The sequence below is a fragment of the Actinopolymorpha sp. B17G11 genome, from assembly GCF_040196095.1.
Classification (GTDB): Bacteria; Actinomycetota; Actinomycetes; order Propionibacteriales; family Actinopolymorphaceae; genus Thermasporomyces.
Genome location: NZ_JBEFTW010000027.1, coordinates 57,672 through 114,089, shown reverse-complemented (window position 1 = coordinate 114,089; position 56,418 = coordinate 57,672). Strand labels below are relative to the sequence as shown.

Genomic DNA, 56,418 nt, shown 5'->3' with positions numbered 1-56,418 from the left:
CGAGCACAGAGTCCTGGAACTCCTTGGCGACGTTCAGCTGCCCTACGACCTCCCCCGGCCGCTGTCTGGCGTGGTTAGTCGCAGTGGCCGGACTGGCATGCTCACCTCGTTCGTCGCAGGCGAACATCGCCCCGGCATCGACTGGGAAGCGGCCTCCACCCAGATCGGCAACGCCCTGGTGGCATTCGCACAGGTCACGCCCGAACAGTGGACCGATCGCCTGCCGGAGCCACGCAGCTGGTGCGGTGGCCGTCGATGGTCCGAGCTGGTCCACGAACGCCTGCTGCCCCGGCTCGCACCAGATCTCCAACTTCTCGCCACCACCGTCATTGCCGACGTGCTCGAGGCAGAGAAGGCCGCCGGCGTGACGCAGTTCGTGCACGGCGACTTCGGACCGCACAACATCTTGTGGAGCGGCGATCAGATCGTCGGCATCCTCGACCTCGACCACGCGTGTCTCGGCGACCCTGCCATCGACGCCGCCTCACTGATCAGCTACTACGGCGCAGAGCGCGTGTCACAGATCGTGGACCACGACGTTCTTGACCGTGCAATGATCCACCGCGCCAGCCTCACCTTGCAGCTCGCAACTGCAGCAGACCTACTTGGCGACACAGGCCTGCGAGACCATGCCCTCGGAAACTTTGGATCACGAAGCCGAGACGGCACGCTTCACGACCCGGGCGGCTGGCAACCTGACCGGCACAGCCGCACGCAAAGGCGGTAGCCGGGCGGTGCGCCGCGTCAGCGGCGCATTGATCCGTGTAGGGCAATCCGCCGAATTCGCGGGCGTCCGGTAGCGGATCCTCCTACGGACGCACTCCGGCGATACGGCATGGTTGATCGAGGCGTTGCTACCAGCTACGTGTCTTCACGTCGACGCCTCGCCTGAGACCAAGGAAGCTTTCTGCCCACTGCCGAAACGGTCCAGCTGGACCGGCGTCTGCGTAGGTGCGGATCAATGCCGCACTGTCTGCGGCGCGCACCCCGCCAACCAGTTGGGGAATCCGGTAGGCGACCGGCGCACCCGGACGCGGCCGACCCTCCGGCTCCCAGAGCCACGACGCCTCGGCAACTACCCGCCCGCCCTAGCCGGCCACAACAGGACCGATCGGCAGGTCGCCGCGCTTAAGCCCTGCTTCGCCAAGGCGCGCGCCCGTCCCATCAGTTCCGTCAGCGTCTACAACCACTGTGAGTCTTGGGGTGGCTGGTCTGGGACTGGCTGGCAGGGTAAGCGCTGTGTTGCTCCGTCCCTTGGTCGTGACTCTTACAACTACTCGCCCCATGGTGCGTTTCGATGGACTTGTCCGGCCCCTGGGCGGGATGGCCGACGCTGACCCGGCCCACTCCGATGGCTTGATCAGAAGACTGTCCGTCCCCGCCTCACCGGCAGGGTCGTGACTCATCACAGTGCTGCCCCGAAGTGACTTTCATCCAGGCCTGCGCCGGCCCGCAACGGCCGCATCATCATCCCTACCCGGAAGGAATCACGTCCGCCGTGGCTATAGTCGCGCAAGCCCGCCCGTTCGTCATCGGCGTGGATACCCACGCCCGCAACCACACCTACGCGATATTGTCCGCAGTCACTGGCGAACTGATCGCCGCGAAGGAGTTCCCGACGTCTCCCGCAGGCCTGAAGCGGGCACTGGTCTGGGTTGCTCGCTGCACTGGCGGCGATCTGGCCACGCTGTGGGTCATCGAGTGCGTCGCAACCTACGGCGCTCGGCTCGCACACGTGGTGGCCGACACCGGCTACGACGTTGCCGAGGCCGCCCGCATGGACGCACGAACGCACCGTAGCGTCGGCAAGTCCGACCCACTCGACGCTCACCGCATCGCTGCTGCGGTATTGCCGCTCGATGACGACCAGCTACGCCGTCCCCGCGCGGACGATGGTGCACGCGCCGCGCTGCGCGTGCTGACTACCGCACGCGAACACATGAGCACTGAGCGGACCGCGTGCGTCAACGCGCTCACCGCCCTGCTACGCGCGACCGATCTCGGCTTCGACGCTCGCAAGCCACTGACCAACAAGCAGATCACCGAGGTCGCTGCCTGGCGCACCCGCACCGAAGACCTCGCCCTCTCGGTCGCACGCGCTGAGGCCGTCCGGCTGGCCAAGCGCATCGGCGTCCTCGATCACGAACTCGCGGACAATCAGGCACAACTGCGGTCTCTGATCGAGCAGAGCAAGGCGGCACCACTGCTGGACAAGATCGGCATCGGGCCGGTCACCGCCGCGACCGTCTACGCCGCCTGGTCCCATCCCGGACGTGTGCGTACCGAAGCCGCTTTCGCCGCGCTGGCTGGAGTCAGCGCCATTCCCGCATCTTCGGGGAACACCACACGCCACCGACTCAACCGCGGCGGCGATCGAAAACTCAATCGAGCACTCCACATGGCCACCGTCACCCGCATGGCCCATGACCCCGAGACTCGCGCGTACGTCGAGAAAAGACGCGCCGAAGGACGCACCCCGAAGGAGATCCGCCGCTGCCTCAAGCGCTACATCGCACGCCAGATCTACCGAACCCTAGAAACCCTCCACGCCGAGCCAGCCCCGGCTTGACAAACATAGAAGAGTCCCTCCGATCCGAACTCAGCCAGCCCCAGCGTTGATTGCTTCAAGAACGATGGGCGCGTCGTGGAGCGCCGCCAGGCCTGGGCGGCAACCCCACGAAGTCCGGTATCCGTCTCCGTTCGGTGACTTGCCGCTGGGCCGCCGAGGATCTGGGCGCAATGCTCGCGGCCGCCGGCATCCGGCAGTCACCGGTGCTGGTGGATCCCAGCGACCTCTCGCTGTGGCTGGATACCGCCATCCCGAAGACCCAGCTGACCGACTCCGACGATGACCACGCCAGCTTCAACATCCCGATCAGCCTGGGAGGACTGGAACCGGCAAGAACCGCGGTCCCAGCCGCGGGCGGTCGTCGTCTCCAGCGCGGTTGGCCGCTGGCAGCGCATCCAAGACCCGGGCGCGTACAAGCCGTACACCGTCGATGAGCTGGACCAGCGGTAGCAGTCCTACCAGCGCTGCGAGCTCGGGCGTGTCGTCCTCGGTGAGCATCGCCTCCGCGCAGTCCCCTACGACTTCCTCACGTGGCATATGTGCACAAACGCCGCGGCCAACCCATCTGGACAGCAAGCCTGGGCCCAATTCCCCTTGGCGGCATGAGATGCCGGTGATGGCGTGACGTAGAAGGACCTAGCTGGTGTCGACCCGCCGAGGAGCGGAAGCCATGAAGCCCAAGGCCAAGCAGGACAAGTCCCCCGAGCTCACAACGTTGCTGGACGAGCGGCCACCGTTCATTCCCGAGTCAGCCGAGGTGATGACCTTGCTGGTCAAGTCGCCTCCTGGTAGTCCGGGGCTACCGCCGCATCGGCACTCCGGACCGGCATTCGGCTATGTGCTCGAGGGCGAGATTGTCTTCGAGGTGGAGGGCGAACCCGCGCGGGTGGTCAAGGCGGGTGAGACCTTCTGGGAGCCCGGTGGCGACGTCATCCATTATCAGGATGGCAACAACCTCCCAGACGCTTGGAGCCGGTACCTGGTCGTGATGATGTCCGTTCCGGACCAGCCGATGGTGATCCCGGTCGACGCTGACGAGTTGGAGAGCCGTCGCGGTCGCCGCGTGCCACGGCCGCGCTGACCCGCACCACGCACGAGATCGGGGGTAGGACATGAAGATCGTGGTCATTGGCGGTACCGGGCTCATCGGTCGCCAAGTCGTCGAGAACTTGCGTGCACAAGGACACGAGGCCGTGCCAGCATCACCGAACACCGGGGTCAACACAATCACCGGTGAGGGCCTGGACGCGGCCCTTGCCGGTGCGCAGGTCGTCGTCGACCTGGCCAATTCGCCGTCCTTCGAGGACGCCGCGGCGCTCGAATTCTTCGAGACCTCCGGCCAAAATTTGCTCGAAGCAGAGGAGAATGCAGGCGTCGCGCACCACGTCGCGCTCACTATTGTCGGTGCCGACCGTGTGCCCGACAGCGGATACATGCGGGCCAAGCTCGCACAGGAGGCGCTGATCGAAAAGGCCTCCCGGCCGTACACGATCGTGCGCTCTACCCAGTTCTTCGAGTTCATGCGCGCCACCGCCGACGCCGCGACCGATGGCGACACAGTGCGCGTGCCGGCGGCCAATCTCCAGCCGATCGCCGCCAAGGATGTGGCCGCCGCAGTGACCGAGGTTGCCGTGTCGGATCCAGTGAACGGTGTCTTCGAGATCGCCGGGCCGGAGAAAATCAAGTTCCCCGAACTGATCCGCCGCGTCCTTGCCGCCGACAACGACCCGCGCAAGGTCGTCGGCGAGCAACATGCTCGCTACTTCGGAACCGAACTGACCGACACCTCGATCACGTCCGGGCCGGACGCGCGCCTGGGCAAGACTACTTTGGCAGAATGGCTCGCCCAGCACCACAAGTAGGCCCGGCCCCTCGCAGCTGGTACCCGACAGGTGGTCGCCACAGCTCGCCTCAACCCCCTCGCGCGCGAGGCGAATAGCACTCGGCTAGCACGCTGGCGGCTGTGATCTGTAGAGGCAGGCACCTTGATCGCGACCTGCAGCTCCGCGCTGGAGGTCGCCGACTGGGTGCTCCTCGTCGCCTGGCGTTGCAGGTCGTTGGGGTCACGCTGGGTCAGGACGGGCTAGGTGAGGCATGCCGCCGCCGCGATCCTGAAGTGCGTCGGTCAGTCAGATCGAGCGCCACCGGCGCCGGCTTGGTGTGACACTTGATGTCCATCACGCGCTTGTACCCGCCGGCTCAACTCGGCAGGGGTCGAGCCTTGGTGAGCGGGAAGGCTCAGCAGCAGGAGCATCGGAAGAAAAGGGAAGATCAGTGAGCCAGCAGGAGCCGAGTTTCGAACACGACATCCGTCCCCTGTTTCGATCAAAGGACGTCGAGTCGATGGCGGGCCAGTTCGACCTTTCTTTCTACCAGGACGTGCGCTCCAACGCTGACAAGATCTACGAAAAGCTCTCGAACGGCAGCATGCCCTGCGACGGAGCCTGGCCCGCCGAACGGCTCCAGCCGTTCCAGAGCTGGATCAACGCAGGCTATCCGCGCTGAAATTCGCCCCACCGGCCAAAGCCCCCGCGCCTTCCAGCGCTGTCGATCTGCATCTGAGATGCTCCGGCCCCCTCACGTGAGCAAGGGGGCCGGAGCGGAGGGTGCCTCTTCGGTTCAGCCGGAACCGCGCGAGAGCATCAAGCATCATCGCCGCCTGCTGCCCGACGTAAACCCCCTCGTGGCGTGTTTGGCGCCGAACCGGCCCCGCGTTCCCGGCGACATCGCGGAGAAACGTCGCCACAACCGCCGAGGGCCGTCCGATCGGGCACAGCGCTGAGGGCTAACTCCCAGACCACGCGGCACCGTTCTTGCTCTTGAGTTGAAGACCTCACCATCCAAGGAGCGAGCCCGATGGCGCGCTCCTCTAACTGGCACGGATCAGCGGGCGACTGACTTGCTGAACGTGGCTGGGAGCCAGGACGCCCGCGGCTGCCGTCCGATCGGGAACGGGCTGTCCCGCCGCGAACTCCGGATTCGGCATCCGCCGCCGCAGCAGCTTGACGAGCGATCACGCGCTGATCGACGAGGCCGAGATGGCGACGGGAGCACGTCGGCAAGAACCTCCGGGAAGGACGTTGCGATACCGAAAGCCGTCCGCCTCAGCGATCAGGTAGGGAAGGGTTGTGAACAGGACCGGCGTTCGATAAGCCAATGCCGCCGGAATGGAGGAATTATGAAGGATCCCGCAGACCGGATCGACTTCGCCAATCTCCCCGCGCCCGGCGACAGCATTGTGGTGACGTTCTTCATCACCGTCCGCAAGGTCGCGCGGTCCCGGGACTTCTACTCGCGTGTCCTCGGCGGCACCTTAGTCATGGACGAGAACCCGTGCATGGTCAAGCTGGCCAATTCGTGGATCATTATGAACCCCGGCGGGCCGCCCACCCCGGACAAGCCAGGTATCTCGGTGGTCAACTACCAACCCGGCGACACGACCTCGATCTTCCTCAACCTGCGGGTCGCTGATGTCCGGGCCCGCTACGAGGAGTGGAGAGCCAAGGGCGCAGAGTTTGTTACGCCACCGATCGACCGCGGAGCAGAGATCCGCTGCTACATGCGGGACCCGGACGGATACCTCATCGAGGTCGGCCAGTCCACCGGACTGCTGCACGGCGAGCTCGCCGCAAAGCTCGCGGAGGACCTCCCGGGCTGAACGTGGCCGCCGCCGTGAACCGATTGCCGCCGTGTGGGCTAGCAGCGGCACGACGCGGACCGGCAAAGGAACGGCAGGGTTTCCTCGGTGTCCTGCATCGGGTCGCGGAGACTTCCCTCACCGTCGTGCCGCCCGGTGAGGCCGAGGACGGCGCGCCCGCGCCGGCCGCAGGGCGGCCGGGCGGCTGCGCCGCGTCAGCGGCGCCTTGACTTATAGGAGGTCGGCGCAGCAAACCGAGATGGCCGCCGCGACGCCTCAGGCGTCACGTGCTACTGAAAGTGCCGCGTCGATCCGCACACGCGCCGCATGCTCTCCGCCGTCGATGCAGTGAGCGTAGATCTCAAGTAGGACCTTCAGGCTGTGTCCGGCCCACTCGGCGACCTGCGCGGCGCCGACGCCCGCGTTGAGCCAAGTGCTTACGGCCGCGTGTCTCAGGTCGTACGGGCGCCTACCTAGCCGTGAACGAACCTGAGCCTCCGTCAGCACGGCCTGGCGTGCCTTCCTCCAGGTCCGTTCGTAGGTGCTGGAGTCTGGCGGGCCGCCGTTGCGGACGCAACGGAAGAGCGTGCCTTCGTGGTCCAGGCGGAAGCGTTCGAGATGCCGCTGAAACAGGGATGTCAGCTGGGGCGGGCAGGGGGCCGTCCGGCCGTCGCCGATGCCCCGGTGTTTCAGCTGGCGTTGTTCGCGGGAGCGTCCGCTGTCGGTCCACGCCGAGCCAGAGTCTGGTGCGGCGTTGTCGAGGTGGATCTCGCCCCAGCCTTCGGCAGGGATGTCGAGGTTGGATTCGCGCAGCTCGACGGCTTCCTCGGGGCGGAGGCCTGCGAAGTACATGGCACCGAAGATTGCCACGAGCCGCGGTCCGCTGGGCTGGATCTCCCCCACTAGTGTCCTGCGCCAGGAATTCAGTGAATTAACCTAGTCTTGGGTTATGGCTGGTCGTCGTGGTCGTCCGAAAGAGCCGTTGGTGTTGTTGGCTGAGGAGCAAGAGACGTTGCGGCGGTGGGCTGGACGGCCCAAGTCGTCGCAGGCGTTGGCGCAGCGGTGCCGAATTGTGCTGGGGTGTGCCGAGCAGGACGGGTTGCGGTCGAACACCGACGTGGCGGCCGAGCTCGGGATCTGGCCACAGACGGTGAACAAGTGGCGCAGACGCTTTCTGGATAAGAGATTGGACGGGCTGGTCGATGAACCTCGGCCAGGCGCGCCACGCACGATCATCGATGAGCAGGTCGAGGAAGTGATCGTCAAGACGTTGGAGACGACGCCGAAGAACGCCACGCATTGGTCGCGGGCCTCTATGGCCGCGGAGTCGGGGTTGAGCAAGTCGACGATTGGGCGGATCTGGAAAGCGTTCGAGCTCAAGCCTCATCTGGTCGACACGTTCAAGCTGAGCAACGATCCGATGTTCATCGAGAAGGTCCGTGACGTGGTGGGCTTGTATCTGGATCCGCCGGAGAAGGCGCTGGTGCTGTGCGTGGACGAGAAGTCCCAGATCCAGGCGCTGGACCGATCGGCTCCGGTGTTGCCGATGATGCCAGGCATGCCAGAGCGCCGTACCCATGACTATGTGCGGCACGGCATCACCACACTGGGGGTTCGGGTGGGGTGTGGGTTCGCGGAGTTGTCAAGTCTTCTGTGTAAGTCAGGGCAGCGTCTTCTCCTTCTAGGCTTATCTGTTCTGGCTACTCTTGGTGATCAGAGGGGGAGTCGGTCGCCGAAGACGAAGGCGAAGTGGTTGAGTGCGGTTTTCCATCCGTAGGTGCCGGTGCCCCGGGTACCACCGCCGTCGATGTGTCGTCCGGTGATATTGCGTATTCCGAGATATAGAAGTTTCTCGGCGGCGTCCTCGGTGGGGAAGTGCCCTCTGTTCTTGGTGATTTTCCTTAGTTGGTAGTTCAATGACTCGATCGCGTTTGCGGTGTAGACCACCTTCCTTATCTCTTTCGGATACTTGAGGAAGGGGATAAACTCATCCCACGCCCGGTCCCAGGAGGCCAGCATACCTGGGTATTTGCGTCCCCAGTCCTTGCGTAGTTGTTCGAGCGCGTTCTTGGATGCTTGCTCGTTCACCGCGCAGTAGATCGGTTTGATCGCTGCGGCGACGGCTTTGCGGTCAGAGTACGAGACGTATTTCATCGACGTACGGATCAGGTGAATCACACACGTCTGCACCTCTGCGTTCGGCCAGACGGTGCGGATGGCCTCCGGCAGCCCGGTCAGTCCGTCGCAGCAGACGATGAGCACATCGTCCACGCCACGGTTGCGTAGCTCGGTGAGCACGTTCAGCCAGTAGGCCTTGCTCTCCCCCTCGGTAGGGCCGATCCACAAGCCGAGGACGTGCTTGTAGCCGTCGAGGTCGACGCCGGTGACGATGTAGACCGGCCGGTTACGCACCACACCGTCGGTGCGGATCTTCACCACCAGGGCATCGATATAGCAGATCACATACACCGCATCCAGCGGCCGGTTCTGCCACTCGGCGATCTCGTCGGTCACCACGTCGGTGACCCGTGAGACCAGCTCCGGCGACACGTCCGCACCATAGACCTCCTTCAGGTGCGCCTGGATATCCCGCGTGGTCATTCCCCGCGCATACAGCGAGAGGACCATGTCATCGATCTGCCCGAGCCTCCGCTGCCCCTTCGGCACGATTCTCGGCTCGAACTCCCCGTTCCGATCCCGCGGCACCTCGATCCGCACCGGACCATTAGTCGTGAGCAGCGTCTTCTGAAACGTCCCGTTCCTCGAATTCCCCGACCCACGCCCTTCCGGATCGCCCTTCTTATAGCCGAGATGATGGTCCATCTCCGCCCCAAGCGTCCGATCGATCAGCGCCTTCGAAAACTGATTGAAGAGCCCCTCCTCGCCATCCAACGGCGTACCAGAAGCCTCCGCATCAGCCAGGATCCGATCGATCGCCGCCGGCGACACCAACGCCGCCAACCGCGCCGCCGCCTCCGCGGCGACATCCTCCTGCGACCCTTCTGAGGCAACTTCCGTGCTCACAGAGCGTTCCCTTCCAGCAGCAAACCCCAAGGCCTGCCACCCGGTCAGGCCGCCCTACTTACACAGATGATCTTGCACCCTCCGGCGTTGCAGGCCCTGGACCGGTCCCAGCCAGTGCGGCCCGCCATGCCTGGGATGCCGGAGCGACGCAGCCACGACTACGTCCGCCACGGCACCACCAGCCTGTTCGCCGCGTTCAACATCGCCGACGGCACGGTGATCTCCCAAACCCACCGGCGACGCCGCGCGAGTGAGTTCAAGAAGTTCCTCGTCGGGATCGACAAAGCGGTACCGGACCAGCTCGACGTCTACCTGGTCTGCGACAACCTGTCCACACACAAGACCCCCGCCATCAACGACTGGCTCGCCCGCCACCCACGCTTCCACATGCACTTCACCCCAACCGGATCCAGCTGGATCAACCAAGTGGAGCGCTGGTTCGCCTTCCTCACCGACCAACTCCTACGCCGCGGCGTCCACAAAAGCGTCCAAGCGCTGGAGAAAGACGTCCGCGAGTGGATCAACAACTGGAACAAGAGCCCAAGACCGTTCGTCTGGAAGAAGACAGCCGAGGAGATCCTCGACTCCTCCGCCCGATATATCGCACGAATTTCAGGCGGAGGACACTAGTAGGTCTCGGCCAGCGGTCACCGAAAGTGATGGCGAACGCGTTGATCACTGACATCCAACGCATCATCCCTCGCGCAGCTCCGGTCCCGGTGGGGTCGAGGCTGCGGGTCACAAGGTACAGGCACTTCATCGCAGCTTAGCGATTCACCCACTTCGACAGGCACTGACGCGAGTTCTCTCAAGCGCGCTTGGCAAGCTGATCATTCATCGCCCGACGACGTTCCGATGGTGCGGCGTCGTCCGCGTTTGCTCGCCATGCCCCTGTGCTTTGATGTGGGCAACGCGTGGATAGAAGACACCAACAAGGTGATAGCTCCACTGCTTGGACTGCCGGGGCTTCCGGTGACAGACCTGCCCGACGCGCCGGATGAGGACAAGATAGGTGTCCTGCATTGGAAGACCCGAGCCCTCGTCAATGCCGCGTCCGGGCGCCCGTTCATCTGGGGCGACGACGAGCTCACCGATCTCGATCGAGCCTGGGTATCGACGCACCATCGCGGGCAAGCTCTCCTCTCCACCATGTCGAGTCCAAGGTTGGCCTCACCGACACGGACTTCGCTGCACTTGATGACTGGCTGCGCGAAGCCCCCTTCGTAGGAGCCCAATCTTGGGTGCCGCGAGCCCAGCTTGGAAGCAGTCGAAACGCTGCCGGAACGGTAGCGATCACGCCTACGCACCCGGCCTCTGAGCGGCCTGGAGCGACCTCGGCGTACCCGGTCTGAGGGGGCACGTGGATGGCACGACGACGGTCAGGCGGACTTGGGAGTTCACACTCGGCTGGGCGTTGATCTGCTCGGCGTGCGCGCCGCTTCGTGGTGGCTGGCCGGTGTTGACCGTGACAGCAATGGTCGGCCGCATGTGGCCGAGCACCCGGTTCGCAGACGAGTTCCAACCTGCTGGCCTCGCTGCATCGCGCACTGCGCTTGCACCACGGCCGCTCGGCTCTGTGACCGCGATCACTACGTTTCCGCGCTTAACGACGAGTGTCGATCCATAAGTGTTCAGTGCCGCTGTTTACTCGGCCGACCCTGGCCGGACATCTCATCCATCATGAACCATCTGCCGGCAGCTCCGTGCGTCCAGGGTGACAGCGGACCGTGCCAGCGTTGCCACGGTCGATGACGAACATCCTTGAGGGGAAGGTATGAGAGCACATCGCTGGATAGTGACGGTCGCAGCGGCACTCGTCGCTGTGTTCGCGTTCACCCCGTTCGCCTCCGCCGCCGGCACCACCGCACAGCTCGCGGCGCCGGGCAACCTCCATGTCGCGAGCAACACCGCCGAGGCCATCACGCTGGCCTGGGACGAGGTTGCCGACCCTGGCGTGTACTACGAGATCTACATCGACAACCAGACCTACCCGCGGTGGATGCCCACGGCGACGGACACGATCAAGCGTGATGACTTCCGGGGCCTGGAGCCCGGGACCACCCACACGTTCCGGGTCCGCGCCGGCGACCAGGCCGGCGACTTCTCGGAGTTCAGCTCGATCACCGTGACCTGGGCTGACGGCGACGTCACGCCGCCGACCGCGCCGACCAACCTGCATGTCGTGAACGAGGCCGCGAACGGCTGGAACATTGCCTGGGATCCGTCGACCGACGACTCCGGCAAGGTCTTCTACACGGTCACCTTGGCCGGTCCAGCCGGAGCGTACGGCACCAACGTCGGCGACCAACTGACCGCGTTCGTGCCGAAGGAGGACCCCATCGTCGGGCCGATCCAATCCGTCTCCGTCATCGCGAACGATTCCACTGGCCAGAATCCGTCCCAGGCCGTCGTTCTGAACTTCACACCCTGAACGGCCACTACCAGTGAAGGCGATGCACTACTCGCCGACTGGCGTCACCCCCTCCCTAACCGAAGGGGTGCGCTGGTCGGCGTTGCCTACCAACGATATGGCGAGTCCCGGCCTCCGCCTGTAGGTACTGGCAGCCCGCGCGCACGAGTCGATCTGCTTCTGGTTCAGGATTTCCTCGACCTCGTGCACCCCGTTAGTACCAGCCTGAAAGCGGAAGGTCGATGGTTCGACCCCGTCCCCGCCCACCACCCTGACCAGGCCACCCAGCGGAGCGTGACTGACCGCTGGTCCCCGTTCTTGACCGTCATTGACGCCGTTGTTGCACGTGTGATGCACGGCCGCGAGCGGGCGCCCGCTGGTCGTCGATCACGTCGACTTCTCTAATTGACCTGGGGTGCAAATCTGGCTGAGCCCTGCAGGCCCCCTTCATACTGGCTCGATGCCGCGAACGGGATGGTGCGGAGCCGATAACCTGTCAAGCAGGCCGGCCCCGCCAAAGGACCGGTAGCGGTTCACCCACTTGGACAGGCATTGCCGCGACACACCCGCCTCGGCGGCCACATGAGCGATGGGACGGGACTGACACCGCGCAACAAGACGCAGCCGGCCAGCAGGAGTCAACGGAGCGCCACCGTGAGACACGAGGGGTAGGTCCGCCTTTCAGCGAGCAGAACGGACGGGTCGCACTTCCATCCTGCCGCCAGCGACCTACCCCCTCACACCCCGGCCACCGTCAACAACCTCATGAACCGCAACAACTAGCAGTGCCACGGCACTGTCGCATTACTAGATTCGCGGCGAAGGCGGCAAGGGGTCGAACCGCACTTCGCCGTGAACCATTCCGGGGGACCGCACGTGTTGTCCAGTGAGGTATCCGCCGTGAGCATTGCGGGCCTGTGGACTGGTTTTCCAATTCCACCAGATGGGAAGGGGGTGACGGCGGACATGTTCTTTGGCGTTAGCTGGACCTGATCCTGTCCTGATGTCCAGGCAGTTCTCATCACGTGTAACTTTCGTGGTCGGGCCGTGACGGGCCTGCACACCGCGCGGACCTTGTCCCGTCGGTGAGCACGCCGTCACGGGCCCGACGGGAGGTCGTGGCGACTTTCTGCCTCTGGTTGATTCGAAAGAAGAGGACCGTGACGCGGATGTGGTGAGCTATCGGAGCCTGTTCGGCGTTCGTGAGTTTCGTTACCTCTACGCATCACTCACATTGTCGTATATCGGCGACCAGCTTTCCGCGGTCGCCGTGTCGGTACTGGTGTTCGACCGAACGGGCTCGGCACTCCTAACGGCACTCGCCTACGCATCGGCATGGCTGCCCGGAATTGTCGGCGGGCCACTCTTAGGCCCGCTCGCCGACCGGTTGCCCAGGCGGGATGTTCTTGTAGTCTGCGACATGGCGCGCGCCCTGCTGGTGTCCGTGCTGGCGATCCCTGGCATCTCGGTGAGCGTTGCAATAGCCCTGCTGTATATCACGCATGCATTCAAGTCCCCGTTCACTGCGGCACGTTCAGCGCTGCTGCCAGAGGTGCTCAGCGGACAGACGTACATCACCGGCAACGGCCTCAACAACATCACTCATCAAGTCGCGAACGTGGTCGGGTTCGGCCTAGGTGGCATCGTCGTAACACTTCTCCGGCCGAACGGCACACTTCTTCTCGACGCCGCCACGTTCGCAGTGTCCGCGGTACTTGTTCGAATCGGCGTACGTCAGCGACCGGCCGCCGTGACGTCGGCAGGGCGCTACCACCTGCTTCGGGAGTCGGTCGAGGGTCTGCGGTACGTCTTCGGCGACCGTTGGCTGCGTGGTTGTCTGCTCCTGGTCTGGTTCGGGCTCGCGCTGCCCTTCGGCCCGGAGGCAGTGGCCTACCCGTACGCTCAAGAACTGAATGGCGGCGCCCGGGCGGCGGGAGTGATGCTCGCGGCTCCGGGTCTCGGCTACATCGTCGGCGCAGTGCTGCTGACCCGAGTGTTGACTCCACGCATGCGGAACCGACTGCTCGTGCCCTTCGCGACAATGTCCTCAGCAGCGCTCGTTCCGGCACTGCTGTCTCCACCCCTTCCGGTGGTGGTCCTCCTCCTGCTCATTGTCGGGATAGGCAGCGCATTCTCCGCGCCACTCAACGCGATCTTCGCTCAGCTGATCGCGCCCGAGTATCGAGGTCGGGCTATGGCGGTAGCTATCTCCGGAATCCTCGCCATGCAGGGCCTTGCGTTCCTCCTCACCGGCGCTCTCGTCGACGCCGGGCTGCCGCTTGCCACCGTTGTTGGGCTCCTTGGCATTCTCGGACTCCTCGCAGTGGCTGCGTCTACGCTGACCTAGTCGGGCCGGCCGACAAGGTCGGCTACCAGTCGTTGATCGAAGCGCGCAGACGCTCGCGCAGCCCGATGGCTTCCGTCAATCCCAAGTGGCGAACCCGGTCAAGAGTTCTTCAGACTCACCGCAGACGAGGTCCTGTTGGCCGGCCGGTCACCGCCTGTGTTGGCGTCGTCGTCGCCAGTGTGACCATCCCCAGATGTGATCGGGTTCGGGAGCGTGTCGCAAGATCAGATTGACGAGGAGTCGGCGGATCTCCGGTAGCATGTAGTTGATCATGCCTTGTTCGGCTGGGCTGGTTCCCCATTTATGGCAAGCGATTTCGTTACGGCCAGCCATGCGAGTGCAAGCATCGAGAGGGTTGACGTGGGCGTACCAGGCGCGGTAGGTGCGTGCCTGGTAGTGGTCCAGTCCGGCCTCGCCCTTGGCTTGTTGGAAGCATTCTTCGATCCGCCACCATGATCCGGCGATGCGGGCCAGGTCGGCCAGTGATGCCCGGCGTGGGCCGTAGCAGATGTAGTAGGCGATCTCGCCGTCGCTTTTCGATCGGCGGGCCAGCGGCCAATGGCCGCGGCCTGCCAGCCGATCCGAATCGGCACACGGGCCCAGACATATTCACGCAGGCCGTGTGCGCCGGCACCGACCGAGAGGCATCGCCAGGCCCTGGCCGGCAGTGCTGCGATGAGTTCGTCGACTCGCCCATCGCCGCCACCGCTGGTGATGACGGTGTCGTTGCACTTGGTGGCCAGCACGTGGGCTGCGTCGTGTCCTTCCAGCCACACGCGTAGGAACTTCACCTGGCCGCGTCGTCGGCGGTGACCCAGGCAAACGGCACACCTGCGTCGAATGCGCGCTGAAGCATGGCCATCGCCTGTCGGGGCTTGGTCGCGAACACCACTCATCCGGGACACCTGCCGCGCGGCACCGGTCACGATCGGTCGTCCACGACTCCGGCAGATACAGTTCTCGGTCGACCAACGCGTGCCCGTCATCACTGGCATAGGCCAAGAAGGTGCCGATTTGGCAGTTCTCGGTTCGCCCTGCGGTCCCTGAATACTGCCGCTGCACCCCGGCCGAGCGCTTCCCCTTCTTCAGAAAACCCGTGTCATCGACGATCAACACACCACCGGCCTCGCCGAGATATTCGATCACGTAGTCCCGCACGTCATCGCGAACACCGTCAACGTCCCAGTCCGCCCGGCGAAGCAGCCGCTGCATCCCATCCGGGCTGACCTCACCGGCCCGCTCGGCCAACGTCCACCCCGTTCTTCCGCTCCAGCCGCGCGACCAGACCAGACACGTAGTCCCGGCTCCGAGCACGCGGCTAAGCACGACCGAACCGCCCCGTGATCGGCCCCTGCAACCGATCCAACTTCGCAACCACAAGATCCGTAACTACGCCCACCATGATCCACTACGACATCAAGTGCCGTTGCAGCAATTAGGCGAGGTCACGCTCGCGTTGGACCGTCCGCCGGCATCAACCTCGTCACGGAGGCCGATCGGCCGGCTGACGGGCTGTGCACGTCCCGACATGCCTCGTGGCGGGCGCAGGCGCCACCCAGGGAGGCTCGGGAAAGCCCGTATCGATGCGGTGTGCGACCAGCGCGTTAGACAGCCCATCTCGTCGTCGACAGGCCTACCACGGGATGGATCCGTGCAGATCAGTCACCCACTAATGTCCGCAACAAGCCTGCCGCCTCCCGCGCACCCAGCCGATACTTGGCCTTCCGTTGAATATCCAGCGCGATGCAACACAATGCCGTCGCAATATCTCCTCGCCCACGGCGACGCTCGATCTCGGACAGAACGACGAGAGCATCACTTTCTATCAGCCGGAAGCCCCTCCCTTTTGCAGCGTCAAGTCCCTCTACCAGGTGTCTTCTTGCAGTTTCCAAGTCACCTAGCTGCAAGTAGGAGCGGGCGATCCCGACCCGTGTTCCCGCCTCGACACGGAGGTAGCCCGTTGAACGCGCGATATTCCACGCCTCTTGGTCGTGCCCGATAGCCTCGCTCGACCTTCCGAGACATCGACTGACCACGCCAAGGACAAGGTGTGCGTGCGCCTCTGTGGATCGCGATCTGGTCGAACTCGCAAAAGCGAGGGCGGCCTCGGCATGCTCGGCGGCATCCTCAAGACGGTCCGGGAGTCCCGTCCATAGGACTGCAAGCTTGATGAGGCTCTCCGACTCCGTATGGGGCGCAGCTTCGGAACGTGCTATCTCGACTGACGAACCGAGGAGATTCTCGGCAGCCTCGACATCGCCGAGGCCCCGGCACACCTCACCGAGGTGAGAAAGGTTTGATGCCTCCTTCGTCCGAAGCCCGAGGCTCCTGCAGATCTCAATGGCCTGTTCGAGAGACATTCGTGCCTCCTCGAGGCGGCCGAGGTCGTGGAGCACTAAGCCCAGATTGCCGGCTGTAATCTCGGTATGGCCACCGCGCTGAGCCGATTCGGACAGATGTAGTCGCGCCTCATTCGGCCTTCCTTGGAGATAGTCGAGAGTGCCAAGATCTGCGAGGACAACCGCTTCCTCAGAATCGAGATGATGCTCTCGAGCAATTGTTAGAGCAACTTGCAGTCGACTAGCTGCCGATGGGATGTTCCCAACCGCTTGCTCTGCCTGCGCGAGCGTCAGGAGCATTGTCACCTCGGCCCTGTAGTCGGCACAGTTCCGCGCGGCTTCAAGTTGGGCCATCATGGCTGCGAGCCAATCAGCGGCGTGGCGACCTAACTGAAAGTCGCCACGCAAAGGATGCCAATATTCTTCTTTGCCACGCTCAGGCTGTTCCATCATCACTTCCTTGCACAAGCAAGTCGATCAAGACGAGGGGTACTAGCTCATGACAGATTCTCCTCACAGTCCCCTCGGGGCCAAGCACACGACGGCTTCGATGCTGAGCGATGGGCGTCCATACGGCCTGGAGGTCCTCGGCTGAGAGTGCAACGTTGCCCTTGGCCGAAAGGGCTCCGGGGACTGCGGAGTCAGCGCCCGGCAACAGATGCACAGCCATCTGGCTTCGTCCTCTACGGCTAAGGCACTGACCAAGGTTGGCCCTAGCACGAGCTCATTGTGTGCTGTGTTTAGTAGTCGTACATGCCGCCGTCGCTATCATCATCCTTTCCGCTGTCGTTGTTTTCGCCGGCCGGTGGTTTGGTGTCCTCTTGCGCCGTGCCGTCACTGGTGACGATCTTCCAAACAAAGTGCTGTCCACCAAAGTCGTCTTCGAACCCGTCACCCTGTACCGATCCTGGTGTGCGGTCCTCGGCGAACGTGTAGAGGGGACGTCCGTCGAGGGTGACCTGTTTCGTGTTGTCGGGCCGTTCGAGCACGCCGAGCTCGCCAGTGACGCCGTCGATCGAGGTGGGCACCTCCGCCGTGTTCGTTGTGAGGGGTGGCCAGAAGTCGGCACAGGCGTCGACGCACGCGATGGTGCCGCCCTTCTCCACATCGGCGGTGTAGAGCGTCATCCCGTCGGCATCGGTGAGTACGTCTCCCACACCGTCGACCGCCCGGACTGCGACGGGGCCGGCGGAGGTCGGGTCCGCCGCTTGGTCGGGCTGAGTGGTCGCGCTGTTGTCTGGTCCGCCGCATGCGGCGGCCAGCAGGACGACTGCGGCGGTGCCGGCAAAGACGCGGAGGGGGCGGGACCTGCGAACTCTCACTTGTTCTTCCTCTCGATCGGTGTGGCCGCGACCGTGATTAGGCGGCGGCCGGTCGTGTCGATCACTTGGAGCTGGGCGAGCTCGTCGGCGCGGTACTTGCTCATGCCTTCGACCTCGAGCCCGTCGTCGTAGGTCACCCGCCACGACGCCACCGTCTCGGTCCCGCCGTCGTGTGCCTTGGCGACCAGGCGGCACGAGGTGAGCGCGGGGAGGCCAGCCAGGGCCATGTCGATCCGAGTGCCCCAGGACTCGTCGTGCACGGTGGTGCTGGCGGTGACGCCGTACACAGACGTGCCGGCCGCCAGCTGGGTCTGGTCCGGTGAGGTCAGTCCGTCACGCAGCACCGCCATCCCGACGACGGAACCGCCGACCGCGACGGCCGCCGCGATGCCCAAGGCGAGGCGTCGCGGTCGGCGGTTGACTGTCACCTTGGCGGTCTGGTGGTCGGTGCGTTCGGTGGCGATCGCGGCGAGGATACGGTCGAGCAGATCGTCGGAAAGCGGTACCGGACACAATTCATGGCCCAGCTCCGGCACTGGTACCGCCTCTCCTTCGGGCTCGGCCCTCTGATCCGTCTCGGCTTCGGTCACCGGATCTGTATCGGGCTCGGTCGCCGGATCTGTCTCCGCTTTGCTCCCCTGGTTCGGTTCGATGTCGCCGTCGACGACACCGACGGACCTAGCGGTGGTGAGCATGGCCGCGACCTCGGCGAGGTCGGCCAGTTCGGCCCGGCAGGCGGCACAGGATGCGAGGTGGCGCTCGATCGCACCGCGCTGGGGATCGTCGACGCCGAGCGTGTAGGCGCCAAGTTGGAGCGCGTGGGTGCAGCTCATGGTGCGGTCACCCCCCGCTCCTCCAGAGCGAGACGCAATGCCCGGAGGGCGTAGTAGGAGCGGGACCGAACTGTCCCGGCCGGTATGCGCAGGACCTCCGCCGCGTCGGCCACCGAACGGTCCCGGAAGTAGAGCTCGACGATGACTTCGCGGTGCGCTGCCGTGAGGGCCCGCAGCGCGTCAGCGACCTGCCAGGCGAGCAGAGCCCGGTCGATGTCGTCCGGACCCTGGCCCTGGGCGAGGGCGTCGACCGATGTCGCACCCGGCAGGTCGGTCGAGACCTCGAGGGGGCGCCGCCGGGCGGCTCGGTGTCCGTCGACGACGAGGTTGCGCGCGACCCGGTACAGCCACGGACGGGCCGTTTCAGGCGTGAGGACCCCTGCGTGACGCCAGGCGCGGAGGAGGGTCTCCTGCACGATGTCCTCTGCCTTGCGGAGATCACCGCCGACCAGTGCGCGGACGTAGCCGAGCAGGTTCTCGGCGTGTTCGTGGTAGAGGGCCCGGACCAGGGCATCCTCCTGAGCCGCGAACTTCGTCATGCTGCTCACAACGTCGGCAGATGATGCAGCGTTCAACCGAACGGACACTCGCGCGGAAAGGTTTCACGACCAAGATCCGATGAACGGGGTCCACGGCTGGCAGGAATGACGAGCGCATGCGTCCCGGAACACCCGGTTACACCCGTCGACCTGGAGCCCCCCGCACACCGCACTGGTCACCGACGCGGCTGCCAGCCGTCCGGCCCGAGCGGCATTGTCCTGAATCTGCCCGGACGACGCATGCGTATGAGAGCGCGCGGTTTAGGCCGGAATCTTAACGATTCCAGCGCAGGCTTGAACCAGGCAGCCCGCTTGAACGTAGGGAGGAATGGCCGGCGCCACCATCCTGCCGGCCCGTACGTGAACGGTGAAGACGGTGCTACAGGAGGTGGCGTAATGTTTGACGAGGCGTTCGGCCTACCGCTCCACGTACTTGTCATCCACGCTGTGGTGGCTTTCGTTCCACTACTCGCACTCATCGCCATTTCCTACGCGGTAGTGCCCGCCTGGCGATGGCTTCTCCGGTGGCCGTTACTCCTTGGCTCAGCAGGATGCCTCGCCGCTGGATTCGTAGCGATGAAAAGCGGTGAGGCCCTCCTCGAGCAGCTGAACAGCCCGGAGTTCGTCCTTACGCACGCTGCACAAGGCAGACTGCTGTTTTGGCTGCTACTGGTCCTCTTCGCCGTATCTGTCGCGGCGACCTTCCTGTTAGGCGGCCCGAACCCGTTGAGGGACCATCTCCGCCGAGTAGACGCTGCGCCCGCTGTTCAGGTGATAGTCGCCGTCCTGCTAGTCGCAGCGGCGATCGGCGCCGGAGTCCAGGTTGCGCACGGGCGATGCCGGCGCTCGCGCTGTCTGGAGCTCCGCGCCCATCGACAGCCAATAACCACACCGCACCGGCGCAGGACAAGGGTTTGACGCCGATCGGGAATCTCACTGCCTCTGGCCAAAGGGCTACTGGCTCGCTTTACATATAGCGCTGCTGAGGAGTGGCCTGAGGTCGGTTTGGCGGTCGTCGAGAAGGATCGCTGCGCACACGCCGTCGGACAGCGCGATGAGGGCTTCGATTGCGTCTGGGTCGTCTGTCTGTGTTCGGCACGGTCTGCGACTTTTCGCGCGTCGGGCTACGGTGCGGAGTGGCGACCCGATGGGCTGCCAGCGTCGAGAGCGCGCGGTTTAGGCCGGAATCTTAACGATTCCAGCGCGGGCTAGGCCTTCGATCTGCGCCTTGCCCTCCAGCTCCATGCCGAGTTGTACGAAGAACGCAATGGCAGCCTCATGGTCATCGACAACGATGCCGACGTTGTCCATCCGCTGAGTCGTCATGGTGGTTCTCCTTCTTCGTCGCGCGGCCCGCCGTGGTCACTGGTGTACCTAGGGCGGAGCCAGCGCCACTTTCTCGACACCCGGAAACGTGCTGAGTTCTAGGGACCTGCTGCTGGCCGTCACCGCCCTTGTATGGTGCCCACACCGCCGAACGAGAACTCGCACGCACGCAAGGGTGCAGTTCAGACAGCCCTGGACGAGGACGGGTCGCTCAGGTGAGGCTGTCTTTCCATGCGGTGTGGAGGTCTGCGAACCTCCCTTGCCTGTTGATGAGTTCGTCGGGCGTGCCGTCTTCGACGATGCACCCGTCGGCCATCACCAGCACCCGGTCGGCGATGCGGACCGTTGAGAGGCGGTGTGCGATGACCAGGGCTGTGCGCTTCTCCAGTACCGTGCTCATGGCGTGTTGGACGAGCCTTTCGCCGGGGATGTCGAGGGAGGATGTGGCCTCGTCGAGGATCACCACGGTGGGATTGGCGAGCAGGGCGCGGGCGAGTGCTACCAGTTGCCGCTGCCCGGCGGAGATGATGGCGCCGCGGGTGTGGACGTCGGTGTCGTAGCCGTCTGGCAGCGCACTGATGAAGTCGTGTGCGCCGATCGCCCTGGCCACCCGTTCGATGTCTTCCCGGTCGGCTTCGGGGCGGCCGATCGCGATGTTGTCGGCGATGGTTCCGGAGAAGATGAAGGCGTCTTGCGTCACCATCACTACGCTGCGTCGCAGTTCAGCGGTGGCCAGGTGACGGAGATCTACGTCGTCGAGGAGGATGCGGCCGTGGGAGGGGTCGTGGAATCGGGCCAGGAGCTTGGCCAGTGTTGTTTTGCCGGCGCCGGTCGCTCCGACGACGGCCACGGTCTGCCCGGGAGCGAGGGAGAGGTCGAAGCGGGGCAGGACGTCGCCGCCGGTGTGGTATTTGAAGGCCACGTTCTCGAAGACGACCTGGCGTCCGCGTCGACCGGGGGCGTTCGCCGGCAGCGGTCGGGGCGCGTCGGGTTCGGGGACGGAAGCCCGCTGGGCAAGGAGGGCCGCGATTTTTTCCAGGGAGGCGACCGCTGACTGGTAGGCGTCCAGGACGCCTCCGAGTTTGAGTGGATCGTCGTACAAACGGCGCAGGTAGAGAACGGCGGCTGTGAAGACACCGAGTTCCAGGCTGTGGGAGGCGACACGGTAGGCACCCCACATGACGAGGAGGGCGATGCCGGCGTTGGCGATGAGTCGGGACGATGTCGCGTACCGGCCCATCTCCAGGGCGGCGTCACCGTTGAGGTGCGCGTGTTGGCGATTGATCCGTCTGAAGGACTCGTCGTTGGCCCTTTCTAGCCGGAAGGTTTGCACCGCGCGGATGTTGTGGAAGGTCTCGGTGAACTTCCTGGTGACCGTGGCCATCGCGCTTGACCGTTCGCAGTAGACGCGCGTGGCGCGGCGGCGGAACGTCTGGACGGTCAGGTACAGCGGCCCTCCCACGGCCGCCGCGGCCAGGCCCAGTTGCCAGTCGAGGTACAACAGGAGGCCGGTGATGTAGACCGTTGTCAGCACGGCGCTGACGATGTCTTCCAGTCCTTTGGTGAGCAGGCTGCGGAGCGCCCCGACATCACTGGTGGCCCGGGATGTCAGCCGGCCGGAGGTGTACCGCTCGTGGAAGTCGATGCTCAGGTCCTGGGAGTGGCGGAAGATGCGCTCGAGGAGGTCGAGGATCACCTCTTGGCCAACGTGTGCCGAGAGGCGGACGTATCGGTGCTGCAACGCGCCCGAGCCTGCCACGACGAGCAGGTAGCCCAGGCAGACGGCCAGGATCGGGCCGCGATCGTTCTCCCGCAGAGCCGGGACCGCCTGGTCGATCGCGTATGCGACGAGCAGCGGGCTCACCTGCGAGATCCCCCGCTGAAGGATCAGCACCAGGCAGGTCACCACGACGCGGCGCCGGTGTGGGCGCAACAGCGACCCCAGCAGTGCCCGCGAGGCGCCCGCGGGCGCGGGGAGGACATCCTGAGCGAAGGGATCCGCGGCCGCTTGCGCCGATTCTTCCTGCTCGTCGGTGTCGCCTGGGTGGGCGCCAGCCGCCTGAGAGGTCGTTGGCGGGGAGGTCATGATGTCTTCCCACCTTCCCCACGGCTGGCCGCCAAGGTCGTCGTCAGGGGCTCGAGTCCGGACATGAGCCAGGCGTATTCGGCGTTCGTCTTCAACAGCTCCTGGTGCGTGCCGACAGCTGTGATCCGGCCCTGCGAGAGCAGGGCGACCCGGTCGGCGAGGAGCACGGTTGAGGGGCGGTGCGCGACGATGAGCGCTGTCGTCGTGCCGAGCACCTCATGCAGCGCTGCTTCGACTGCGGCCTCGGTGTGGATGTCCAGGGCCGACAGGGGATCGTCCAGGACGAGCAGGCGTGGCCGGCCGATCACGGCGCGGGCGAGGGCGAGCCGTTGGCGCTGACCGCCGGAGAGAGTCAGCCCATGCTCGCCCACCATCGTGTCCGGCCCGTTGGAAAGGAGGCGGACGAACTCGTCGGCCTGTGCTACCCGAAGGGCCCGCGCGGCGTCCTCGTCGGTGGCCGTCTCCGCGCCCATAGCTACGTTCTCGGCGACCGTCGCGGAGAAGAGTGCCGAGTCCTCGAAGGCTACGGCGATACAGCCGCGCAGCTCGGCCCGCGGCATGTCGGCGATATCCCGGCCGTCCACCGTGATCCGTCCTCCGGTCGGCTCGTACAGTCGCGGAACCAGGCTGGTGATGGTCGTCTTGCCGCTGCCGGTCGCCCCGACCAGGGCCAGAGTCTCTCCGGGAGCGATGCGCAGGTCGACGCCGCGCAGGACGGCGGGAGCATCGGACCGAGCTTCGGGGTAGCCGAACTCCACCTTCTCGAACGCCAGTCCGGCAGGTCCAGGTCCAGGTTCGGTCGTCGGCCGCCGGGTGGGAGTGGGCTCGGCCTCGGGCAGCGTCGGGAGCGCCATGACGTCGAGGTAGCGGTCGACGGCGGTCCCCGCCTCGTGGCTCAGGGCGAGTAACGGGCCCGTCGACTCCACCACCGGCCGCAGGACCAGGGCCGTCGCCAAGAACGCCAGCAAGGTACCCGGCGACAGGGTCCCGTCGGCCACCTGATAAGCCCCCAACACCAGCGTCGCCCCGACCGCGATCTCCGGCAACGCCACGAACAGGGCTGACACGCCAGCCAACAGGCGAGCCTTGGAAAGCTCGGCACCACGGACCCGGCGGGCCAGCTCCCAGAACGCGTGCGCCTGGCTCTCGTGCCCGCCGAAGCCCTTGATGACGCGGATGCCCATGACGGATTCTTCGATGACCGTCGTCAGGTTGCCGCTGTGGTCCTGGGCCTGGCGCGAGGCGAGCGCGTAACGGGCCTCGAAGAACGAGCTCGCCACCATCAGCGGCACGGCCGGTGCCAACAACACCAACCCGAGTGTCCACTGCTGGGACAGCAGGATGAGGCAGCCGACGAGGATCGTCGTGGCGTTGACCACAAGAAACGTCAGGGGGAGGACCAGGAAGACGTGGATCAGGCCGAGGTCTGACGTGGCTCGGGAAAGGAGTTGGCCTGATGACCACCGGTCGTGGAAGGAGATCGGCAGCCGTTGCACGTGGTGATACAGCGCCTCCCGCATCGACGCCTCGACCTCAGCCAGTGGTCGCGCGACCAGCCAGCGCCGTACACCGAAGATGGCCGCCTCGGCGACCCCCAGCAGCAACAGCGCCAGACCGCCCCACCACACACCGGATGGATCACCGCCTGTGAGTGGGCCATCTGCCATCCACTTCAGCACCAACGGCATGACGAGCCCGAGGCACGAGGCAGTGGTCGCCAGAAGGGAGGCGAAGAGAAGGCGCAGACGTACGGGCCGCACGTACGGCCATAGACGCACGAGAGAACGCAAGGTGGAGGCGTGGAGCGGCGACGTGCCCCGCGTCACCGGTGAACTCCATCAGGAACTCGGTTCCCAGGATCTGGATCGCCGCACTCAGTATCGACGCCGGACAACTCGACGATCAGCCAGTCCGGGTAAGGCTTCGGACCGCGCTGCCCAGGAGCGGAGCTGTCCCACGTGGTCCAGCGATGCCCCTGCTGGGGCTGGAGCCCAGACGCGACAGTTTCGCGATCCGCGCCTACGTCCTTCTGGCTTTCTGCGTACTCGGCGAATGCCTCGTCGAGAGCACGCTCGCCCATCTCGGCGCACTCATTACGATATGCCCTCCCTCGCGAAAGCATGGGAGAAAAGTTCTCGGATTCACGCACGGCAGCGATCTCCTGAACAGGATGCGCCTACCGGGCACGAGTGAACAACGAATCAGCCGACAGGCGGAACGAAGTGGGTCATCAAAGAAGGCGCAAGGAGGTACGCCCAACACGTGTTGCAATCATCGGCGACACCTCCATCCACTTCGCTGATCGTTCAGCCCTTCGCTGAGCGCTGGCCACAGCATACCTTCGTGACGGGTACGCGTGTGGGCGACGGTGCGTCGACATCGGAACGCGAGGTCCTCAGCTGGACGGTCCTGCCCGAGTCTTCATACTCCGATTCGGGGTGTCCTGTTGGGATCTCTCACTGAGAGGGGTCTGGGCGCTCGCGCCTGGTGCTGATGTCCAGCTGAAGTCGGCAGCTGCCACCGGCTATGTGATCAATGAATTCCAGGATCGCTCCGGGCCCGCTGGTGGGTGAGTCCCGGCAGTTCCTCAGAGGTCCCGTACTGCGCCCCACCTTGCGCGAGGCCGTCGGCGTCGAAGACGAGTGCGGCGTGCGCGCGGCCAGTCCGCACGCGCTCCTCCTTCGCTGCGCGCTTCTTCGCGGGTGTGTCGGTACCCGGCTGGTGGTGGTTGTTCTGGCATCAGCAACCACCCATCACACCACCCTTGCGCTCGACCAGTTCCGCGAAGGAGTCCCAGGTCGACGCATCAAGAGGGCGGACCGTGTATGGCTTGGCCGCCGTCGTGTCAGCCATCGTCAACACTCCTGGTCGTTTGCGACAGCGCCGTCGACCGCCTCGCGGGAGAGGCCGGGGTGACCTGATCATCGGTGGGCCCATGCGGCGATGGGTTTGTCCGCGACTCCGCTACCGCGGGCCGTTGCCTCTCAGGCCGTCGACCGCTTCACGCATCACGTCGGCGCGGCCGGTGTGCATCAGGTTCTCCTCCAGCGCATCGAGGAGGATGCGCCTGCGGCTGACGATGTAGGGCTGGCCCTTCCACTCGCCGCGGTAGATGCCCTCGTCAAGCCCACCGTCCCTGCCCATCTCCCGCCACGCGGGCACCGTGCGTCAGACAGCCGAGGGTCCACTGCCGGTGCCGTCGGTTGATCGGCCTTCAGCCTGACCTACCGCGGATGCCGTTGTACCCGGATGCTCGATCTCGCCGACGACCGGTCGGCCCCACAACTCTGCGGCCCTACGCTGCCCACCTGTGATCAGGCCGTTGGCGACCGTGAGATGAGATTCATCGTAAGGCGCGTTTCTTGACCGCTCGTTCCAGGGAACGTATCGTGGTTGAGGTGGCGAGGACCAAGGAGTTCGATCCGGATGCCGTGTTGCAGGCGGCTCTTGAGCTGTTCTGGCGGCGCGGGTACGAGGCGACGTCGATGGCCGATCTCGTCGACCACCTCGGAATCGGCCGTGCCAGCATCTATGCGACGTTCGGCAGCAAGCGGGAGCTGTATTTGAAGGCGCTCGACCGGTACAGCGAGGTGGCGGATCCGCGATTGCTCGCGGAACTGTCCCGGCCCGGGCCTGCGCTGCCCGCGGTAAGGGGCGTGGTGCGCCGGTTCGCCGAGGAGGCCGCGTGTGACGAGCCAAGACGCGGTTGTTTTGTCACGAACACTGCTGCCGAGCTGGCCCCACACGACCCTGAGGCGGCTCGCCGGGTGACCGCCAGTTGGGACTACCTCGAGACCCTGTTGCGTTCTGCCCTGGCCCGTGCCCAGCAGCAGAGCGAGCTCACGGAGGACCAGGACCCGCGCGCCATGGCGCGGATGCTGCTGGTCCTGATGCAGGGCATACGCGTCGTCGGCAAGGCGACCCTCGAACCGGCACGGGTGCGGGACGCCGCGGACCAGGCGCTGGCGCTACTCGACTGACCCTTTTCACGCTTCACAGCACGTAGACACGACGTCGCGTACGCCTCAATAATGGAACGAATGGTCAACTAATGTGCAGTGTGGAGACCACCACAGATGGAACCACGACCGCGGGGGAACATCGCCGGAACACAGCACTTGGCTTCACCCTGCTCGGCACGGTCCAGGCGATGCTGATATTCACCATCACCGCGCTGTCCGTGCCGCTCCCCCGAATCGGACAGGAGCTTCGACTCGACAGCTCCGGACTGCTGCTGGTCAGTGCGGCCTACGGGCTGTCGTTCAGCGGACTGCTGCTGTTCGGTGGGCGGCTGGCCGACCGTCGGGGCGCCCGCCGGATGTTTGTGGCAGGGCTTGCCGTCTTCGCCGCCGCCTCGGCCGCCGCGCCGCTGGCCACCGCTTTCGTACCGCTGGTCGCCCTGCGCTTCGCCGAGGGCGTGGGAGCTGCCCTGGCCGCGCCAGCTGCCATGGCCTTGTTACGCGCGCTGTTCCCGTCACCAGCGGCCTACCGGCGCGCCATGGCGACCTGGGGCGGACTAAACGTGATCGGCGCGACAGCCGGTCTATTGCTGTCCGGTGTCGTGGCGACATGGGTGTCGTGGCGATGGATGTTCACGCTGCCGGTAGCGGTGGCGGGCGCGGGACTGCTGCTAGCGACCCGGTTGCTGCCTGCCGACCGACCGCTCCGTCCGGCGACTGCGACCGCTGCCTCGCTGGACATCCCGGGAACCGTCCTGGCCACGGCCGGAATCACCCTGGCCAGCTACGGGCTGGTCGCCACCGGCGAGCATCCCTGGAGCTCCGTCGCGGTGCTCGTTCCGCTCATGGCAGGAGTGGTGCTGCTCGCGGCCTTCCTGGCCGCGGAGCGGCGCCTCCGGGACCCGCTTCTGCCGCCCGGCTTCCTCCTTCGTGGACACGACGGTATTCACCGCACGCTCGCTTTGGTGGCCATCATGATGTCCGCCGCGGGCACGACTCTCACCTTCTACCTGCTCGTGCTCTACCTTCAACGCATCCGCGACTGGTCTCCGCTGGCGACGTCGGGCGCCTTCGTGCCCTACACGCTCGCCCTGCTCGCCGCGGGCCGGGTCGTGGGCCCGCTGATCGCCCGTTTCGGAGCCCGGCTGGTCACGGCCGGTGGCCTGGCCACAGGAGCCGCCGGGCTACTGCTATTCGCCAGGCTCGACACCGGTACCGCGTACCCGACGGGCCTGCTGCCCGGGATGGTCCTGGTCCCCGCCGGTGTCGCGTTGGCCTTCGCCGGGGCGGGAGTGCTGGCCGTCGAAGGCGTACCCCAACGACAGACCGGACTCGCCAGCGGCGTAATGAACACCGCCACGGAACTCGGCCCCACGATCGGCCTGGCAGCCCTGATGTCCGTGGCAGCTGCCGCAACCGGCCCTAGCCCGGCGAACGAAACCGCGACCGTCAACGGCTACAGCTGGGCCCTGGCCACGGCAGGAGGGGCACTTGCGGTGGCGGCTGCAGTCATCGCCGCAGTTCGCACATCACCATCCATAAAGGAGACAGAATGACGCACCGTTCCCCTCGTTTCGCCCACAGGACCGCCCTCGTCACCGGCGGCGGCTCAGGTATCGGGCAAGCCGTCGCACTCGCCTTCGCCCGCGAAGGAGCGAACGTCGTCGTAGCAGGGCGCACCGCCGCCAGATTGGCGGAAACCGTGAACTTGGTCGAGATCGAAGGCGGAAAGGCGGCCGCCGTAGTCACCGACATCACTCAGCCCGAAGACGTCATAGAACTGGTCCAGCAGACCACCGAACGCTTCGGCAGCCTCGACATCGCCATCAACAACGCAGGAGTCCTGCGCGGCATCGGGCCCGTAGGAGACGTCTCCGACGAGGACTGGCAGATACTGCTGGACACCAACATGACCGGCGTCCTGCGCACCATGCGGCAGGAGATAGCGCAGATGCGCACGCAGAGCGAAGGCGGCACGATCGTCAACATCTCCTCCAACCTCGGCGCCCACCTTCGGATCCCAAACCTCGGCGCGTACCTTGCAACCAAAGCCGCCGTCAGCGCCCTCAGCCGTGCCGCCGCCCTCGACCACATCCACGAGAGCATCCGCATCAACTCCGTCAGCCCAGGCGCCTCAGCCACCACAATGTCACTCCGCCCAGGAGAAGCCCACGCGGAACGGGCAATCCGGATGAAGGACGAGAGCCCGGTTGGACGGGTCTCCACCCTCGAAGAAATCGCCGCAGCCGTGCTCTACGTGGCCTCACCCGAGGCTGCCTCCGTAGTCGGGACTGACCTAGTCGTGGACGGCGGAGCATCCGCCTGAGCACGCAGACACGCCGGTCATGGACCGAGACCTCCCCGCGTGGCGGGAGAGCCGGGCGACGCCGATTTCGGCGGGTGTCAGGCTCTCCCACCCGGTCTTTGGTCGTTGGCGCGGCGCTCGGCCGCGGATCAGTCCGGCCACCGCCGTGTCCAGGTCAGCAGCCGCACCTGCCTTCCACAACTCGTCGAAGCGGTCCGCGCCCAGGCTGGAGCGTACGGCTTCCAGCAGGGCTGCGTGCGCAGGACCGTACACCTGCGGGCGTGTTCGTGGCCGTCAGCGCACTCACCGCTGTGCCTGTCGGCCTCGTGCATTCGCCGATGGTGCTCTTGTTGCAGACCCGTGGTGTGGACCTTCCGACCATTGGCGTCGTCCCGGTGTCTTTGGCCTGGTTGTCGTTGGGCTCGAGCTTCCAACCGGCGGCCTGTCCGACGCGCTCGGTCGGCGGGGAGTCTTGGCCGCCTCGGCAGCGATTGGCGCGATAGCGCTGGTGTGGATTGCCCTGGCCACGAGGGTATGGGAGGTCCTCGCCGTTGCCGTCCTTCTCGGCATCGCCCGCGCCCTGTCATCCGGCCCGGCCGAGGCGTGGTACGTCGACACCGTCCACGCCACCGACCCCTCGGCGCCGATCCGAGCCGGCCTGGCCCAAGCAGGTGCGGTGGGCTCGGCAGCGTTGGCGATCGGCACGCTAGCCGGAGGGGTGATCATCGACCGACTCAGCGACCAAGACATCCCTGTCCCACCCGGCGAGCTTGACGACCTACGGGCGTACTTGGACGACTGGGCATCAGAACTCAGATAGATGCCCCAACACCACGAAACATCCAGCACATGGAACTCCGCGTGCAGGTCGCAACTAATATGGATCGGGCGAGCTATTGGGCGGATAGCCTGGTGCCATAGGTGTGAAGGTACTTCATGCCGGTGTCGCACATTACGGTGACGATGGTCGCGTTAGGTTCTAGTTGGTCTGCCAGCCGTAACGCGGCGATGACATTTGCGCCGGTGGAGGTTCCTGCAAAGAGGCCTTCTTCCCGGGCCAGGCGCATCGCCATGGCGGTCGCCTCTTCTGTCGAGACCTGGTCGATTTGATCGGCGATCTTGTCGTTCCAGAGCGGCACGACGAAGCCGGCGCCCACGCCATCGATCTTATGTGCGCCGGTGGGTCCGCCCGACAGGACTGCGGACTCCGACGGCTCCACTGCGACGATTGTGATTTGCTTGTCGTGGCGTCGCAGGCCTTCTGCGATTCCCCGAAGTGACCCGGCGGTGCCCACGCTCTGGACGAAGCCGTCGATCCGGCCGCCGGTCTGGTCCCAGATCTCCTCCGCCATCGTGTGATATCCGGGGAGCTGGTCGGTGTTGTTGAGCTGGTCTGTCCAGTAACCCTTGTTAGCTTCCGCGATGACGCGAGCGGCTTCGATCATGTCGCGGGTAAGTTTCTCCGTCATGCGCCCGGAGTCGCTGCGGATTACTTGGAGGTCGGCCCCGAGTAGTCGCATGTGGTCGAGCTTCTCCTGCGCGAACGCATCCGATGAGACGATGTGCAGCGGATAGCGTTTGACCGCGCAGACGAGCGAGAGGGAGACGCCGGTGCTGCCGCCGGTGTACTCAACGACGGAGCCATCGCGTGCGAGTCGTCCGTCCGCTTCTGCGGCTTCGATCATCGCCAGTGCCATTCGGTCCTTGATGCTGCCCGTGGGGTTCTCGCTCTCCAGCTTCAGCAGGATGCGGGAGCCGTTAGGCGGCACGATATTACGCAGCGCGATGATAGAGGTGTTGCCGATGAGCTGCAGTATGCCCCGCGACAACTGGTTCATTGCTTGCATTCTCCAACCTTGCTCACGATTTCATGCGCGACATCCAGAAGGCTCGGCGCTTGGACGTCTGGCGCTGGGCTGCCCGGCATGAGGACCTGCTCCTTCGCCGAGACCCAAGCGGTACCGAGCCCGACACGCTTGGCACCTGTCACATCCCACCAGTGCGCCGATATCAGCACGATCTCGGCGGCAGGGACGCCGATCTGCTCCAACGCCGCCCGATACACCGACGTCGCCGGCTTGTAGGCACGGACCGCGTCGGAGGCGATCACCGCCTCGATCCGGGTGACCAGGCCTGCAGACTCCAGGGCGCGAGTAGCCGGCTCCTTCCCGCTGTTGGTGAGCACGCCGACATGGAGCCCAGCGTCGAGCAGCAGCGCGATGGCATCGCCGCTATCGGCGAAGGGCGGCATACGAGCCATCAGCTCGACGACTGCTTCAACCGAATCGGAGTCGAGTTCCGCACCGGACACCTGCAGCTGCCGCTGAAGCGCCGCGTGAATGTAGTCGAGAAACGGCCGGTACTCGCCACTGAGCGTGTCGACCATCCCTTGCACCACCGCGTCGTGCAGCGAAGCAAGTACAACCGCCTCTCCGTCAGCCATCGGCAAGGCGGAGGCGGCTGGATGCGGATCGAGCAACGTGCCATTGAGATCGAAGAGCACCCAGGACGGCATCGTCATATCCGCGGCTGGGTGCGGAGGCACCATTCGGTCGCGAACGGCCACGGTCCGTACCCGGTATCGGGAGTGATGTGACCACCACCCTCGATGATTGTGGCGGGGACATTGAGCGCGTCTCCGTAGAGGGACTGGGCACCCACGGGGTTGTAGGGATCCGCATCCGAGCAGACGATTGTGATCTCCCCTTGCACGCTTGCTCGCACTGTCTCGGCGTCGAACGAGTCCAACCGAAACGACGCGGCCGTGTCGGGCACCCGCTCGGACGCCGGCGGTGACACCAGCAGCAGACGCTCGATGGTGCCGTCGGCGCCGCGCCCGGCGGCGTGGAACCAGAGCAGGCAAGCGAGCGAGTGGCAAACGACGACCCGTTGGTCGCCACCGAGCGCGGTGAGCTCCTGCTGCAAGTTCGCGAGCCATCGTTCCAGTTCCGGCGCGTCCGGCTCGGGCAGGGCGGGATACCGGACCTCGAGCCCGCGCTCAACGAGCTGCGCCGCCAGCAGGAACTGCCAGTGCCCGGGCGGGCGGTAATTCTCGACGCCATGGAGGATCAGGAACCCGGTTGCCACGGCAATGACATTAAGGTTCAATGTATGCGATGTCCAATGCCTATCACGCATGCACGCTATGACTGAAGCGCAGCTTCGTGCGCTGGTCACAGTTGCGGATGCGGGTAGTTTCGCCGAAGCCGCGCGCCGCTTGCACATGAGCCAACCGGGTGTGAGCCGCGCCGTTCACACGTTGGAAGTCGAGCTTGGCGGGGATCTCTTCGTCCGCGCCCACGGCGTCGTGGCCCCGACGGCCCTGGGCGAGCGCGTCCTCGCTCGCGCCCGCGCGATTCTCAGCGAGGCCGACGCGATCCGCCAGGAGCGTGACGAAGCGAATGGCCTTGCGAGTGGCCACGTCCGCCTCGGCTCGATGCCAAGCGTCTCGCTTGCCATCCTGCCCACGCTTCTGGCCCGCCTCGAGAGGCGACATCCCGCGCTTTCGGTGACAGTCCTCGACGGCCACGACGACGAGCTGGTGAGCTGGCTGCGAATGGGCACGGTCGACCTCGCAGTGGTCGCAGGTGAGCACGACGGACTCGTGTTCCAGCCACTGGTGACGGACGAGCTGCTCGCCGTCGTCCCCGCCGGCCACCGGCTCGCGTCACGGGCCGCGGTGCGCCTGGGCGATCTCGCCGAGGAACCCTTCATCCTCACACGCGCGGGCTGCGAGCGGCTCGTGCTCGCCACGCTCGCCGCGCACGGAGTCACGCCGAACGTCAGCCACGAGGTGAGCGAGGCCTCGGCCATCCTGGCAATGGTCGGCGAGCACCTAGGCGTCTCTGTCATTCCCGCGCTCGCGGCACCAAGCCCGCCACCGACCGTGGCGCTGCGGTCGCTGACACCGCGCGCCGAACGACGACTGTCCCTAGCAGTCGCCCCGAACCACATCCCCTCACCAGCGGTACGTGCATTCCTCGCCGAAGCAGCCGCAGCGACCGATACCTCAAGCGGGCCGTAGCAGAGCGAACAACGCCGCCGCGGGGTACTCCGAGCCGTCCGGCGGACGGCAACGAGTCGACCGGCGCAGGCGTGCGCCGGACCGGCGAGATGTGCTCACCGCTGACTCCGAACGGTTGCCGACTGGTAGCAAGGACCCGCAAACTTCGGCGCCGCCCGCAACAGGCTGCCCATCAGCTTGGCGCAGTCGTCCACCTAGTGCTCACTGCGCGCCGCCATCGATTGGAGCTTCGAAGGTGCGCACCCCGGACAAACAGCTGATGTGGGCACGGGCCTCTGTGTTCCCCTAGGTTTCGACCTCGAAACCACCGAAGTCGTCTGCCCCGGCCACGGCCTGGACCCCGGCATGGTGCTCGACCTGATCGACCAGTCCATCCTGATCCGCGAAGAACGGTCCGGCCGGGCGTAGTACCGCCTAGTGAACACCGTCCGCCAGTAGGGATAAGAACAGCTTCAACATGTCGGCGAATCGACCACCATCCAACGCATCCCGCGGTGTGCCGGCGTCGGAGAGGATCTTGATGCGGATCAGGTCGAGTACAGCCTGTACGTCCTAGCGCCGGTACCCAGACGAGTCACGGGTGGGCTCGGCGAGCAGGCCGCGCTGATGGTAACGGCGGATCGTGCGCACCGTGACTCCGACGTACGTGGCGAGCTATGGTCAGCCCCGCCGCCGAGGCGGCCACGCTGTTCGTGGTCGGCTCGGTCACCCTGCGCTCTCGCTACCACGGCTACTGACGCACCGGGCAAGCGCGAGCGGCATGACCTCGTCCGTCATCCGACGACTCTCCTTCTCTTCGGAGGTGACCTGATCTGGGTCATGTGCAGAGCAGCGGCTACGCGGGGTTCTCGGACTCCGCGTCCTGCGATCTCGTGTTTCGCACTAGCAGTGAGGGCAGGCTGGCCAAGGCAGCCACTCCGGCAGCAACAAGGAACGCCGTGTGCAGGCAAATCCATGAAGGCTGTCGTTCGGTGGTTGGTCAGGTGCCGCGGGCTATGCGGCTGGAGGTCGCGCGCGGCGGAATATCCGTCGAGCGCCAGGACGGGACCACCGCTCTCGAGAGTTGCACGGCTTCCTGTCCTGTCGCGGCTCCCGCCGACGACGAGTTCACCTTCGACTAGTGCCTCATCCGGAAACGTTGATGACGTAATCGTGTCGTGTTGACCGGTCCGGTGGTGAGTCTGGAGGCTTGCTGCTGGAGGTGGTGATGGCTCGTAAGCCTGAGGTGTTTGTTCGGCCGTTGGAGCCGGAGGAGGCACAGCGGTTGGTGCAGGTCGCACGCCGGACTCGGGATCGGGTTCGGTTGCGGCGGGCAGGGATCGTGTTATGCGGGAGGTGATCCACGCGTTCAACGAGATGGGGTTCGCGGCGCTGGACCCAAAATGGAGCGGGGGTCGACCGAGGAGGATCGGCCCGGAGGTGCGTGAACGGATCTGCCAGGTGGCAAAGACGCCGCCTGGCCTGCTGGGGCAGCCGTTCACGACGTGGAGCTTGGCTAAGCTCGCTGGGTACTTGGCGGGGCAGGAACACATCACAGCCTCCAAGGAGACGATCCGCACGATCTTGACCGATGCTGGGATCTCGTGGCAGGCGACCAAGACCTGGAAGCAGTCCCGGGATCCTGAGTTCGCGCCCAAGATGGCGAGGATCTTGGACCTGTACGATCACCCGCCCACGGACGGGCGAGTGATCTGCGTGGACGAGTTCGGGCCGCTGAATCTGCAACCCCGCCCCGGCCGCGGCTGGTTCCCCACTGGCCGCCCTGCCCGGCGCCGCGCGACCTACAAGCGCACCGGCGGGGTGCGGCACATGTTCGCCGCGCTCGATCTGGCCACGGGTCTGATGTTCTACCGGTTCCGAGACCGGAAACGCTGGATGGAGTTCCTCGACTTCTGCAAGCAGCTGCGCCGCCGCTTCCCGACCGGGAAGCTGTACCTGATCTGCGACAACTACGGCCCGCACGGCAAGGCCGAGGTCGTCGACTGGTGCACCCGCCATGACATCGAACCGATCTACACCCCGACCAACGCGTCCTGGCTGAACTGGATCGAAGCTGGATCAGGTGGTTGAGGGCAATGGCCGGCCTCGCGCACGCTTTCGAAGTGATGACCGTGGCCTACTCTGATGCGCAATACCGTGGTCTGCGTCGTCCACGACCTGACCCTGGCCGCCTACCGCTGCTGGCACGCCAAAGGAGCAGGTCGTCCGAAGGGCTCCTCAGTGACGTCTTCGGACTACAAGCACACGTCATCGACATCAGCGGCGCCCCCGAATTCCGCGCGCAGGAAGTTCTCGCCGTCGGCCGCCGCATGCTCCACCTGGCCGAAGTTGTCGCTGGTCAGATGCCACCCAAGGTAGGTGGAGCATAGGCAACCGAGACAGTTGTCGCACCTCCAGGTGGACCGGTGAAGTCAGAGCGTCGGTGTCCGGAACCTCCGGCGTGCTGGTACCAGAAGCTTCCTTTCGCACCAAGAGAGAGCAGATCAACCCCATCTGGTTACTTTCATCATCGTATGCCTTGACATTTCCAAACAGCTGGTCGCCGGACAGCCGGTGATGGCGGTGTACGCTCCCGACTCGCGGGCTTACGGTGGAAAGAGGTGCCGACCAGCCGGCGGGCGTGCTTGGCGGGTGAGAGCCGTGGTATCAACTCGGCTGCGTGGACGTGACGAAGAGCGTGTTCTGATTCGGGAGTGGCTGCTCCGGGTGGCCGACGGCCGAGGCAGCGTCCTCGTCGTCGAGGGTCCTGCCGGGATCGGCAAGACCAGGCTGCTCGCCGAGGCGTCCCAGTTCGCGAACGAGTCGGGCTTTACCGTCGCCTCCGGCCGGGCGGACCAACTTGGCGGGATGGCCCCACTCGCGGTGCTGCTCGACGCGTTCCGCGGCAGCGACCCGCCGCTGGTGACCGCGACCGACCTCAACGCGCTCTCCGGCCTCGCCGATCAGCGCTTCTGGCTGCTGGACCGGCTCCGCGCGTTGTTGGAGAAGCGGGCCGGGCAGCGACCCCTGCTCGTCACCGTCGACGACCTGCAGTGGGCCGACGCCGCCACCCTGTGGGCGATCGGCTCGCTCGCCACCCAGCTCACCGCCGTATCTGTCGGCTGGGCCCTCACTCACCGGCACGGAACAGTGGGCCCCGAATTAGGAACGCTGCTTGCCAAGCTGGACAGCATCAAACCGACGGTGCTGCGTCTTCGCCCGTTGCCGGCCGACGCCTCGGTCGCCCTGGCCACCGATCTGCTCGGCCATGCATCCGACCACGCGCTGCTGGACCTGGTACGCCGGGCCGAAGGCAACCCGTTCTTCGTAGTCGAGGCGGTCCGCGCCACGACCGAGTGCGAAGACGAAACGGCCGTCGGAACCTTCCGGCCGGACTCATGCTGCGCGGCTCGGCTCGCCGGACTCGACACCGCTGCAAGACGACTACTTCAGGTCGGTGCGGTCTTTGGTCGCAGCTTCGCGCTCCGCGACGTCGCCGCCTTGCTAGGACAGCCGGCAGCCGCGCTGATGGTGGAGACACGGGAGGTGCTCGACGCGGGCGTGGTGGTGGAAGAGGGCGACCGGCTGGCGTTCGCCCACGACCTGCTCTGGCAGGCGGTGTACGACGATCTGCCGATTGCGGCACGTGAGGTGCTGCACCGCGACGCCGCCCGCGCTTTGCTCGCATCCGGTGCCCCGCCGCTGGAAGCTGCCGGGCATCTGCTCGAGAGCGCCCGGCCGGGTGATACTGAGGCCATCGACATGCTGCTCCGCGCGGCCCGCGACGCCGCCGCTCGGGCCCCGGCCACTGCTGCCGACCTCTACACCCACACACTTGCCCTGCTTTCCCAGACCGCACCCCAACGCACCGGGGTCATCGTCGAAGCCGTTTCCACGCTCGCCCAGTCCGGCCGACTAGACCAATCCCGCGAGATCGCCGACGGAGCCCTGCGAACGGGCGTGGACCCGGCCAGCGAAGGCGCCATCCGCTACACGTTGTCCCTCGGTCAGGGCCTTCGCGGGCAATACAAGGCGGCGCTCACGCAATGCCGGCTCGGACTCGACCGCACGGGCGTACCTGAACCAACCCGTGCGCTGCTCCACGCAATGGAGTCGCTCGATCTTGCATTCCTCGGCGAAGTCGCACCTGCCATCGAAACCGCCCGGGCGGCCGTGTCTGCCAGCGAGCAGATCGCCGACTGCACGGCGGCACCGAGTCTGGGCCTGTCCGCCGAGGCGATTGCTCAACGTTTCGCCGGCAGCTTCACCAAAGCTCTCGCATTGATAGAACAAGCGGTTCGTCGCGCCGACCTCCACACGCCAGCCGCTCGGTTTCCGCAGCCGCGGCGTTGGCACGGTTGGATGGTCACCGTCTTAGATCGGTTCGATGAGGCCGACATCGCCTTGCTCAGGTCACGTCAGGAGATGGATGCCCTTGGACTCGGCTTCCTGCTGCACCTCTGGCACGCCTACCGCGCAGGACTGCGCCTCGCCGCTGGACGGCTCCACGACGCGGTGGCGGAGGCCGAGGCCGCTGTGGCGGTTGCCGATGAGCTCCAGACGGCGGCACTGCTCCCAACTGCCAACGCGATTCTTGCCCGCGTCGCGGTCGCCCGCGGGGATCTCGCAGGTGGCCTACAACACCTGGCGCGCTGCCCCGCACATGTCAGCAACGTGTTCGGGCTGGAGCTCGCCTATGCCTGGGGCCTCGTGGCCGACGCGGCCGGCGACCATCAGGCGGCGCTCGAACATCTAGCGCCAATCTGGGCGGCGTTCTCCCACCACTTTGGGATCCTGGCCTTCACTCCGTCAGCAGCCCCGCATCTGGTGCGGATCGCACTCACCGCCGGCGACCGGGACCGCGCGGCCCTGGCCACGGACGCCGCGACCCGGCTCGCCGCACTCAATCCCGACATACCCTCCATCGCCGGTGCCGCCACCCAGGCCGAGGGCCTCCTCCACGATGACATCGACCTCCTGGTGAAAGCCGCCGAGCAGTTCGCAGAGAGCCCACGCCCACTTGCGCACGCCACCGCACACGAGGACACCGGCGCCGCCGTTGCCGCCCACGGCAACCGCGACGATGCCATTCACCACCTCGACCAGGCGCTCGTGCTTTACGACGCCGCCGACGCGACCCGCGATACCGACCGCGTCCGTGCCCGCCTGCGCACCCTCGGCCTACGTCGCCGCCGCTTCACACCCACCAGACCCACCACCGGCTGGTCCGCGCTGTCCGGCTCTGAGCTGGGCGTCGCACGGCTGGTCGCCGCCGGACTCACCAACAAAGCCGTCGCCGATCAGCTCTACCTCTCCCGCCACACCGTCGACTCCCACCTCCGCCACATCTTCACCAAACTCGACATCAACACCCGCGTCGAACTCACCCGCCTCGTCCTTCAGCACGAACCTGCACCAACCGCAGACGAATCGTAGGTACGTCGGCTGCGTCGGGCCAGGCAGGCGGCCCCGGCCCGATGACGTGTTGCCGCGCGGTGGAGCGTCCCCCCCTTGGGCGGTCATCGTGGTGTCGACTCGGCTACCTGGGGCGTGATGACGAGCTGGTCGTGCTCCCCGAGTGACTGCGTCGGGGTGGTCGAGGGGGGCGGCCCGGTCCTCATGATCGCGGGGCGACTACCTGTGCCTGCTCGCGCCGAACTCACCGGCGGCGCCCTCCACCACCGCCCGCTCCCATCCGCAATCTGGTTATCCCGAAATCCCGCCCAGGCAGGAAAAGGTCACTACGGGCGCCACTTCATCGCTTCTTATCCCTGTCACGACACTCCGGAGACTTCGCCAGCTCGCTCAGACCTAGCTATGGCGCATCTTCGGGGCTTCGGTCCTCCGTGGCCGGGTCATAGGGCCCGCGCGCCGCCCGACGCAGCGATCCAGTTGGCGCAAGCATGTGATGTCCACGCCCCGCCGCCGAATGAGGCTGGGGCTGTACCTGAGGACCCGACACGTGGAGGCTGTGATGGCTGGGCAGCAGCTGACCGCGCCGCCAGCGCGACCCTGGCTCGGACGCGGTGCGCCGTCCGCCGCTAGTCTGCATATCAGGCCGACACGACCGGCGGTCTCGGAGGCGGCGACCGGATTCCCAGCCATCGGCGACTACGGCTTCTTGTCCGACTGCGAGCACACCTGCCTGGTGTCGGCCGCCGGCGCGGTGGAATGGCTGTGCCTGCCCGTTCCGCACGCACCGAGCGTGTTCGGGGCAGTTCTCGACCGCGGTGCCGGCACCTTCCGGGTCGGCCCGGTTGGAACGACGGCGCCGGTGAGCCGCCGCTACCTGCCCGGGACGATGATCCTGGAGACCTCCTGGCAAACGCCGACCGGCTGGCTGCAGGTGCACGACTTCCTCGCGGTGCAGGGCGGACACGGAGAGGTCTTTCCCGACTGGTTGGCTAGATCGCCCGGTGATCACGCCGCCGGCGGCGTTCTGGTGCGGCTGCTCACCTGCTTGTACGGCGAGGTCGAAGTCGTAATGAGCTGCGAGCCGAGGTTCGCACACGGTGCCGAGGCGGCCTGGTGGCGGGACGAGGGCGGCGATCTGACTGCCGTACCGACCATCGGCCGTGACGCGGGAGAGGGCGATGACGTGCGGCTGCGGTTGCGGAGCGACTTGCCGATGGCGGTGGGTGCCACGACCACTCGGGCCCGGCACCGCATGAGTGCCGGAGAGCGCCGTTTCGTCGCGTTGGCTTTGGGCGCCGACGACCCACCCAAGGACCTCATCGCAGCCGACGACGCGAAGCGGGGGACCAGTGGCTTCTGGCTGGATTGGCTGTCTCGCGGCACATTCCCGGATCATCGGTGGCGGGAACCGTTGCAGCGGGCAGCCTTGACCCTCAAGGGTCTCACTTACGCCCCGACGGGCGCGCTGCTCGCCGCGGCTTCGACTTCGCTGCCGGAGTCGCTGGGTGGGGAACGCAACTGGGACTATCGCTACACCTGGGTCCGCGACTCGTCGTTCGCGCTGTGGGGCTTGCACGCGCTCGGATTCAACGCCGAGGCCGAGGACTTCCTGCACTTCATCGCCGACCGGCTCGACACCTGCAGCGGCACCCCGAACGGCCCCGCAAGCGACCCGGCGAGCGATGCCGGCCGAGACGGCATCGCTCACACAGCCTGCGGTGCGGCCAGCCCGCTTCAGGTGCTGTACGCCGTGGACGGCAGCACCGACCTGGCCGAGAGGGTAGTGCCGCACCTGACGGGATACGCCGGAACCGGACCGGTGCGGGTGGGCAACGACGCCTACGAGCAGAAGCAGCTCGACATCTTCGGCGCTGTGGTCGACTGTGTCTACCTGCATGCCTGCCGGCAGAACACGCTGCCCGAGCACGCCTGGCAGCTGGTGTCCACCGTCGAGGCGTACGTGCTGGCGCATTGGCGCGAACCCGACCGCGGGATCTGGGAGGTGCGCGGGGAGCCCCAGCACTTCACCAGCTCCAAGGTCATGTGCTGGGTTGCCCTCGATCGCGGGTCCCAGCTGGCCCAGATGCGCGGCGACTGGGAGCGCGCCGAGCGGTGGCGCGGCGCCGCCGAACAGATCCACGCCGACGTGTGCGCGCGGGCCGTCGATGACCGCGGACGGTTCGTCCAGGCCTACGGCAGCACGCAACTCGACGCGTCGCTCCTGCTGCTGCCACTTGTGCGGTTCTTACCAGCCGGCGACGAGCGGCTCCGCGCGACAGTGCGCGGCATCGCTGACGAGCTCGGCGTGGACGGGATGGTACGCCGGTACGAGACCGCGACCACCGACGACGGCTTCACCGACGACGAAGGCGCCTTCACCGCGTGTTCGTTCTGGCTCGTCTCCGCCCTAGTCGACATCGGCGAACTGGACCGGGCCTGCGCCCTCTGCCAACGCCTGCTCGACGCGGCATCCCCACTCGGCCTCTACGGCGAGGAACTCGAGCCCACCACCAGCCAGCAGCTGGGCAACTTCCCGCAAGCATTCACCCACCTGGCGCTGATCAATGCAGTCCTGCACGTGATCCGCGCAGAGCACGTGAAGGCCGCGTCAGCTGGAACGGATGATCGGCATGGGGAAGCTTCGCATGTTCGACAATGACGAGCCAGAGATGCTCGCCCCGATCGAGTGCCTACACCTACTTGAGCAAACCTCTATCGGGCATCTTGCCTTCACTCACCAGGCACTCCCCGCACTGGCACCGGTGAACTTCGTCGTCGACGGCGCGGTCCTCGTCGCCACCACCGCCGATTCCCGGCTCGCCGTCGCCGCCCACGACGCCGTGGTGGGGTTCGAGGCCGACGACATCGACCGCGACGGCCGGTGCGGCTGGAGCGTTACCGCGGTCGGCCACGCCGAGGCTGTGACCGACACGGACGAGGTAGCCGCGCTCTCCGCGCTGCCCCTGCCCGCCTGGACACCCAACGAACGCGCACAATTCATCCGGGTTCGGCTCACCATGATCGAAGGCCAGCGTGTCAAGGCCCGGCGGGAGCTCGCCGCTGGGGCACATGATGTGCACTCCATTCCGTGCGGCGGCCCCTGCCGAGGATCCCGAGCCTTAGGTCGAGCTCCCCGGCTAGGGGGCGCGGACGAGTGTGAAGGTTGCACCAGCGATCCCGATGACGGCGATCACGAGGAAGGCAGAGCCGTAGCCACCTGTCACCGTGGCGATGGCGGCCCCCGCCCACGAAGCGAGGGCGACGCTCACGGTAATCGGGGCGGACAGGATGCCGGTGAGGCGGCCGTAGTGGGCGGTGCCCCAGTGGTCGCTGACCGCTGTCGCCTGGGCCAGGGTGAGCAGCCCACGGGCCATGCCGGCGCCGATCGCCGCCGGGATCAGCAAGGTTGCGGGGGTCAGAAAGCCCAGTAGGGCGATGGTGAGCGCGGTCGCGGTCAGGATGAGCACGGTCCGCGTACGCACGTTGAGATGTCGGGACAGGTGCGGGTAGGCGAGCGTCCTGCGACCTGGCCAGCACCGCCCAGTCCGAGAGCAAGCGCGGCGGTGCCGGTGTCGAGCCCGCGCTCCAGAAGGAGCGGGACGAGACTGATCACCGCGGCGAACGCGGCGAACGAGGCCAGGCTCAAGCCTGTTGTGATCGCAACGAAAGGCAGGCTGCGGACGATCGCGGCCGGTGTATTCGTTGCCTGCGCATCTGCTCGCGTCAGAGCAGGCGCCGGCAGGGCCGGCCATGGCGCACGCAGGCCCCACCAATGGGCGGGAATCGTGACGACGGCCAGAACCGCCGCCAGGATCAGGAAGGTGTTCCGCCAACCCCATTCCTGCAGGAGGCGGGCGGTTGTGGGGGCGAAGACCGTGCTGGCAAGTCCGGCGGCGAGCGTCAGCCAGGTGAGTGCCCGCACCCGGTGTTCGCCGTACCAGCGGGTCAGCGCGGTGAACGCCGGCGGGTAGAAAACCGCTCCCATCGCCACGCCCGCCAGCAACCAGGCGACGATGAACAAAGGCAACGACGGCGCGAGAGCGATCATCACCGTGGCTAGCACCGCCAGCGCCGACCCCGCGGTCATGACCAGGCGTGGGCCGTGATGGTCCAACCAGCGGCCGACCGGAATACCAACCAGGGCGGCGATCAGCTGTGCTGCAGAGAAGCCGGCGGTGATCGAGATCGTCGACCAGCCGGTCGTCGCGCTGATCTGGGTGGCCATGACCGGAAAGGCGTAGTACAAGACGCCGTAGCTGGTCGTCTCGGTGAGGCACAAGGCGATGAGGGCGCTGCGCAGCCCGGCCCGGCTGAGCGATGCCTGGCCGGGTCGGGAGATGGCCAATGTCACAGACCTATCACCGTGGCGGCGTCGCGTACGTGTGCGGCCAGCGCCGCGACCACGTGCGTAGCGTCACGGTAGGCCCCGCGGAGGGTGTTGGAGGAGAATGACCGTTGAAACTCCAGCCCCACATAAGCCAACCCGGGGCAGGTGGTGGAGATCCCACCGACGTGCATGGGCATCCCGTCGACGTCGAGGGCGCCCAGCGGCCGCAGGTAGTCCAAACTTGGCCGATATCCGGTCGCAAAGATCACCGCATCGACGTGCTCCCGTGACGCGTCGGACCAAACCACGCTGTCGGTGTCGAATGCGGCGAACATCGGGCGACGGTCCAGTACGCCGGTCTCCAGGGCCTGCCTGTAGAGGCCGGTGTCCAACACAAATGTCGCCGTGAGGACGGGGCTGAGCCAACTGAGTGGCAGGTCGTCGAATAGTACCCGTGGGTGTGGGCTGCGGCTCAGGTGCTGGCGGCGGAAGTGCTGGGGATGATCTCGTGTCACGACGACAAAGGTTCACCGAACTCCGCATGTGGGCGACGGGGAGCGCGCTGCGGCGACCTGGCCAACACCAGCTGGAGCGCGGGCTAGCGGCCTGCGCTCGAGCATTCTTAGGCGGCGCCGGCCCCTGATGGTGCGCACAGCGATCGATGTCCTCGACCACCCGGGCGGGATCAATGCCAAGCTCGAACGCCTCAGCCTGACGCAGGCCCGGCAGGCCACCAACATCTGGCTACGCGTGTCAGGTTAGGCCCTGTGAGGAGATGATCAGGGCGCTGTCGAAGAGGCGGTCAGCCCGGTCCATGCGTTCGGAATCTGGATTGACAGACGACGTCGCGAACCGTTCGGATTGGCGTCGACCGCCCCAGTTTCGGGAAGGTTCCTATGTGCGCTGGCAAGATGCATGCCGACGAGATCGACATCGATGCCGATCTCGTCCGCAGGTTGCTCGCCGCGCGGTTCCCGCAGTGGGCGGATCTTCCGATCCAACACGTCCCTTCGAGCGGGACCGTCAACGTGTTGTACCGGCTCGGCGACGACATGGCGGTGCGGCTCCCGCGGATGGCAGGGTTCTTCGACGATGTGGAGAAGGAGTACGAGTGGCTGCCGCGGCTCGCTCCGCTCCTTCCGTTCGCGATTCCTGTCCCGCTTGGGCGAGGTACGCCTGTCGAGGGTTATCCCTGCCTGTGGTCGGTCTACCGCTGGCTCGAAGGGGAGAATCCCACGGCTGGCCGGCTCGCAGAGCCCGCCTTACTGGCGAAGGACTTGGCGGAATTCGTCAGCGCTGTACGACGAGTTGATCTCCCGGGCGGTCCGCCTGCCTACCGTGGTGGACCGCTGTCGACGCTCGACGCACCGACCCGTGCCGCGATCGACGAGCTGAACGCTATGGGCGGGATGATCGACGTCCAGGCCGTGACCGCGGCGTGGGATGCATCCCTGCACGCTCTTGCGTGGGCCGGTCCGCCCGCCTGGGTCCATGCCGACCTCATGCCCGGGAATCTCCTGACCGTCGGCGGTCGGCTCAGTGCCGTGATCGACTTCGGGACCGTGGGTGTCGGCGATCCTGCCTGCGACCACATCGTCGCGTGGAACCTGCTGCCCGCCGGCGTACGCAACGACTTCCGTACCTCCTTGCAGGTCGACGACGCGACCTGGATCCGTGGTCGCGGCCGGGCCCTGTCCATCGCCCTCATCGCCCTGCCGTACTACAAGGACACCAACCGGGCGATGGCGGACAACGCGCAGCACGTGATCCGTGAGGTCCTCGCCGACCACCAGAGGTGATGCTGCGGCGTGCCTGGCGGCGGACGGGCTCTCCGCGCGTACACAGCCTCTGCGGTCTGGTGCCTCCGGCAACCACTCGCCGATGAGCAACGGCATAAAGCCGGCCGACTGCTGCTAGCAGGTGAGGGTAGGCCGCTGGTTGATCGTCGTCCCTGACATGTACGGGTCCGCGCGGCTGCCGTCGGACACTTTCGCCGTTGCGTCAGGGGCGTCGCTTGGCCAGCGGCCTACCCTCCTGCTACTGAGAAATGACCTCTGAGCTCATTGGAGCTCGGCCGTCGCTCTTGTGGCGCGGTTCTGCCGGCGGCATGCTCGTTTCCATGTTCTGCTCGCGCGGTGCGGCGCGTTGACGAGTCTTCGGGATTCGTGAAGCTCAATCGTCTGGCTCGACCATTCTGCCGGTGGGGTGAAGACGAGGAGTCGTGGGTTGAACCTGGCTGTCGTACGGGATCTGCGCGAGGTTCGGGCGCTGGCGACGTTCCTGGACCTTGTACTGGCGCGACCGCAATCTTCGCTTCCACATCTACGACCTACTGGCCCTCGCGCGCAGAGTCGAACATCTCCTTACCGAGATAGACCGCGACCCCATCTGGATCTTCTGGGGCTGACGCTCACCACACTGCAGGACGGAGCAGATCGCGCGTTGAACGGGAAGTGGGTCTGTCAACGGACACTCAGTTCTCCCCGCTGGCGGCCAGCTGATCTCCCCGCTGGTGGCCAGGGTTTCTCCCCAACGGCGGCCAGTTAGTTCCCCGCCGTGGGTTGGTGCGCGTCAGGGCAAGGCCTTCACCCCCTTGCCGGAGGTCGCTTGGGCGAGTCGGAAGCTGTCGCCGTCGGTGACGACGATGTGAGCGTGATGTAGGAGCCGGTCGACGGTGGCAGTGGCGAGGGTCTTGGGCATGATCTCGTCGAATCCTGAGGGGTGCAGGTTGGAGCTGACGGCGAGTGCGCGGCGTTCGTAGGCGGTATCGACAAGGCGGTAGAAGCCTTCGGCGGCGTCCGGGCTGACCGGCAACAGCCCGATGTCGTCGATCAGGATCAAGTCGGCGCGGATCAGTCGGGTGAGTGCGGGGGCGATGGAGTCGTCGACGCGGTGTCGGCGGATGAGGGCGCCGAGGTCTTCGATGGTGAACCAGGCGACGGTCATGCCCGCTTCGACGGCGGCCTGGCCCAGCGCTTCGCAGAAGTGGCTCTTGCCGGTGCCGGACGGGCCGCAGATGCAGAGATTCTCCTTGCGGGTAACCCACTCCAGCGTCTTGAGGGCGTCCTGGGTGGGACGTGGGATGGACGAGGACTGCTCGTCCCAGTCACCGAAGGTCTTCCCGGCGGGGAACCCAGCTCGCTTGCGACGGGTGCGTAGGTTCGTCGCGTCGCGTCCGGCGGCTTCCTCGGCCAGCAGCACCCGGACTACCTCGGCTGGGTCCCAGCGTTGGGCCTTGGCGGTGGGGACCAGATCGGTCAGGGCGCGCCGCAGGTGCGGCAGCCTCAACCGACGAGCCAGGTCGATCGCCTCGTTCAGGGGATCACCGGTCGAGCGGGCGACGGTGCGCAACCCGGCGGCCATCATCGCTCACCCGCCTCGGCGCGGTCGGTGGCGGTGATGCCGAAGTTCGACCATGCCGCCGTGCCTGGTTGCAGGCTGTGGTGTTCGCCGGCCCTGCTGGGTGCGCCATCGTCATGGCCGGTCTGGTAGGTGAGGATGCGGATCAGATCGTTCTCGGCGAACCGGCCAGCGATCGCTGCGGTGCCGAGCGCCTTGTCGACGTCGCTGGTGGGGTGGAGCTTGGCCAGCGCGACGGCTTCGGCCATCTTGGGTCGGATCCGTCGTGTCCCGGCCGCGGCGGCCTCGGTCAGCCACGCGGCCGCCCCGGGCCCGAGGGCGAGGAAGGCTGCCTCGTCGGGAGAGGTGGCCCGCGGGGTGCGCACGCCGTGATGGTCGTCCCGTGGCGGGTAGTGCTCGTCGCAGATGGACGGGGTGCCGGGGACCGAACGCTGGTGCCGGGCGACCTCGGTCGCGCCATCGTCGCCGATGGCGGTGACGATCAGCTCATCACCGGCGAACCTTGCCCACACGCGGGTGTCGACCAACTCGTGCGGCACTGAGTACCGCACACCCTCGACCGAGATCGTGCCGTCCCAGCAGACTCGGCGCGTGGTGCCGAACGCGACCGTGAACGCTGTTCCAGGCAGCCGATGCAGCCGTGTTCGTTCCTCGGCCAACGCCTCGACTGGGCGGCGGCGGGTCTCGCGGTGTTCACGGTCGTTGACGTGTTCGCAGAAGGCTCGGCATGCCGCCTCGAGCTGGCCGAAGGTGCGGAACTCGCCCACCAGGTTGGCCTCGGTGGGCACCAGGTCGGCCTTGGCAATGCGCACCGTGGCTTCCGAACCGCCCTTGGACTGTGGGTCTGCCGGGACACAGGTACGGATCGTCATCCCGTAATGCCGGCCCACCTCGACAATCTCAGGGTTGCGGACGGCGATCGTGGCGACATGGTCGATCGAGACGGTTCGCTCGTTGTCAGTCAACGCATACGTCGGCACCCCACCCAGCCTGCGCAGCGTTGCGTCCAGGCAGGACACGATGGTCGGCAACGTCTTGTCCCACACCGGAATCACCACCCGGAACCGTGACCACGCCAGCCACGCGCACCACAGCTGGGTCTGCCGATCCCGGATCCGCGGCCCGCTACCCCAGTCCCACTGCAGCCACAGCCCCGGCTCAGCAATCCACGGCCGGAACACCCGACGCCGCCCGGCCCGGAACCGGTCCTTGGCCTCGGCCACCGCCCGGCGCGTGGTGCGTTCACCACCGCCGAAGCCCATCGCCGCGATCCGCCGATGCACCACATCGGCGCGCACCTTGCCGTTCGAGCGGACCACCAACTCCTCGACCTTCTCCAGGTACTCATCGATCGGACGGACTCGATGCCCTCGAGCTACCACCGACTGCCCGGACGCCCGCAGCTGCACATACCTCGCCACCGTGTGGTGGTCACACCCGGCCAGCTCAGCCGCAGCCCGGTAACTCCCGGTGAGGTCGAACGCCTCAAGGATCTCCATGATCTCCCTACTCGTCTTCACCGACCGAACTTGATCAGCCGGCACCCAAGCAACGATCACCGGGGAGATATCTGGCCACCACTGGGGAGATCCATGGCCGCCAGCGGGGCAACATCTGGCCGCCTACGGGGATTCTTCACTGGCCGCGGACATGGGTCGTGGTCCAGTGGCGGAGCGCGGTGTAGAGCTTGGCGTACTGGCCATTGGCGTAGGCGTCCGGCGTGACCCACCAGCTCACGTCGACATCGTGGTCTAGCAGTTCCTCGGTGAGAAGCTTTCGCCGGCCGAGCGGGGTAGAGGTAGCAGCAGCCCAGGTACTGTTCGTCGGCGTACACGGCGTAGGTGAACGAGTCATGTTCCCGGAACTCCCATTCATGCCAGACGTGGTCGACGTAGTTGAAGTCCACCGTCACGGGCTCGCCGGCCACGCCTGGGACATGCGCAGTGCGCAGGGCCTCGGTCTGCGCACCGCCTACGTGTTGAGCGACGCTCTGGATGAGGTCGTGGAAGGTCCTTGGGGACATTCGCGGTGAGGATGCGCGGTTGGCACGGTGGATGTCGCCGTGTGCGACAGCTGGTATGTCCGGGTCTTTCCTCGACGTGCAACCGGTCGGTCATCAGGCTGACGCGCCGGTGTCGCCGGTTGCGTTCGGCCGCTGCGGCGGTCAGGCTGCAACACCAGCTGCCCCTTCTCGCCGGCTCGGGCGCTCGGCAAGGATGAGTGGATGCGAGGTGCTGCAGGTCGTGATCGTGGTGCTGGACGAGGCCACTGCCGACGAGGCGTTGGCCGACGCGTCGCTGGCATGTGGTGGCTGCGGTGGGCGCTTGCGGCCCTGGGGTTACGCGCGCACCCGCACGATCCGCGGTCGCGGAGGCACACGCCAGACGGTGCGGCCGCGACGAGCCCGCTGCACGACGTGTCGAGCCACCCACGTGCTGTTGCCAGCCGGCGGCCTGCCACGGCGGACCGACACGATCGAGGTGGTCGGCGCCGCCCTGCTTGCTTACGTGGCAGGGAAGGGGCATCGGGCGATTGCTGCCGAACTCGCGGTGCCCGCCGCGACGGTCCGCGGCTGGATCCGGCGCGCTGCCGCCCGAGCCGAGTGGCTGCGGGTCGAAGCCACCCTCCTGGCCCACGCTGTCGACGCCGAGCCCGCCCCGTCGCTGCCGACGGGTAGCGCCCTCGGTGACGCCCTCGCTGCGCTCGGCGCGGCGAAAGCCGCCGTCACCCGCCGACTCGGCCCGATCGCCCCGCCATGGCATCTGGCCACCACCATCACCGGCGGACGGCTCCTCGCCCCGCTGCCCACCGGCTGACCGACCGGCCACGGCATATCCCTGCCCGGCATGCGGCGACACCACGAGGATGGACCGACAAGGTGACGATCATTCCTGCTCACCGCCGGTGTCGTTTCAGCCGTACACGTCCTCACCAACAGTGTCGCCGTCGTCCTCAACAAGAGCGTCGGGCAACACTACGTCGGCCCCGTCGGCGACCCACCCACCTCCTCGGACCGGTTCGACCTGCACGCCGACGATCTCGCCGGCACTTCCCACACTCGGCGTGTCAGGCCAGACCAGATCCATGGTTAGACGGACAGTCCCTGGCGCTGAGTCTTCAGCGGTAAGTGGCGTCGGGCAGCGTTCGTCGATCGGGCGTGTTTGTGGTCGGTTCACGCGGGTCGGGTCGGGCACAACTCGAGGCTGTGGTGTTACTGTCTGAGTGATTCCACGCGGGTGCTCGCGGCAGCGGGCTGAGAGGGAGCTGACGCCGCTCCGACCGTTGAACCTGATCCGGGTAATGCCGGCGAAGGAAGTGAGGAGCAGTCGTGCTACCCCGTTTTCACTGGCTCGTCGATTCACAGTCTGTGCAGGGCGAGCCACTTGGCCAGGTGGTCGCCGCAGGTGTGGACGCAGTGCAGGTCCGCGCGAAGAACCTCACCGATCGCGAGTTGGTGGAACTGACCGTCGAGGTCGTCACCATTGTCGATGGGCGCGCGGGTGATCGTCAACGACCGGCTCGAAATCGCGCTGGCGGCGAGCGCCGACGGTGTGCACCTCGGCCGGGACGACTTGCCGGTCCACCATGCCCGCCGGCTCGTGCAGTTCTCGTCGGCGGTCACGGTCGCGGCGTGCGTAGACGCCGGGCTTCGTGCGGTGATCCTGCGCAAACTCGACCTGGACGACAGCGAGCGCACGGTGATGACGCCGCAGATCAGGCACCGCACCGGCGCAGACGGTGTGCTCCTCATCGCCAAACGCCTTCCGTGCACCCACGGGCAGCACCTGTCGGCGACGCAACGGACCTTGACGCACGACCTGTGCCATTCCACGGACGTTCCTGCCACGACGGTGGGCAGGTACGCCGTGCGGTGGAGGGCGCTGCGGCGTACGTGACGGCCTCACCTGCCGCGGCCACGCCTTCCAAGCCCGGTTACGGGCCGCCCCTGGGCGAGCCCGGTCTGCGCCACCTCGCCAAGGCGTCCGCCGGCACTCACGGTGCTCGCCCTCGGCGGCGTGCAGCGGAGCAAGCGCCGAGAGAGGGGTTGTCGGATCATGCAGGATCGGTGGAGATCGGTTTCGGTGGTCTCGACCAAGTGGAATGGTGACTTCCATCGGAGGACGCCATCGTTGGAGCTTGGGTCTGACGCCACAGGCACGTGGCTGTGGATTCCGCAGGGCACCGTTGCGGAAACCCCCTCTGGTCCGTACAACGCCCTCCCTGGCCTCCGTCTGATCCCTGTCGGCCAGATGTGGTCGGCCTACTTCGTGCCGTCGTCTCCGGTCGGTCGGCGGCCCGCGAGTGTGTATGTCGACATCAGCACCCCGATCCGGCGGAACGGTGAATTGTTCGAGTTTGTTGATCTGGATCTAGATCTGGAGCAGGTCGAGACGGGACCGGTCAAGGTGTTGGACCGTGAAGAGTTCTTGGAGCGGTCGCAGGCATGGTCCTACCCGACAAAGCTGGTCACTGCCGCGGAGGAAACCTGCGCCTCGGTTGAAGCCGCACTGTCTGATGGCAGCTCACCGTTCGACGGGACCTATGTCTCTTGGTGGCTACTGGTCAGCTGACAGGGCGGTAGCGCTGCAAACGGGATGCCCGCGCCGTCAATGGCAGGTATGGGAGGGTGCAGCATGCAACTCACTGGCGATGGGCATGTCCACAGCGAGTGATCCTTCGACACCGGCAGCCCGAACTCGGCATCAGCACGACGAGGCCAAGCGTTACGCCAACGAGTCCTACCGAGCCGCGAAGCGCCTGCCGTCGTCACTGACCGACGACGTCGCGAGTACGCGCACCACTGTCGGCGGAGTCCCCCTCCCCGGCTACTTCCACGAGGGCGTCATCCGCGCACGCCTCGGCGGGTTGCTCGAAACCTGACCCGCGAGCTTTGCGCCAGCCACCCACCGAATCCACCTCAGCTAACCCTCTCGCGCGCCTGCCCCGGCCCGGCATGTACCGGCACCGGACCCGCGAAGCGGACCAGCGGTTTTCAAGATCGGTAATGACTGTGGCCCTGACCTGCGCTTTCATTCGCGACCTGGGCGCCGGCCGAGCGCATTCCCCGCGCGGGACGGCTGGGCCGCAGCTGGCGGGCCACCGCGCCCATCCGCTGACTCATGCCAGCCACGGCAGGTGCGAGTAGCGCAAGCGCCCACAAGTGCTCGCACCCTTAACACGTGGCCCAAACCGGCCAAGGCATGGCGGTCCTTCGATCCGCGCCAAGGACGTCTCAGGACGTCCCTGCGAACGCAGGACGTCTGTCCACGTCCATTCAGGGAGTGGGAACGTCATCTGCCTGTCGAGTTCAACGCCTCATGCGGCTCAACACCCGTGCCCGAACAGCCGCCGCCGACTACTCCCCCAAACTTGGCGACCGGTGGCATCACGTCGAAATGCGCTGTCCGCGCCGACGGGCGCGGCGATACGCTGCCGATTCGCTCCGGCCCAGCCCGCTCCACCGACGCATCTCTTGCCCCCACGACGAAATGACGCGCTCATGAGACTGCCCGAGGACCACAGTCGATTTCTGGAGAGCTTGCTCCAACAGATCCAGAAGGACGAGAGGTTCATCGGGCTGGCGGCCGGCGGATCACTGCTGTCGGACGAGGTGGACGAGTTCTCCGACCTCGACCTGATCCCTGTCGTGGATCCCGCCCACCATGCGTCCGTGATGGAGCAGCGCCTGGACCTCACCGCGTCCTGGGGGCGGCAGCTCACCGCGTTCACCGGTGAGCACGTCGGTGAGCCGCGCCTGGTGATCTGCCTGTACGAAGACCCGCTGCTCCACGTCGACTTCAAGTTCGTCACACCCGACGACCTCGAGAAGCGGATCGAGGACCCGGTTGTCCTGTGGGAGAGAACCACGGAGCTCACCGACGCCATCGGTCGAACTGAGAGCCACCACCCGATGCCCGACCCGCAGTGGATCGAGGACCGCTTCTGGTGCTGGGTCCACTACATCGCGGCCAAGCTTGGTCGTGGCGAACTCTTCGATGTCCTCGATGCGCTCAGCTTCCTCAGGGCGCGGGTGCTCGGCCCGCTGGCGCTGGTGTCGGCGGGCCACCTGCCCCGCGGCGTCCGGCGGCTGGAGACGCGGGTTCCCACCTTCGCCGAACGCCTCCAGGGCACCGTCGCCGGTTACGACCTCAAGGAGTGCGGAGAGGCCGTCCGCTCCTGCGTCACCCTCTACCGCGAACTCCGCGACCGGCTCGCCCCGGCCGACTTCACCCGTAGGAGCGAGGCCGAGCGGGTCAGCCTCGCCTACCTCGACGAGGTCCTGAGCCGAGAAGCCCACCCGACGTCGGGCTGATTCCGGGCTAGCCGACCGCCTGGGCCAACGGCCGCGCCGGCCTGCCCTCACTTCGCCGGTGTCTTCACCGTGTCCGCGTGACCGTGACGTCAGCAGTAGCTCTGCCATTTTCGCAAGCTCGCGGCAGTGCGTGGCACCGCGCTTTCTTAGCTGCGCCCACACTTCGCCGCGGCCTCGCAGGTCGGTCAGCACCCGGTGGATGGTGGTCCGACTGCCCAACCCGCGCTGGTACAGCTCGGCCGCGGTGAACGGCCGGTCGGTGCGTTTCACGAACGCCACGACACGGTCCGGAGGTCTTGTGCCCTGGTACCAGTTGGCCATGGGGTTGGCGTTGAGGATGGCGCGGCCCCACCCGCCCACCAGTCGAGCTCGCTGGCTGAGTCCCAGGTGCACCGTGGCCACCGGCGGTGGGTCTGGTGACGCCGAAGTTCGGCTCCCCGGGCGCGTCTGTAACGTCCGGGGAGCCGATGTCCTTCGGTTACGCCCTAGGCGCCAGCTGCAACCTGCTGGGAATGGACGATATCGACGCGCCGAGTCCCTCGATGTCCCCCATCATGCGCGCAATGTGGGCCTCGGCACGGCCGATTTCCTTCGCTCTCTTGGACCACAACCGCTCGTGGGCGGCGCGCTCGGCATCGAGCTGGTCGTGCATGTTGGTCATCGATTCCACCGCGGCCTTGACATGCTCGCTGAAGCGGGCGCTGGTGATGTAGTCATAGACCTCACCTTGGAGATCGGTCTTGCCGGCGATCCTGGCCTGTTGCTGGGCAAGCGCGACGAGGCCTTCGCGGAGTACGAGCGCCAGCAGGGGCGCGCTGGCAAGATCGGTGATCCACACATCGTCCCGCCGATCGATGCGCGCCGCCCCGGGGGGAAGGCACGCAGTAAGGATGACGGCCGCGCTGGCCCCGCACCGGCACGGCCAGCCAGGCGTCGTCCCACTTCTTGGCCCGCTTGGACTCCACAGGATGGCACCGCACCGCAAGGACCGATCCCGTATGGTCTGCAGGACATCGGCGCCCCGCGTTCCTCGAGGTATCTGGGCCAGTTCGTCGGTGGGGAACTCGCTGGCGAGATCCTGCTCGAGCGCATCCTCCTGCGCGGTCCCCTGCAGTTCCTCTGAACCCTGTACGGCCCGCCGCTGCGCCTCCTCGAGGCTTGCAGACAGCCGCTGCAGTTGCTTGTCCTTCTCAGCCAGTTGGAGGGTGTTCCGTGTGCTCTCAGGTGACTACAGCGCGGTGAGGAACCGATGAAGGACGCACAATCTCGCACCACGAAACGGCCATAACGGACACGTCGATCCGCGTCCAGGGACGATTCGTGTCCTCTGACCTAGGCTTTTGAGTGAGCCGCCTGTGGTGTGCTGGCTCAGGACATCGGAATGGGGTGTCTCACGACATCGGAATAGGAATGTCTCGGGTCATCGGCATGGCGGGTCCGGTGCCGCTGGCCGGTTGGCAGAGGCTGCCCGGTGTCGAAACGTCGTCTTGTCATCACCGCCGTCCTCGCCGGCGCATCACAGTCCGAGACCGCCCGCACCTACGGTGTCTCCCAGGGCTGGATCAGTCGTCTCATGGCCCGCTACCGCGCAGCGGGCGAGGCCGCGTTCGAGCCGGATTCGCGGACACCAAGGACCAGCCCCGCCGCGGCCGCCGAGGAGACCGTCCAACTCGTCCTCGAACTACGCAAGAAGCTCGCCGAGCAGGGTCTGGACGCCGGCGCAGACACCATCGGCTGGCACCTGACCCACCACCACCAGATCACGGTGTCGCGGGCCACGATCAACCGGATCCTGGTCCGCCACGGCACCCTCACCCCCGACCCGTCCAAACGGCCGAAGTCGTCATACATCCGCTTCGCCGCCGAGCAGCCCAACGAGTGCTGGCAGTCCGACTTCACGCACTACCGGCTCAGCAACCCCGACGGCACACCCGGCGCGGATGTGGAGATCTTGTCCTGGCTCGACGACCACGCCCGCTATGCCCTCAGTGTGACGGCCCACCCCCGCATCACCGGCCAGATCGTTGTGGATCTGGCACAAATTCCGTGACGCGTTACTGGCGGTGATGGTCGCTGTGTGGGGCTATGCGAGGAGGACTCGTTTGCGGAGTAGGTCGAATTTTGCGCGGCCGAACATTTGTCGTTTGATGAATTTGAGCTTGTTGACGGTGCCTTCAACTGCCCCGGAGTTGTAGGGCAACGTGAGCCCGTTGAGGACTGCGCGCATATCGCGGCGGATGCCAGCGGTAAACGACTTGAGGTCTGGCAAGTTGTCGTCGGTGTCGATGGCTGTCATCCAGTCGTGGAGCCGCTGGCCCCGCAGGCCCGTCATCATCTCAGCGAATTCGGCGACTCTTGCCGCGGTGGTGCACAGCGGTGTCGAGCGGGCCAGGATGGTGTCCAACTTGGTCTTGTCGGCAGGATCCAGATGGTCGGGGTGGGTCAGGATCCAGCGGGTTACCTCACGCACAGATGGTGGAGGAGGCGGCGGCGGTGTCGTGGTGTCTCGTAGCGGGTGCAGGTAGCGGCGGACAGTCTTGTCGGATCCGCGGAAGCCTTGCGCCTTGACCTCTTCGGTTAGCACCGCCGCGTTTTCGCACCCTTCAGCCAATCGGTTGTTCAGGTAGGCCTTGAACGGGTCCAGTTTGCTGGTGCGTTTGCCGGCCAGTGTGAGTACGTCGTCCGGAGTTGCCGCGCGGGCGAACTTGCGGACGGTCTTGCGGTCCAGCCCGAGGACCTGTGCGATGGCTGACACTGATCTTCCATGCCGGAGCTGGTCGTGTACGGCGGCGTGGCGTTCGATGGTGCGGGTGACGATCCTGGACATCGGCTGAGCAGTTCTGGGTGAAGCGACCGCCCGCCGGTCATCGGTGGGCTCAGAGTCGTGGTCGGGTTCGCTCAGGCTGGCCTTGTTGCGGGACCACTGTCTTCTCCACGTAGCTGGCGAGGTTGTTCCACAGGTGCCACCTGTCGGCGACCTGAATCGCATCTGGTGCGGCGGTGCGGGCTGCATCGGCGTAGCCGCCGGCACGGTCCCGGCAGATCACCTGAACGCCGGGATGTTCCCGCAGCCAGGCGGCGAAGGTGTCCGATTGGCTGTCTGGCAGCAGGTCAATCGGCGTGTTCGTGTCGAGGTTCATCAGCAGAGTGCCGTATACGCGGCCACGCCGGAACGCGAAGTCGTCGACGCCAAGGACGCTGATGAGGCCGGTTTCTGGGTCGGGTAGCGCTCGCACCATACGCAGCAGCGTGGTGCGGCTAACCGGTACGCCCAGGCTTCGGGCGAGCCGTGCACCCGCTCTGCCGGCGAGCGCGATTCCGATCGACTCCAACATGCTACGCAGCAACGGTGTTCGCCGAGCATGCGCCGAGGTCAGCCCGGGAACTTGTTCGACGAGGGTCGCGGCTGCACAGTCTTCGCCGCTGCAGAAGAACCGTCGTACCTGCAGCTTGATCACGACCGGTCCACCTGCGATCGCGGTGTCGGCGAGCCGGCGCCAGTAGCGGCTGTGCACCCGGGTGGAACCGGTGCGGCAGTGCGGACACAGCGCACGTCTACTTGAGGCGCGTGCGCAGATCACCAGTGCCGAGGTGAGATGTTCGACGCCGCGAACGACGACATCAGCAAGATGGGGCAGCAACCGCTGCAGCGAAAGGTACACTTGGCATTGCCCTTCTTGTTCAGGTGTTTCTTGGTCGAAACAGAACCTGCACAAGAAGGGCCTTTGCTGACCGGCGGACACGCACACGCGACAAAGTCAAATTTTGGTTATTACAAGAATTCCGAAGAACTGCTACGAGACCGCGAACTGGCCGGTCCGATAAACAGTCAGTCGCCGCCTCACGGAATTTGTGCCAGATCCTCGTTGTGGCTACCTTCGGTCAAACCGTTACCCAGTATGGGATTCCGGCGTCCACGCTGACCGACAACGGCATGGTCTTCGCCACCCGGCTATCCGGTGGCAAAGGCGGCCGCAACGCCTTCGAGACCGAACTCCGCGCCCTGGGCGTGATGCAGAAAAACTCCCGCCCCAACCACCCCACCACGTGTGGGAAGGTCGAGCGATTCCAGCAAACAATGAAGAAATGGCTGCGTGCACAGCCCGACCAACCGACCACCATCGCCGACCTCCAGGCACTCCTGGACGCGTTCGACATCACAGGGAGCCGCCTATGGGAATCGAACCCACGACCTACGCATTACGAGAACCCCCGCCGCCCTGCCCAGCCGTTCTACCTGCGACTTTGAAGTCACGCCGCCGATCAGAAGTCGACTCCGCGTGCATCATGTCACCGAAGGTCGC

General features: G+C 66.1%; 53 protein-coding genes, 8 pseudogenes and 1 riboswitch (1 of these 62 cut by a window edge). Of the genes and pseudogenes, 33 read left to right on the top strand and 28 right to left on the bottom strand.

Annotated features, from left to right (window positions below; all coding sequences use genetic code 11):
• From ABN028_RS24585 to ABN028_RS24555, 7 genes are all read left to right on the top strand, one after another.
• Nucleotides 1–727, top strand: partial view of a phosphotransferase gene (locus ABN028_RS24585; RefSeq protein WP_349698262.1) — the 3' portion only. The gene continues 164 nt to the left of window position 1, outside the view; 727 of the gene's 891 nt are visible here — the last part of the coding sequence; the start codon falls outside the window, past its left edge; the stop codon is at nucleotides 725–727.
• A 759-nt stretch (nucleotides 728–1,486) separates the two neighbouring features.
• Nucleotides 1,487–2,569 (top strand): IS110 family RNA-guided transposase, encoded by a 1,083-nt coding sequence (locus ABN028_RS24580; protein WP_349698273.1) that lies wholly within the window; start codon nucleotides 1,487–1,489, stop codon nucleotides 2,567–2,569.
• 134 nt (nucleotides 2,570–2,703) lie between these two features.
• On the top strand, nucleotides 2,704–3,003 hold the full coding sequence (locus tag ABN028_RS24575; RefSeq protein ID WP_349698261.1) for a hypothetical protein: 300 nt from the start codon (nucleotides 2,704–2,706) through the stop codon (nucleotides 3,001–3,003).
• 236 nt (nucleotides 3,004–3,239) lie between these two features.
• Nucleotides 3,240–3,650 carry a cupin domain-containing protein gene (locus ABN028_RS24570; protein ID WP_349698260.1) on the top strand — a complete coding sequence of 137 codons (411 nt, stop codon included), beginning with the start codon at nucleotides 3,240–3,242 and terminating at the stop codon, nucleotides 3,648–3,650.
• 31 nt (nucleotides 3,651–3,681) lie between these two features.
• Nucleotides 3,682–4,431, top strand: a complete 750-nt coding sequence (locus ABN028_RS24565; RefSeq protein WP_349698259.1) for an SDR family oxidoreductase — start codon at nucleotides 3,682–3,684, stop codon at nucleotides 4,429–4,431.
• Between the two features lie 412 nt (nucleotides 4,432–4,843).
• On the top strand, nucleotides 4,844–5,074 hold the full coding sequence (locus tag ABN028_RS24560) for a hypothetical protein (protein ID WP_349698258.1): 231 nt from the start codon (nucleotides 4,844–4,846) through the stop codon (nucleotides 5,072–5,074).
• A 673-nt stretch (nucleotides 5,075–5,747) separates the two neighbouring features.
• Entirely contained in the window at nucleotides 5,748–6,227 is a 480-nt protein-coding gene (locus tag ABN028_RS24555) for a VOC family protein (protein WP_349698257.1), read from the top strand.
• A 255-nt stretch (nucleotides 6,228–6,482) separates the two neighbouring features.
• On the opposite strand, the gene ABN028_RS24550 is transcribed toward ABN028_RS24555, so the two are convergent.
• Nucleotides 6,483–7,109: a tyrosine-type recombinase/integrase gene (locus ABN028_RS24550; RefSeq protein WP_349698256.1), complete on the bottom strand. Its 627-nt coding sequence runs from the start codon at nucleotides 7,107–7,109 to the stop codon at nucleotides 6,483–6,485.
• A 46-nt stretch (nucleotides 7,110–7,155) separates the two neighbouring features.
• On the opposite strand from ABN028_RS24550, the pseudogene ABN028_RS24545 reads away from it, so the two are divergent.
• Nucleotides 7,156–7,815 (top strand): annotated as a pseudogene (locus ABN028_RS24545) (IS630 family transposase); the annotation flags it as partial.
• 104 nt (nucleotides 7,816–7,919) lie between these two features.
• On the opposite strand, the gene ABN028_RS24540 reads toward ABN028_RS24545, so the two are convergent.
• Nucleotides 7,920–9,167 carry an IS256 family transposase gene (locus ABN028_RS24540; protein ID WP_349698272.1) on the bottom strand — a complete coding sequence of 416 codons (1,248 nt, stop codon included), beginning with the start codon at nucleotides 9,165–9,167 and terminating at the stop codon, nucleotides 7,920–7,922.
• Between the two features lie 129 nt (nucleotides 9,168–9,296).
• Between ABN028_RS24540 and ABN028_RS24535 the strand changes: the two genes are divergently transcribed.
• Complete coding sequence (locus ABN028_RS24535; protein WP_502879211.1) at nucleotides 9,297–9,860, top strand: IS630 family transposase; 564 nt, start codon at nucleotides 9,297–9,299, stop codon at nucleotides 9,858–9,860.
• A gap of 7 nt (nucleotides 9,861–9,867) precedes the next feature.
• Here ABN028_RS24535 and ABN028_RS24530 read toward each other — a convergent pair.
• Nucleotides 9,868–9,996, bottom strand: a pseudogene (locus ABN028_RS24530) (IS256 family transposase); the annotation flags it as partial.
• 1,008 nt (nucleotides 9,997–11,004) lie between these two features.
• Here ABN028_RS24530 and ABN028_RS24525 point away from each other — a divergent pair.
• Complete coding sequence (locus tag ABN028_RS24525) at nucleotides 11,005–11,661, top strand: fibronectin type III domain-containing protein (protein ID WP_349698255.1); 657 nt, start codon at nucleotides 11,005–11,007, stop codon at nucleotides 11,659–11,661.
• A gap of 456 nt (nucleotides 11,662–12,117) precedes the next feature.
• Here ABN028_RS24525 and ABN028_RS24520 read toward each other — a convergent pair.
• A pseudogene (locus ABN028_RS24520) lies at nucleotides 12,118–12,303 on the bottom strand (helix-turn-helix domain-containing protein); the annotation flags it as partial.
• Between the two features lie 511 nt (nucleotides 12,304–12,814).
• Between ABN028_RS24520 and ABN028_RS24515 the strand changes: the two are divergent.
• Nucleotides 12,815–13,987 (top strand): MFS transporter, encoded by a 1,173-nt coding sequence (locus ABN028_RS24515; protein WP_349698254.1) that lies wholly within the window; start codon nucleotides 12,815–12,817, stop codon nucleotides 13,985–13,987.
• Between the two features lie 269 nt (nucleotides 13,988–14,256).
• Here ABN028_RS24515 and ABN028_RS24510 read toward each other — a convergent pair.
• The 10 genes and pseudogenes from ABN028_RS24510 to ABN028_RS24465 all read right to left on the bottom strand — a co-directional run bounded on the left by ABN028_RS24510 (nucleotide 14,257) and on the right by ABN028_RS24465 (nucleotide 25,594).
• A pseudogene (locus tag ABN028_RS24510) lies at nucleotides 14,257–15,389 on the bottom strand (IS701 family transposase).
• 256 nt (nucleotides 15,390–15,645) lie between these two features.
• Complete coding sequence (locus ABN028_RS24505; RefSeq protein WP_349698253.1) at nucleotides 15,646–16,683, bottom strand: tetratricopeptide repeat protein; 1,038 nt, start codon at nucleotides 16,681–16,683, stop codon at nucleotides 15,646–15,648.
• 383 nt (nucleotides 16,684–17,066) lie between these two features.
• Nucleotides 17,067–17,483, bottom strand: a complete 417-nt coding sequence (locus ABN028_RS24500; RefSeq protein ID WP_349698271.1) for a COG4315 family predicted lipoprotein — start codon at nucleotides 17,481–17,483, stop codon at nucleotides 17,067–17,069.
• A 161-nt stretch (nucleotides 17,484–17,644) separates the two neighbouring features.
• The gene (locus tag ABN028_RS24495) at nucleotides 17,645–18,481 is read right to left on the bottom strand and encodes a hypothetical protein (RefSeq protein ID WP_349698252.1); all 837 of its coding nucleotides are present in this window, start codon (nucleotides 18,479–18,481) and stop codon (nucleotides 17,645–17,647) included.
• Entirely contained in the window at nucleotides 18,478–19,020 is a 543-nt protein-coding gene (locus ABN028_RS24490; RefSeq protein WP_349698251.1) for a sigma-70 family RNA polymerase sigma factor, read from the bottom strand. Before ABN028_RS24490 ends, ABN028_RS24495 begins: the two co-directional genes overlap by 4 nt.
• Before the next feature lie 1,176 nt (nucleotides 19,021–20,196).
• Nucleotides 20,197–20,346: a VOC family protein gene (locus ABN028_RS24485; protein ID WP_349698250.1), complete on the bottom strand. Its 150-nt coding sequence runs from the start codon at nucleotides 20,344–20,346 to the stop codon at nucleotides 20,197–20,199.
• A gap of 211 nt (nucleotides 20,347–20,557) precedes the next feature.
• A complete protein-coding gene (locus tag ABN028_RS24480) occupies nucleotides 20,558–22,432 on the bottom strand; it encodes an ABC transporter ATP-binding protein (RefSeq protein ID WP_349698249.1) in 1,875 nt (624 codons plus the stop codon).
• Nucleotides 22,429–24,192 (bottom strand): ABC transporter ATP-binding protein, encoded by a 1,764-nt coding sequence (locus ABN028_RS24475; RefSeq protein ID WP_349698270.1) that lies wholly within the window; start codon nucleotides 24,190–24,192, stop codon nucleotides 22,429–22,431. The genes ABN028_RS24480 and ABN028_RS24475 overlap by 4 nt, the downstream gene beginning before the upstream one ends.
• A gap of 772 nt (nucleotides 24,193–24,964) precedes the next feature.
• Nucleotides 24,965–25,102: a hypothetical protein gene (locus tag ABN028_RS24470; protein ID WP_349698248.1), complete on the bottom strand. Its 138-nt coding sequence runs from the start codon at nucleotides 25,100–25,102 to the stop codon at nucleotides 24,965–24,967.
• 294 nt (nucleotides 25,103–25,396) lie between these two features.
• Complete coding sequence (locus tag ABN028_RS24465) at nucleotides 25,397–25,594, bottom strand: hypothetical protein (RefSeq protein ID WP_349698247.1); 198 nt, start codon at nucleotides 25,592–25,594, stop codon at nucleotides 25,397–25,399.
• A 236-nt stretch (nucleotides 25,595–25,830) separates the two neighbouring features.
• On the opposite strand from ABN028_RS24465, the gene ABN028_RS24460 reads away from it, so the two are divergent.
• From ABN028_RS24460 to ABN028_RS24445, 4 genes are all read left to right on the top strand, one after another.
• Nucleotides 25,831–26,412: a TetR/AcrR family transcriptional regulator gene (locus tag ABN028_RS24460; protein WP_349698246.1), complete on the top strand. Its 582-nt coding sequence runs from the start codon at nucleotides 25,831–25,833 to the stop codon at nucleotides 26,410–26,412.
• A gap of 80 nt (nucleotides 26,413–26,492) precedes the next feature.
• A complete protein-coding gene (locus ABN028_RS24455) occupies nucleotides 26,493–27,947 on the top strand; it encodes an MFS transporter (protein WP_349698245.1) in 1,455 nt (484 codons plus the stop codon).
• Nucleotides 27,944–28,717, top strand: coding sequence for an SDR family NAD(P)-dependent oxidoreductase (locus ABN028_RS24450; protein ID WP_349698244.1), 774 nt, complete (start codon nucleotides 27,944–27,946; stop codon nucleotides 28,715–28,717). The genes ABN028_RS24455 and ABN028_RS24450 overlap by 4 nt, the downstream gene beginning before the upstream one ends.
• Before the next feature lie 451 nt (nucleotides 28,718–29,168).
• A complete protein-coding gene (locus tag ABN028_RS24445) occupies nucleotides 29,169–29,516 on the top strand; it encodes a hypothetical protein (protein ID WP_349698243.1) in 348 nt (115 codons plus the stop codon).
• Between the two features lie 73 nt (nucleotides 29,517–29,589).
• Here ABN028_RS24445 and ABN028_RS24440 read toward each other — a convergent pair whose 3' ends face one another.
• The 3 genes from ABN028_RS24440 to ABN028_RS24430 are packed head-to-tail and all read right to left on the bottom strand — an operon-like array spanning nucleotide 29,590 to nucleotide 31,783.
• Nucleotides 29,590–30,534, bottom strand: coding sequence for a PLP-dependent cysteine synthase family protein (locus tag ABN028_RS24440; RefSeq protein ID WP_349698242.1), 945 nt, complete (start codon nucleotides 30,532–30,534; stop codon nucleotides 29,590–29,592).
• The gene (locus tag ABN028_RS24435; RefSeq protein ID WP_349698241.1) at nucleotides 30,531–31,211 is read right to left on the bottom strand and encodes a haloacid dehalogenase type II; all 681 of its coding nucleotides are present in this window, start codon (nucleotides 31,209–31,211) and stop codon (nucleotides 30,531–30,533) included. The genes ABN028_RS24440 and ABN028_RS24435 overlap by 4 nt, the downstream gene beginning before the upstream one ends.
• A 2-nt stretch (nucleotides 31,212–31,213) precedes the next feature.
• Complete coding sequence (locus ABN028_RS24430; protein ID WP_349698240.1) at nucleotides 31,214–31,783, bottom strand: RBBP9/YdeN family alpha/beta hydrolase; 570 nt, start codon at nucleotides 31,781–31,783, stop codon at nucleotides 31,214–31,216.
• Between the two features lie 4 nt (nucleotides 31,784–31,787).
• Between ABN028_RS24430 and ABN028_RS35490 the strand changes: the two are divergent.
• The 3 genes and pseudogenes from ABN028_RS35490 to ABN028_RS24415 form a co-directional block, all read left to right on the top strand.
• Nucleotides 31,788–31,967 (top strand): annotated as a pseudogene (locus tag ABN028_RS35490) (helix-turn-helix domain-containing protein); the annotation flags it as partial.
• 165 nt (nucleotides 31,968–32,132) lie between these two features.
• On the top strand, nucleotides 32,133–32,720 hold the full coding sequence (locus ABN028_RS24420) for a LysR family transcriptional regulator substrate-binding protein (RefSeq protein WP_349698238.1): 588 nt from the start codon (nucleotides 32,133–32,135) through the stop codon (nucleotides 32,718–32,720).
• Between the two features lie 261 nt (nucleotides 32,721–32,981).
• Nucleotides 32,982–33,128: a hypothetical protein gene (locus ABN028_RS24415; protein WP_349698237.1), complete on the top strand. Its 147-nt coding sequence runs from the start codon at nucleotides 32,982–32,984 to the stop codon at nucleotides 33,126–33,128.
• A 144-nt stretch (nucleotides 33,129–33,272) separates the two neighbouring features.
• On the opposite strand, the pseudogene ABN028_RS24410 reads toward ABN028_RS24415, so the two are convergent.
• Nucleotides 33,273–33,362 (bottom strand): annotated as a pseudogene (locus tag ABN028_RS24410) (MerR family DNA-binding transcriptional regulator); the annotation flags it as partial.
• 353 nt (nucleotides 33,363–33,715) lie between these two features.
• Between ABN028_RS24410 and ABN028_RS24405 the strand changes: the two are divergent.
• The 5 genes and pseudogenes from ABN028_RS24405 to ABN028_RS24385 form a co-directional block, all read left to right on the top strand.
• Entirely contained in the window at nucleotides 33,716–33,841 is a 126-nt protein-coding gene (locus ABN028_RS24405) for a hypothetical protein (RefSeq protein WP_349698236.1), read from the top strand.
• A gap of 205 nt (nucleotides 33,842–34,046) precedes the next feature.
• The gene (locus tag ABN028_RS24400; RefSeq protein WP_349698235.1) at nucleotides 34,047–34,790 is read left to right on the top strand and encodes an IS630 family transposase; all 744 of its coding nucleotides are present in this window, start codon (nucleotides 34,047–34,049) and stop codon (nucleotides 34,788–34,790) included.
• Nucleotides 34,791–35,276: 486 nt separating this feature from the next.
• Nucleotides 35,277–38,135 (top strand): ATP-binding protein, encoded by a 2,859-nt coding sequence (locus ABN028_RS24395; protein ID WP_349698234.1) that lies wholly within the window; start codon nucleotides 35,277–35,279, stop codon nucleotides 38,133–38,135.
• 538 nt (nucleotides 38,136–38,673) lie between these two features.
• Nucleotides 38,674–40,773, top strand: a complete 2,100-nt coding sequence (locus ABN028_RS24390; RefSeq protein ID WP_349698233.1) for a glycoside hydrolase family 15 protein — start codon at nucleotides 38,674–38,676, stop codon at nucleotides 40,771–40,773.
• Nucleotides 40,736–41,083 (top strand): annotated as a pseudogene (locus ABN028_RS24385) (pyridoxamine 5'-phosphate oxidase family protein); the annotation flags it as partial. The gene ABN028_RS24390 and the pseudogene ABN028_RS24385, both read left to right, overlap by 38 nt.
• Before the next feature lie 168 nt (nucleotides 41,084–41,251).
• Here ABN028_RS24385 and ABN028_RS24380 read toward each other — a convergent pair.
• From ABN028_RS24380 to ABN028_RS24370, 3 genes are read right to left on the bottom strand one after another with little or no spacing between them, the layout of a single operon-like run.
• The gene (locus tag ABN028_RS24380; protein WP_349698274.1) at nucleotides 41,252–41,596 is read right to left on the bottom strand and encodes an MFS transporter; all 345 of its coding nucleotides are present in this window, start codon (nucleotides 41,594–41,596) and stop codon (nucleotides 41,252–41,254) included.
• Complete coding sequence (locus tag ABN028_RS24375; protein WP_349698232.1) at nucleotides 41,569–42,465, bottom strand: MFS transporter; 897 nt, start codon at nucleotides 42,463–42,465, stop codon at nucleotides 41,569–41,571. Before ABN028_RS24375 ends, ABN028_RS24380 begins: the two co-directional genes overlap by 28 nt.
• Entirely contained in the window at nucleotides 42,462–42,956 is a 495-nt protein-coding gene (locus ABN028_RS24370; RefSeq protein ID WP_349698231.1) for an NAD(P)/FAD-dependent oxidoreductase, read from the bottom strand. The genes ABN028_RS24375 and ABN028_RS24370 overlap by 4 nt, the downstream gene beginning before the upstream one ends.
• A 396-nt stretch (nucleotides 42,957–43,352) precedes the next feature.
• Between ABN028_RS24370 and ABN028_RS24365 the strand changes: the two genes are divergently transcribed.
• Complete coding sequence (locus ABN028_RS24365) at nucleotides 43,353–44,240, top strand: aminoglycoside phosphotransferase family protein (RefSeq protein ID WP_349698230.1); 888 nt, start codon at nucleotides 43,353–43,355, stop codon at nucleotides 44,238–44,240.
• A 437-nt stretch (nucleotides 44,241–44,677) separates the two neighbouring features.
• A complete protein-coding gene (locus ABN028_RS24360; RefSeq protein WP_349698269.1) occupies nucleotides 44,678–44,848 on the top strand; it encodes a DUF3024 domain-containing protein in 171 nt (56 codons plus the stop codon).
• 164 nt (nucleotides 44,849–45,012) lie between these two features.
• Here the strand turns inward: ABN028_RS24360 and istB are convergent, their stop codons facing one another.
• Together istB and istA are read right to left on the bottom strand one after the other, a co-directional pair.
• Nucleotides 45,013–45,807 carry an IS21-like element helper ATPase IstB gene (gene istB, locus ABN028_RS24355; RefSeq protein WP_349698229.1) on the bottom strand — a complete coding sequence of 265 codons (795 nt, stop codon included), beginning with the start codon at nucleotides 45,805–45,807 and terminating at the stop codon, nucleotides 45,013–45,015.
• Nucleotides 45,764–47,321 (bottom strand): annotated as a pseudogene (gene istA, locus ABN028_RS24350) (IS21 family transposase). The gene istB and the pseudogene istA overlap by 44 nt, the downstream one beginning before the upstream one ends.
• A 332-nt stretch (nucleotides 47,322–47,653) precedes the next feature.
• Between istA and ABN028_RS24345 the strand changes: the two are divergent.
• Together ABN028_RS24345 and ABN028_RS24340 are read left to right on the top strand one after the other, a co-directional pair.
• The gene (locus tag ABN028_RS24345; RefSeq protein WP_349698227.1) at nucleotides 47,654–47,833 is read left to right on the top strand and encodes a hypothetical protein; all 180 of its coding nucleotides are present in this window, start codon (nucleotides 47,654–47,656) and stop codon (nucleotides 47,831–47,833) included.
• 199 nt (nucleotides 47,834–48,032) lie between these two features.
• Nucleotides 48,033–48,617, top strand: a complete 585-nt coding sequence (locus ABN028_RS24340) for a DUF6431 domain-containing protein (protein ID WP_349698226.1) — start codon at nucleotides 48,033–48,035, stop codon at nucleotides 48,615–48,617.
• A 96-nt stretch (nucleotides 48,618–48,713) separates the two neighbouring features.
• Here ABN028_RS24340 and ABN028_RS24335 read toward each other — a convergent pair whose 3' ends face one another.
• Nucleotides 48,714–48,887, bottom strand: a complete 174-nt coding sequence (locus ABN028_RS24335) for a hypothetical protein (RefSeq protein ID WP_349698225.1) — start codon at nucleotides 48,885–48,887, stop codon at nucleotides 48,714–48,716.
• A gap of 136 nt (nucleotides 48,888–49,023) precedes the next feature.
• Nucleotides 49,024–49,133: riboswitch (TPP riboswitch) on the top strand.
• Between the two features lie 26 nt (nucleotides 49,134–49,159).
• Nucleotides 49,160–49,312: a hypothetical protein gene (locus ABN028_RS24330; protein ID WP_349698224.1), complete on the bottom strand. Its 153-nt coding sequence runs from the start codon at nucleotides 49,310–49,312 to the stop codon at nucleotides 49,160–49,162.
• Here ABN028_RS24330 and ABN028_RS24325 point away from each other — a divergent pair.
• The 4 genes from ABN028_RS24325 to ABN028_RS24310 all read left to right on the top strand — a co-directional run bounded on the left by ABN028_RS24325 (nucleotide 49,302) and on the right by ABN028_RS24310 (nucleotide 52,114).
• Nucleotides 49,302–49,697: a thiamine phosphate synthase gene (locus ABN028_RS24325; protein ID WP_349698223.1), complete on the top strand. Its 396-nt coding sequence runs from the start codon at nucleotides 49,302–49,304 to the stop codon at nucleotides 49,695–49,697. The genes ABN028_RS24330 and ABN028_RS24325 overlap by 11 nt on opposite strands.
• Nucleotides 49,698–49,883: 186 nt before the next feature.
• Nucleotides 49,884–50,372, top strand: coding sequence for a DUF402 domain-containing protein (locus ABN028_RS24320; RefSeq protein ID WP_349698222.1), 489 nt, complete (start codon nucleotides 49,884–49,886; stop codon nucleotides 50,370–50,372).
• 85 nt (nucleotides 50,373–50,457) lie between these two features.
• Nucleotides 50,458–50,682, top strand: a complete 225-nt coding sequence (locus ABN028_RS24315; RefSeq protein WP_349698221.1) for a hypothetical protein — start codon at nucleotides 50,458–50,460, stop codon at nucleotides 50,680–50,682.
• Nucleotides 50,683–51,301: 619 nt separating this feature from the next.
• Nucleotides 51,302–52,114: a hypothetical protein gene (locus tag ABN028_RS24310; RefSeq protein ID WP_349698220.1), complete on the top strand. Its 813-nt coding sequence runs from the start codon at nucleotides 51,302–51,304 to the stop codon at nucleotides 52,112–52,114.
• Between the two features lie 478 nt (nucleotides 52,115–52,592).
• Here ABN028_RS24310 and ABN028_RS24305 read toward each other — a convergent pair whose 3' ends face one another.
• Nucleotides 52,593–53,312 (bottom strand): DUF2130 domain-containing protein, encoded by a 720-nt coding sequence (locus ABN028_RS24305; RefSeq protein ID WP_349698268.1) that lies wholly within the window; start codon nucleotides 53,310–53,312, stop codon nucleotides 52,593–52,595.
• A gap of 273 nt (nucleotides 53,313–53,585) precedes the next feature.
• Between ABN028_RS24305 and ABN028_RS24300 the strand changes: the two genes are divergently transcribed.
• Nucleotides 53,586–54,164: a helix-turn-helix domain-containing protein gene (locus ABN028_RS24300; RefSeq protein ID WP_349698219.1), complete on the top strand. Its 579-nt coding sequence runs from the start codon at nucleotides 53,586–53,588 to the stop codon at nucleotides 54,162–54,164.
• A gap of 33 nt (nucleotides 54,165–54,197) precedes the next feature.
• On the opposite strand, the gene ABN028_RS24295 is transcribed toward ABN028_RS24300, so the two are convergent.
• Both ABN028_RS24295 and ABN028_RS24290 read right to left on the bottom strand, forming a co-directional pair.
• Nucleotides 54,198–54,941 (bottom strand): transposase, encoded by a 744-nt coding sequence (locus ABN028_RS24295; RefSeq protein ID WP_349698218.1) that lies wholly within the window; start codon nucleotides 54,939–54,941, stop codon nucleotides 54,198–54,200.
• 49 nt (nucleotides 54,942–54,990) lie between these two features.
• Entirely contained in the window at nucleotides 54,991–55,776 is a 786-nt protein-coding gene (locus ABN028_RS24290; RefSeq protein ID WP_349698217.1) for an ISL3 family transposase, read from the bottom strand.
• A 206-nt stretch (nucleotides 55,777–55,982) separates the two neighbouring features.
• On the opposite strand from ABN028_RS24290, the gene ABN028_RS35485 reads away from it, so the two are divergent.
• A complete protein-coding gene (locus tag ABN028_RS35485) occupies nucleotides 55,983–56,363 on the top strand; it encodes an integrase core domain-containing protein (RefSeq protein WP_502879210.1) in 381 nt (126 codons plus the stop codon).
• Nucleotides 56,364–56,418 lie beyond the last annotated feature (55 nt).

Bases quoted from the DNA above. Each gene is read 5' to 3' on its own strand.
- ABN028_RS24490 (WP_349698251.1), bottom strand. From the start codon at position 19,020: ATGACGAAGTTCGCGGCTCAGGAGGATGCCCTGGTCCGGGCCCTCTAC.
- ABN028_RS24395 (WP_349698234.1), top strand. From the start codon at position 35,277: ATGGCGGTGTACGCTCCCGACTCGCGGGCTTACGGTGGAAAGAGGTGC.
- ABN028_RS24525 (WP_349698255.1), top strand. From the start codon at position 11,005: ATGAGAGCACATCGCTGGATAGTGACGGTCGCAGCGGCACTCGTCGCT.
- ABN028_RS24565 (WP_349698259.1), top strand. From the start codon at position 3,682: ATGAAGATCGTGGTCATTGGCGGTACCGGGCTCATCGGTCGCCAAGTC.
- istB (WP_349698229.1), bottom strand. From the start codon at position 45,807: ATGATGGCCGCCGGGTTGCGCACCGTCGCCCGCTCGACCGGTGATCCC.
- ABN028_RS24480 (WP_349698249.1), bottom strand. From the start codon at position 22,432: ATGACCTCCCCGCCAACGACCTCTCAGGCGGCTGGCGCCCACCCAGGC.
- ABN028_RS24295 (WP_349698218.1), bottom strand. From the start codon at position 54,941: ATGTCCAGGATCGTCACCCGCACCATCGAACGCCACGCCGCCGTACAC.
- ABN028_RS24400 (WP_349698235.1), top strand. From the start codon at position 34,047: ATGCGGGAGGTGATCCACGCGTTCAACGAGATGGGGTTCGCGGCGCTG.
- ABN028_RS24450 (WP_349698244.1), top strand. From the start codon at position 27,944: ATGACGCACCGTTCCCCTCGTTTCGCCCACAGGACCGCCCTCGTCACC.
- ABN028_RS24435 (WP_349698241.1), bottom strand. From the start codon at position 31,211: ATGCCGTCCTGGGTGCTCTTCGATCTCAATGGCACGTTGCTCGATCCG.
- ABN028_RS24495 (WP_349698252.1), bottom strand. From the start codon at position 18,481: ATGAGCTGCACCCACGCGCTCCAACTTGGCGCCTACACGCTCGGCGTC.
- ABN028_RS24505 (WP_349698253.1), bottom strand. From the start codon at position 16,683: ATGATGGCCCAACTTGAAGCCGCGCGGAACTGTGCCGACTACAGGGCC.
- ABN028_RS24555 (WP_349698257.1), top strand. From the start codon at position 5,748: ATGAAGGATCCCGCAGACCGGATCGACTTCGCCAATCTCCCCGCGCCC.
- ABN028_RS24365 (WP_349698230.1), top strand. From the start codon at position 43,353: ATGCATGCCGACGAGATCGACATCGATGCCGATCTCGTCCGCAGGTTG.
- ABN028_RS24310 (WP_349698220.1), top strand. From the start codon at position 51,302: ATGAGACTGCCCGAGGACCACAGTCGATTTCTGGAGAGCTTGCTCCAA.
- ABN028_RS24345 (WP_349698227.1), top strand. From the start codon at position 47,654: ATGTTCCCGGAACTCCCATTCATGCCAGACGTGGTCGACGTAGTTGAA.
- ABN028_RS24485 (WP_349698250.1), bottom strand. From the start codon at position 20,346: ATGACGACTCAGCGGATGGACAACGTCGGCATCGTTGTCGATGACCAT.
- ABN028_RS24315 (WP_349698221.1), top strand. From the start codon at position 50,458: ATGTCCACAGCGAGTGATCCTTCGACACCGGCAGCCCGAACTCGGCAT.
- ABN028_RS24335 (WP_349698225.1), bottom strand. From the start codon at position 48,887: ATGGATCTGGTCTGGCCTGACACGCCGAGTGTGGGAAGTGCCGGCGAG.
- ABN028_RS24570 (WP_349698260.1), top strand. From the start codon at position 3,240: ATGAAGCCCAAGGCCAAGCAGGACAAGTCCCCCGAGCTCACAACGTTG.
- ABN028_RS24390 (WP_349698233.1), top strand. From the start codon at position 38,674: ATGGCTGGGCAGCAGCTGACCGCGCCGCCAGCGCGACCCTGGCTCGGA.
- ABN028_RS24405 (WP_349698236.1), top strand. From the start codon at position 33,716: ATGCGGCTGGAGGTCGCGCGCGGCGGAATATCCGTCGAGCGCCAGGAC.
- ABN028_RS24420 (WP_349698238.1), top strand. From the start codon at position 32,133: ATGCCAAGCGTCTCGCTTGCCATCCTGCCCACGCTTCTGGCCCGCCTC.
- ABN028_RS24440 (WP_349698242.1), bottom strand. From the start codon at position 30,534: ATGAACCAGTTGTCGCGGGGCATACTGCAGCTCATCGGCAACACCTCT.
- ABN028_RS24535 (WP_502879211.1), top strand. From the start codon at position 9,297: ATGATCTTGCACCCTCCGGCGTTGCAGGCCCTGGACCGGTCCCAGCCA.